This window comes from Enterococcus pseudoavium NBRC 100491, from assembly GCF_001544295.1.
GTDB lineage: Bacteria > Bacillota > Bacilli > Lactobacillales > Enterococcaceae > Enterococcus_A > Enterococcus_A pseudoavium.
In genome coordinates this window covers 1-42,068 of the sequence record NZ_BCQF01000023.1, presented here as the reverse complement: position 1 = coordinate 42,068, position 42,068 = coordinate 1, and the positions used below count along the sequence as shown (strand labels likewise).

Annotated in this window: 39 protein-coding genes, 2 pseudogenes and 1 other annotated feature; of the genes and pseudogenes, 14 read left to right on the top strand and 27 right to left on the bottom strand. The window is 35.4% G+C overall.

The features are described from left to right. Positions 1-214: pseudogene (locus EP1_RS10500) on the top strand (hypothetical protein); the annotation flags it as partial. Positions 215-365: 151 nt separating this feature from the next. Next, positions 366-491: pseudogene (locus tag EP1_RS13745) on the top strand (hypothetical protein); the annotation flags it as partial. Between the two features lie 111 nt (positions 492-602). Here the strand turns inward: EP1_RS13745 and EP1_RS10495 are convergent. Continuing rightward, a complete protein-coding gene (locus EP1_RS10495) occupies positions 603-1,883 on the bottom strand; it encodes an O-acetylhomoserine aminocarboxypropyltransferase/cysteine synthase family protein (RefSeq protein ID WP_067627144.1) in 1,281 nt (426 codons plus the stop codon). 56 nt (positions 1,884-1,939) lie between these two features. After that, positions 1,940-2,185, bottom strand: a binding site (T-box leader). A gap of 159 nt (positions 2,186-2,344) precedes the next feature. On the opposite strand from EP1_RS10495, the gene EP1_RS10490 reads away from it, so the two are divergent. From EP1_RS10490 to EP1_RS10465, 6 genes are all read left to right on the top strand, one after another. After that, positions 2,345-2,794 carry a YueI family protein gene (locus EP1_RS10490; RefSeq protein WP_083507538.1) on the top strand — a complete coding sequence of 150 codons (450 nt, stop codon included), beginning with the start codon at positions 2,345-2,347 and terminating at the stop codon, positions 2,792-2,794. A 187-nt stretch (positions 2,795-2,981) separates the two neighbouring features. Next, entirely contained in the window at positions 2,982-4,592 is a 1,611-nt protein-coding gene (pyrG, locus tag EP1_RS10485; protein ID WP_067627142.1) for a CTP synthase, read from the top strand. A gap of 172 nt (positions 4,593-4,764) precedes the next feature. Continuing rightward, positions 4,765-5,634 (top strand): class II fructose-bisphosphate aldolase, encoded by an 870-nt coding sequence (locus tag EP1_RS10480; RefSeq protein WP_048718717.1) that lies wholly within the window; start codon positions 4,765-4,767, stop codon positions 5,632-5,634. Between the two features lie 147 nt (positions 5,635-5,781). Beyond that, positions 5,782-7,053 carry a UDP-N-acetylglucosamine 1-carboxyvinyltransferase gene (gene murA / locus EP1_RS10475; RefSeq protein WP_067627139.1) on the top strand — a complete coding sequence of 424 codons (1,272 nt, stop codon included), beginning with the start codon at positions 5,782-5,784 and terminating at the stop codon, positions 7,051-7,053. Further along, entirely contained in the window at positions 7,053-8,348 is a 1,296-nt protein-coding gene (gene rho, locus EP1_RS10470; protein ID WP_067627137.1) for a transcription termination factor Rho, read from the top strand. The genes murA and rho overlap by 1 nt, the downstream gene beginning before the upstream one ends. Positions 8,349-8,447: 99 nt before the next feature. Continuing rightward, positions 8,448-8,711: a type B 50S ribosomal protein L31 gene (locus EP1_RS10465; protein WP_067627146.1), complete on the top strand. Its 264-nt coding sequence runs from the start codon at positions 8,448-8,450 to the stop codon at positions 8,709-8,711. A 16-nt stretch (positions 8,712-8,727) separates the two neighbouring features. Here EP1_RS10465 and EP1_RS10460 read toward each other — a convergent pair whose 3' ends face one another. Together EP1_RS10460 and EP1_RS10455 are read right to left on the bottom strand one after the other, a co-directional pair. Beyond that, entirely contained in the window at positions 8,728-9,960 is a 1,233-nt protein-coding gene (locus EP1_RS10460) for a site-specific integrase (RefSeq protein WP_060815585.1), read from the bottom strand. Between the two features lie 99 nt (positions 9,961-10,059). Further along, positions 10,060-10,335, bottom strand: a complete 276-nt coding sequence (locus EP1_RS10455) for a hypothetical protein (RefSeq protein WP_002405442.1) — start codon at positions 10,333-10,335, stop codon at positions 10,060-10,062. A 162-nt stretch (positions 10,336-10,497) separates the two neighbouring features. Here EP1_RS10455 and EP1_RS10450 point away from each other — a divergent pair, with 162 nt between their 5' ends. Continuing rightward, positions 10,498-10,713: a hypothetical protein gene (locus EP1_RS10450; RefSeq protein ID WP_002405441.1), complete on the top strand. Its 216-nt coding sequence runs from the start codon at positions 10,498-10,500 to the stop codon at positions 10,711-10,713. Positions 10,714-11,118: 405 nt separating this feature from the next. On the opposite strand, the gene EP1_RS10445 is transcribed toward EP1_RS10450, so the two are convergent. After that, a complete protein-coding gene (locus tag EP1_RS10445; protein ID WP_002405440.1) occupies positions 11,119-11,346 on the bottom strand; it encodes a helix-turn-helix domain-containing protein in 228 nt (75 codons plus the stop codon). Next, a complete protein-coding gene (locus tag EP1_RS10440; RefSeq protein ID WP_002405439.1) occupies positions 11,343-11,816 on the bottom strand; it encodes a sigma-70 family RNA polymerase sigma factor in 474 nt (157 codons plus the stop codon). Before EP1_RS10440 ends, EP1_RS10445 begins: the two co-directional genes overlap by 4 nt. Before the next feature lie 479 nt (positions 11,817-12,295). Here EP1_RS10440 and EP1_RS10435 point away from each other — a divergent pair, with 479 nt between their 5' ends. Next, the gene (locus tag EP1_RS10435) at positions 12,296-12,652 is read left to right on the top strand and encodes a helix-turn-helix domain-containing protein (RefSeq protein ID WP_017370348.1); all 357 of its coding nucleotides are present in this window, start codon (positions 12,296-12,298) and stop codon (positions 12,650-12,652) included. Positions 12,653-13,166: 514 nt separating this feature from the next. Here the strand turns inward: EP1_RS10435 and EP1_RS13340 are convergent. Both EP1_RS13340 and tet(S) read right to left on the bottom strand, forming a co-directional pair. Then, the gene (locus EP1_RS13340; protein WP_005228365.1) at positions 13,167-13,334 is read right to left on the bottom strand and encodes a cysteine-rich KTR domain-containing protein; all 168 of its coding nucleotides are present in this window, start codon (positions 13,332-13,334) and stop codon (positions 13,167-13,169) included. An 87-nt stretch (positions 13,335-13,421) separates the two neighbouring features. Beyond that, entirely contained in the window at positions 13,422-15,362 is a 1,941-nt protein-coding gene (gene tet(S), locus EP1_RS10430; protein ID WP_002405437.1) for a tetracycline resistance ribosomal protection protein Tet(S), read from the bottom strand. On the opposite strand from tet(S), the gene EP1_RS13780 reads away from it, so the two are divergent. After that, positions 15,347-15,472 carry a hypothetical protein gene (locus tag EP1_RS13780; protein WP_193393255.1) on the top strand — a complete coding sequence of 42 codons (126 nt, stop codon included), beginning with the start codon at positions 15,347-15,349 and terminating at the stop codon, positions 15,470-15,472. The genes tet(S) and EP1_RS13780 overlap by 16 nt on opposite strands. Before the next feature lie 718 nt (positions 15,473-16,190). Here the strand turns inward: EP1_RS13780 and EP1_RS10425 are convergent. The 10 genes from EP1_RS10425 to mobT form a co-directional block, all read right to left on the bottom strand. Next, the gene (locus tag EP1_RS10425) at positions 16,191-17,108 is read right to left on the bottom strand and encodes a conjugal transfer protein (RefSeq protein ID WP_002405436.1); all 918 of its coding nucleotides are present in this window, start codon (positions 17,106-17,108) and stop codon (positions 16,191-16,193) included. A 16-nt stretch (positions 17,109-17,124) separates the two neighbouring features. Further along, on the bottom strand, positions 17,125-18,144 hold the full coding sequence (locus EP1_RS10420) for a bifunctional lytic transglycosylase/C40 family peptidase (protein WP_002405435.1): 1,020 nt from the start codon (positions 18,142-18,144) through the stop codon (positions 17,125-17,127). 10 nt (positions 18,145-18,154) lie between these two features. Beyond that, positions 18,155-20,371 (bottom strand): CD3337/EF1877 family mobilome membrane protein, encoded by a 2,217-nt coding sequence (locus tag EP1_RS10415; RefSeq protein WP_002405434.1) that lies wholly within the window; start codon positions 20,369-20,371, stop codon positions 18,155-18,157. Positions 20,372-20,402: 31 nt separating this feature from the next. Beyond that, complete coding sequence (gene tcpF / locus EP1_RS10410; protein WP_010774562.1) at positions 20,403-22,850, bottom strand: conjugal transfer ATPase TcpF; 2,448 nt, start codon at positions 22,848-22,850, stop codon at positions 20,403-20,405. Next, positions 22,834-23,226 (bottom strand): conjugal transfer protein, encoded by a 393-nt coding sequence (locus EP1_RS10405; RefSeq protein ID WP_025188218.1) that lies wholly within the window; start codon positions 23,224-23,226, stop codon positions 22,834-22,836. The genes tcpF and EP1_RS10405 overlap by 17 nt, the downstream gene beginning before the upstream one ends. Before the next feature lie 47 nt (positions 23,227-23,273). Next, positions 23,274-26,411 carry a DEAD/DEAH box helicase gene (locus tag EP1_RS10400; protein WP_005231832.1) on the bottom strand — a complete coding sequence of 1,046 codons (3,138 nt, stop codon included), beginning with the start codon at positions 26,409-26,411 and terminating at the stop codon, positions 23,274-23,276. After that, on the bottom strand, positions 26,401-27,210 hold the full coding sequence (locus EP1_RS10395; protein ID WP_010774564.1) for a Hachiman antiphage defense system protein HamA: 810 nt from the start codon (positions 27,208-27,210) through the stop codon (positions 26,401-26,403). Before EP1_RS10395 ends, EP1_RS10400 begins: the two co-directional genes overlap by 11 nt. Positions 27,211-27,343: 133 nt before the next feature. Continuing rightward, complete coding sequence (locus EP1_RS10390; RefSeq protein WP_002405429.1) at positions 27,344-27,844, bottom strand: antirestriction protein ArdA; 501 nt, start codon at positions 27,842-27,844, stop codon at positions 27,344-27,346. A 16-nt stretch (positions 27,845-27,860) separates the two neighbouring features. Next, positions 27,861-28,082, bottom strand: coding sequence for a hypothetical protein (locus tag EP1_RS10385; RefSeq protein WP_002405428.1), 222 nt, complete (start codon positions 28,080-28,082; stop codon positions 27,861-27,863). Positions 28,083-28,095: 13 nt separating this feature from the next. Further along, entirely contained in the window at positions 28,096-29,301 is a 1,206-nt protein-coding gene (mobT, locus tag EP1_RS10380) for a MobT family relaxase (RefSeq protein ID WP_425552598.1), read from the bottom strand. A gap of 301 nt (positions 29,302-29,602) precedes the next feature. Here mobT and EP1_RS10375 point away from each other — a divergent pair, with 301 nt between their 5' ends. Next, positions 29,603-30,787, top strand: a complete 1,185-nt coding sequence (locus EP1_RS10375) for an IS110 family RNA-guided transposase (RefSeq protein ID WP_067627135.1) — start codon at positions 29,603-29,605, stop codon at positions 30,785-30,787. Positions 30,788-31,304: 517 nt separating this feature from the next. On the opposite strand, the gene EP1_RS10365 is transcribed toward EP1_RS10375, so the two are convergent. The 9 genes from EP1_RS10365 to EP1_RS10330 form a co-directional block, all read right to left on the bottom strand. Next, complete coding sequence (locus EP1_RS10365; RefSeq protein WP_010774565.1) at positions 31,305-31,643, bottom strand: hypothetical protein; 339 nt, start codon at positions 31,641-31,643, stop codon at positions 31,305-31,307. Between the two features lie 68 nt (positions 31,644-31,711). After that, entirely contained in the window at positions 31,712-31,996 is a 285-nt protein-coding gene (locus tag EP1_RS10360; RefSeq protein ID WP_002405424.1) for a hypothetical protein, read from the bottom strand. After that, positions 31,986-33,362, bottom strand: a complete 1,377-nt coding sequence (locus EP1_RS10355) for an FtsK/SpoIIIE domain-containing protein (RefSeq protein ID WP_002405423.1) — start codon at positions 33,360-33,362, stop codon at positions 31,986-31,988. Before EP1_RS10355 ends, EP1_RS10360 begins: the two co-directional genes overlap by 11 nt. A gap of 3 nt (positions 33,363-33,365) precedes the next feature. Continuing rightward, on the bottom strand, positions 33,366-33,731 hold the full coding sequence (locus tag EP1_RS10350; protein WP_002405422.1) for a YdcP family protein: 366 nt from the start codon (positions 33,729-33,731) through the stop codon (positions 33,366-33,368). Positions 33,732-33,746: 15 nt separating this feature from the next. Next, on the bottom strand, positions 33,747-34,061 hold the full coding sequence (locus tag EP1_RS10345) for a YdcP family protein (RefSeq protein WP_005228395.1): 315 nt from the start codon (positions 34,059-34,061) through the stop codon (positions 33,747-33,749). Positions 34,062-34,208: 147 nt separating this feature from the next. Next, complete coding sequence (locus EP1_RS13335; protein WP_002405419.1) at positions 34,209-34,616, bottom strand: antirestriction protein ArdA; 408 nt, start codon at positions 34,614-34,616, stop codon at positions 34,209-34,211. Positions 34,617-34,618: 2 nt separating this feature from the next. Beyond that, the gene (locus EP1_RS13545; protein ID WP_002405418.1) at positions 34,619-34,768 is read right to left on the bottom strand and encodes a hypothetical protein; all 150 of its coding nucleotides are present in this window, start codon (positions 34,766-34,768) and stop codon (positions 34,619-34,621) included. 69 nt (positions 34,769-34,837) lie between these two features. Continuing rightward, complete coding sequence (locus tag EP1_RS10335; RefSeq protein WP_172461411.1) at positions 34,838-35,917, bottom strand: DNA cytosine methyltransferase; 1,080 nt, start codon at positions 35,915-35,917, stop codon at positions 34,838-34,840. Between the two features lie 90 nt (positions 35,918-36,007). Continuing rightward, a complete protein-coding gene (locus tag EP1_RS10330) occupies positions 36,008-37,804 on the bottom strand; it encodes a DUF4209 domain-containing protein (RefSeq protein ID WP_002405416.1) in 1,797 nt (598 codons plus the stop codon). Positions 37,805-38,066: 262 nt separating this feature from the next. Between EP1_RS10330 and EP1_RS10325 the strand changes: the two genes are divergently transcribed. Continuing rightward, positions 38,067-38,786, top strand: coding sequence for a PmeII family type II restriction endonuclease (locus EP1_RS10325; RefSeq protein WP_002405415.1), 720 nt, complete (start codon positions 38,067-38,069; stop codon positions 38,784-38,786). Positions 38,787-38,829: 43 nt separating this feature from the next. Here the strand turns inward: EP1_RS10325 and EP1_RS10320 are convergent, their stop codons facing one another. Further along, positions 38,830-40,188: a DNA cytosine methyltransferase gene (locus EP1_RS10320; RefSeq protein ID WP_010783152.1), complete on the bottom strand. Its 1,359-nt coding sequence runs from the start codon at positions 40,186-40,188 to the stop codon at positions 38,830-38,832. Between the two features lie 1,031 nt (positions 40,189-41,219). Between EP1_RS10320 and EP1_RS10315 the strand changes: the two genes are divergently transcribed. Next, a partial coding sequence (locus EP1_RS10315; RefSeq protein ID WP_167540752.1) for an RNA-directed DNA polymerase occupies positions 41,220-42,068 on the top strand: 849 nt, incomplete at its 3' end.

Sequence of the window (42,068 nt, the reverse complement as noted above, 5' to 3'; positions counted from 1 at the left end):
CGTTTATTGGCATGTTTCTCTCAAAGATGAAAATGATGATATGTATGCTATAGATTTTATTCCACTCATTGAACTATTGAATTACCCTGTCGAAGGATATCAAGAAAATGCAGCTCTCATAGGGGATGTAATCTGGGAATTAACCTTTGATGGATGGACAATAGAGGAGCAACAAAAACGAATATATGAGATGAAAAAACGGTTTGAGGAGTAGTGTAAACTCATTTTAGTTAAATAGACAAGTATTTCTAAAAAGAAATTTACACCTAGTTAGCAATACTACCCACTTTCTATTTTGAAGGGGTTGTTACACCAGTGCTGAGGTGATAATATTCTTTATATAATAGAAGAAAAAAATCACAGGTAAAGCTGACCGGATTGCTAAATACAATCAATTATTACGTATCGAAGACCAATTGGGTGATGTTGCAGAATACAAAGGTATCAAATCTTTCTACAACTTAAAAAACAACCCATTCATCGCCAAATAATTAGTGAGTTGAAGCTGTTTAAAGCCTGTGAGAATTTTCTCACAGGCTTTTTTCTGTCACTATTTTTTTGTTGGAGTTCTTTTGCTAGCATCAAAATTAAACTGTTTAACTTTATAGAGGGATCTTTTCTAAAGCTTGTTCTAGGTCGGCAATCAAATCATCGACATATTCAAGTCCAATAGATAGACGAATCGTTTCTGGTCGGACATTTGCTGTAGCAAGTTGTTCTTCTGTTAGTTGGGAATGAGTAGTAGAAGCGGGATGAATAATCAAAGATTTTGCATCGCCAACGTTAGCAAGCAAAGAAAATAGTGCAACTTGATCGATCAAGTTTTTACCATTTATTAAGCCGTCTCCTTTAAGTCCGAAAGTAAAGACAGAGCTGATACCTTTTGGGAAATATTTTTGGGCGAGGTCATAATATTTATTCCCAGCCAAAGTAGGATAATTTACCCAAGCAACTTTAGGATGTGCAGCTAAGTATTCAGCGACCTTCTGAGCATTTTCGACATGTCGCTCCAAACGAATCGAGAGAGTCTCGATTCCCAATAGTGTCAGCCAAGAATTTATCGGTGCTGGTGTAGCTCCTGTGTCACGGAGCAAAATCGTACGTAATCGAGTGATATAAGCTGCTTCTCCAGCTACTTCAGTCCATGAGATTCCTTGATAACTGTCGTCTGCTTCTACCAAACGTGGAAATTTTCCGTTGTTCCAATTGAAGCAACCCTTATCAATGACTGCACCACCTAAAGCCACGCCATGACCGGCAATATATTTAGTTGTAGAATAAACTACGATGTCTGCCCCATAATCAAATGGTCGAAATAGATAAGCAGTGGCAAAAGTATTATCAACGATTACGGGGATATTTGCGTTATGGGCTATTTCACTGATTGCCGCTAAATCTACGATATTGATATCAGGATTTCCTAAAGATTCAAGGTAAATCGCTTTAGTATTTGATTGGATGGCTTCAGCAAAATTTTGGGGTTCATCGGGATCGACAAACGTCGTTGTGATACCAAAATCCGGCAAGGTATGAGCAAATAAATTGTAGGTGCCACCATAAAGTGTCGCAGCGGAAACAATATGATCTCCGACGGTGGCGAGATTCTGAATGGCATAAGTAATCGCAGCAGAACCTGAAGCCGTAGCAACTGCTCCGACACCGCCTTCCAATAAGGTCAGACGTTCCTCTAAAACAGCGGTAGTAGGGTTGGTAATGCGGGTATAGATATTTCCTGAATTACTTAGACCAAACCGATCAGCAGCTTCATCAGCATTTTTAAAAACATAAGAAGTTGTTTGATGGATTGGAATGGCTCGACTGCCTGTCTCATCGACTGTTTGTCCACCGTGTAGTTGAATTGTTTCAAAATGTTGTTCACTCATAACTAAGTCCTCCTCAAAAATAAAATAAAAAAAACGTCCTTTCTCTCCCTAGGGAAAGAAAGGACGTTTAAAAACGAAAACGCGGTACCACCTTTTTTCATGCTTAAAAAGCACCTTATCAGCACGTAGCATAGCTAGATACTGTTGCATAGTAACGGTGCAGACCCGTTGGCGGCTAATCACAAGGACTCACCCCCAAAAAGTTCAGAGACCATCTTCAATCAAATGTCCTTATCTGTTCGCACCAAATACAGACTCTCTTAAAATTTCATTTGATTTACTTTTCTCTTCATCACTTTATTTTAATTCTTTTGCCATACAATACACTTGATTAAATTCATTGTCAATATTTTTTATCAATGTTTTTTTGAGCACCCTAAGCAACGAGGAAAAGGATTTTTTCAGTTTTTTGAAAGCTTTTGATATAATAGCTTCAAAAGAAGAATAAGGAAGTGAATAATTTGGCAAAAGATGAGTTGCAACAACATATGGATAAGGGGCGTTATGGGGCACCGCTGGTTAATCCTGATGAGCAGCGCAAATATCTAGGAACTTTTCGAGAACGTTGTTTTGTCAGTATGACTGTCAAAGAAATGGAAAATAAACAACATCAGCAGCATCTAGTGACGGAAATCAAAAAACATCCAGAAGGTCGGCTATTAATTAACGGTGCTATTTCTGAAGAATTACAGCGTACTTTTATTGGTCTAGCTTCAAAAAATGCGGTTGATTTTACGATCGTAAATGATGCAACGGCTGAATCGGAAGATAGTATCGGCGTCTTGCTAGTGACAGATCACGCGGTGAATCAAGAGATCATCGACATTGAAGAAAAATACCAAACTAAAAATGTTGATTCAAAAGCTGAAACCAAGCCTAAAAAAAGCTTTTTTAGTAAATTATTTGATTAAAGAAATAAGGAATTAATTAATTACAGTTGACATTTTCTGAAAGTGTCGGTATTATACTGCTTGGGCACCCTTTTAGAAGGGTCAAGTGTTTAGTGAATTCATAGCTCCCTATTCAAATTGGATAGGGAGCTTTCTTTGTTTTTCCTAGACGTTTCCTGCAAATTAGTATGAAGGAGTTTTTTCATTTATGACAAAGTATATTTTTGTAACTGGCGGCGTAGTTTCATCAATCGGTAAGGGGATCGTGGCAGCATCATTAGGCCGCTTACTTAAAAACCGAGGATTAAAAGTAACGATTCAAAAATTTGATCCATACATCAATGTCGATCCAGGTACGATGAGTCCTTACCAACACGGAGAAGTGTTTGTAACCGACGATGGTGCTGAAACGGACTTGGACTTAGGTCACTATGAACGTTTTATCGATATTAACTTGAATCAATACTCCAACGTAACGACAGGAAAAATCTATTCAGAAGTGATTCGTAAAGAACGGAAAGGGGAATACTTAGGAGCAACTGTTCAAGTAATCCCGCATATTACGAATGAAATCAAATCAAAAATCATGCGTGCAGCCAAGATGACGGATTCAGACGTGATCATTACCGAGGTTGGCGGAACTGTAGGGGATATTGAATCATTACCATTCCTAGAAGCATTGCGTCAAATGAAGGCAGAAGTCGGTGGAGATAATGTGATGTACATCCATACAACATTGATTCCTTACTTAAGAGCTGCTGGTGAAATGAAAACTAAACCAACGCAACACAGCGTAAAAGAATTACGTGGTCTAGGGATCCAACCAAATATTTTAGTAGTTCGGACAGAACTGCCTGTTTCACAAGGGACCAAGAATAAATTAGCACAATTCTGTGATGTGGAACCAGAAGCAGTTATTGAGTCTCGGGATGTTGAAACGTTGTATTCTATTCCATTAATGTTGCAAGAACAAGGCATGGACCAAATTGTTTGTGATCATTTGAAATTGGATGTACCGGTTGCGGATATGACAGAATGGAAGACACTTGAAGAAAAAGTCTTGAATCTTAAAAAGAAAGTCAAAATCGCTTTAGTTGGGAAATATGTGGAATTGCCAGATGCTTATATCTCAGTAGTTGAAGCATTGAAACATTCCGGTTTTGCCTTTGATTCAGATATTGAGATCGAATGGATCCAATCACAAGATGTAACGCGTGAAAATGTTGCTGAAATATTAGGCGATGCTGACGGAATATTAGTTCCTGGGGGCTTTGGTGATCGCGGAATCGAAGGAAAAATCGAAGCCATCCGTTATGCACGTGAAAATGATGTGCCGTTCTTAGGAATCTGTTTAGGTATGCAAATGGCATGTGTTGAATTTGCCCGCAATGTTGCCGGCTTAGAAGATGCCAACTCAGCGGAAACTGTGCCAGATACGAAAAACAATATTATTGATTTGATGGCTGATCAAGAGAATGTGGAAAACTTAGGTGGAACACTGCGTCTAGGATTGTACCCTTGTAAATTGAAAAAAGATAGCAAAACAGCAGCAGCATACGGAAACGCCGAAGTTATCCAAGAACGCCATCGTCATCGTTTTGAATTCAACAATAAGTACCGTCAAATGTTTGAAGAAAAAGGCTTAGTCTTTTCAGGTGTGTCTCCTGACAACCGTTTAGTTGAAATCGTTGAGATTCCTGAAAACAAATTCTTCGTAGGTTGTCAATTCCACCCAGAATTGATTTCTCGGCCAAATCGTCCGCAACCATTGATCAAAGCATTTGTAGGGGCTTCATTAGAGAATAAAGAAGCAAAATAGCAACATTGACTGAAAGGCTGTCAGGCCTTTCAGTATTTTTTACAAAAAAAGTTGGAATGTAAAGGTTTTATTGGAAGGTTTGGAGTAGCAAAGATGCCAAAACTTTGATAGAATTAATTCGTTAGTTAAGCTTGGCTTAACCAAATAGTAAAACACTAGGAGGAATTTTTTTATGCCAGTAGTATCAGGAGCAGAATTCTTAAAAGCTGCACGTAAAGGCGGATATGCAGTTGGTGGATTCAACACAAACAATTTAGAATGGACACAAGCAATTCTAAAAGCTGCAGAAGCTAAAAAAGCACCAGTTCTTATCCAAACTTCAATGGGCGCTGCGAAATACATGGGCGGATACAAAGTTGCTAAAGATATCATCACTGATTTAGTTGATTCAATGGGTATCACTGTACCAGTTGCAATCCACTTAGACCATGGTGACTACGAAGCTGCTTTAGAATGTATCGAAGTTGGCTATACTTCAATCATGTTCGATGGTTCTCATCTACCATTTGAAGAAAACTTGAAATTAGCTAAAGACGTTGTTGAAAAAGCTCACGCTAAAGGTATCTCTGTAGAATGTGAAGTTGGTTCAATCGGTGGTGAAGAAGACGGAATCATCGGTGCTGGTGAATTAGCTGACATCGACGAATGTGTACAAATGGTTGCTACAGGTATCGACTACCTAGCATGTGGTATCGGTAACATTCACGGCGTATATCCTGAAAACTGGAAAGGTTTAGCATTTGACCACTTGCAAGCTATCGCTGATGCTGTAGGTTCTGATGTTCCTTTAGTATTACACGGTGGATCAGGTATTCCTCAAGAACAAATCCAAAAAGCTATCTCTATGGGTGTTTCTAAAGTCAACGTTAACACTGAATTCCAATTATCATTTGCTAAAGCAACTCGTGAATATATCGAAGCTGGCAAAGATAAAGAAGGAAAAGGCTTTGACCCTCGTAAATTGTTAGCACCAGGTGTTGCTGCAATCGTTAAAGATGCTGAAGAACATATCGACTGGTTCGGTTCAGCAAACAAAGCTTAATCTACTTTTTCTAGTCTCGGAGCATTCGCTTCGAGGCTTTTTTTATTTTATCGAGAGTTTTAGGAAAGCTTCCTTTTTATACGCTACATAATATGCTAAAATGGATAATGGTTTACATGATTCAAAATAATTAATTAGGTGAAAATAATGAAAAAAATCGAAATTCATGGCGGAAAGCCATTATCAGGTGATATAACAATTAGCGGGGCGAAAAATAGCGCAGTCGCATTAATTCCAGCAGCAATCATGGCGGATTCGCCAGTAACTTTGGAAGGTGTTCCAGACATTCAAGACGTCCATTCATTAATTGAAATTTTAGAAATTATGGGAGCGAAGGTTTCTTTTGCGAATAATCGAATGGTGATTGACCCAACGAACGTTGTTTCTATTCCAATGCCTAGTGGGAAAATCAATTCATTACGCGCTTCTTACTATTTTATGGGAGCATTACTCGGAAAATTTGGCGAAGCAGTTGTTGGTTTACCAGGAGGCTGTTTCTTAGGTCCTCGTCCAATCGACTTGCATATCAAAGGCTTCGAAAGCTTAGGTGCCGATGTTTCTAATGAACATGGGGTTATTTATTTACGGACGGATGAAACAGGACTAAAAGGTGACCGGATCTTTATGGATGTGGTCTCGATTGGTGCGACCATCAATGTCATGTTGGCAGCCGTTAAAGCAAAAGGTAAAACGATTATCGAAAATGCTGCTAAAGAGCCTGAAATCATTGATGTAGCCACTTTATTAAACAATATGGGGGCAAAAATTCGTGGTGCCGGTACTGATGAAATTCGAATCGAAGGCGTCGAGGAATTACATGGATGTGTTCACTCCATCATTCCTGACCGGATCGAAGCAGGGACCTATCTAGCATTAGCTGCTGCGATAGGTGAAGGGGTCACTGTCCATAACGTAATCTATGAACACATTGAAAGTTTTATCGCAAAACTGGAAGAGATGGGCGTTGAAATGAACATTTCAGAAGACAGTATCGAAGTATTGCCTTCTAGAAATCTAAAAGCAGTTGATGTGACGACCTCTCCTTATCCGGGTTTTGCAACGGATTTACAGCAGCCGTTGACACCGTTATTGTTAAAAGCTCAGGGAAGTGCAGAAATTATTGATACGATCTATTCAAAACGGATCAATCATATTCCTGAATTGGTTCGAATGGGGGCTGATGCCAAAGTAGAAGGCAATTTAATCGTCTTGAATGGCCCAAACCAATTACACGGTGCAGAAGTGGTTGCTTCTGATCTACGAGCAGGAGCTTGTTTAGTGATTGCTGGACTGATGGCTGAAGGTAAAACCACCATCTTCAATGTAGAATATATCTTACGCGGCTATGACCACATTATTGATAAATTAACGGCTCTTGGTGCCACTATCGCAATGATCGACGAGGAAGAGGCGGAATAATGAGCGACTATTTAACAATGGCGGAACTTAAAAACAAGACGCTGAAAGAAATCTATACTTATGCAAAAGATTTCAAGATTCCCTATTACAGCCAAATGAACAAAAAAGAATTGTCGTTGGCGGTTATTCGGGCTCAGGCTGAAAAACAAGGCTTCTTCTATATGGAAGGAGTCTTGGATATTGTTGGACAAGATGGCTATGGCTTTTTACGGCCTATCAATTACGGTCCAAGTGCTGAGGATATTTATATTTCAACGTCACAGATCCGCCGTTTTGGGTTACGCAATGGCGACAAAGTAGCCGGTAAAGCACGACCACCCAAAGAATCCGAACGGTATTATGGCCTGATGCACGTCGAAAGCGTCAATGGTAAAGATCCGGAAGAAGCTAAAGAACGTCCCCATTTTCCAGCGCTAACAGCTCTTTATCCAGAAAAACAATTAATATTAGAAACAACATCAGGTCGTTTATCGACTCGAATGATCGATATGTTTTCGCCAGTTGGTTTTGGTCAGCGGGGCCTGATCGTAGCGCCACCTAAAGCTGGGAAAACAACGATTTTAAAAGAGATTGCTAACGGCATTACGGATAATTATCCTGAGGTTGAATTGATTGTCTTGCTAATCGATGAACGTCCAGAAGAAGTTACCGATCTGGAACGTAGTGTTAATGGCGAGGTGGTTTATTCAACTTTTGATCAACAACCACAAAATCATACGCGGGTTTCGGAACTCGTTTTAGAACGTGCGATGCGTCTTGTCGAGGATAAGCGAGATGTCGTTATTTTGATGGATAGCATCACTCGTTTGGCGCGGGCCTATAACTTAGTCGTGCCGCCAAGTGGTCGGACTCTAAGTGGTGGGATTGATCCAGCCGCGCTTTATAAACCCAAAAAATTCTTTGGTGCCGCTCGAAATATCGAAGAAGGAGGCAGTCTGACGATTTTAGCGACCGCCTTAGTCGATACCGGCAGCCGGATGGATGACGTAATCTATGAAGAGTTCAAAGGAACGGGGAACTTGGAACTACAATTATCCCGTGAATTAGCCGAACGCCGAATCTTCCCGGCAATTGATATCAAAAAATCAGGGACCCGTAAAGAAGATTTATTGATGGCACCTGCTCGTTTAGAAGAAATTTGGAAAATCCGCAATAACATGACAGGTGATTCTTTAGAATATACCTCACAATTCGTGAATTTCCTCAAAAAATCTAAGAATAACGCTGAAGTCTTCAAAGCCTTCAAAGATGTTTCCTTCGGTAGTAAAACACCACGCAGAAATCAAAAAAGATAATTGCATTGTCGAATCATTCATGATAATATGTTCATGTTGCAAATTGCAAAAATAACTCTGAACCAGCAAATGATTCAGGGCAAAGGAGCGAAAAAAACTATGAAACAAGGAATTCATCCAGAATATCATCCAGTTGTGTTTATGGACTCAACTACAGGTTTCAAATTCTTGTCAGGTTCTACTAAAACTTCACAAGAAACAGTTGAATGGGAAGACGGAAACACTTACCCTGTAATCCGTGTCGAAGTAACTTCAGACTCTCATCCATTCTACACTGGACGTCAAAAATTCACTCAAGCAGATGGACGTGTCGATCGTTTCAACAAAAAATATGGTCTCAAAGACGCAAACGCTGCGGAATAAGAAAAACGCTGATTTATCAGCTTTTAGCAGACTTCATTATAGGTGGAGTCTGCTCTTTTTTCGTTTTGACCATCCTTTTGACCATCCCATCTTCTTCCTCGTGCAACTTATTCATGTAATCAGCAAAACGATCTGCCGTTTCTTCTTTTTTCTGTTCACTCACATGGGCGTAAATATCCATGGTAGTTCGAACATCCGTATGACCCAAACGAACTTGTACTTCTTTGATAGAAGCTCCTGATTCAAACAATAAACTACAATGCGTATGACGAAAACCATGAACAGTCATATGCTTTAACTTATTTTCTTTCAGTATTTTAGTTAAATTATGATTTAAGAAATCTAGGTAATGCGGTTTATTTTCTTCTGTCGTGAAAAGAAGTTGTGCGCCATTTTCCACAGGTTTTCTACCTGTTTTTAAAAAAAAGGCTTTTTGTTTAAGAATACATTGTCGAAAGATTGATAAAGTTTGATTATCAATCGAAATAGTTCGCAAACTTTTTTCTGTTTTCGGGGTTTGGAAAGCTAATTTCCAATCTTCAACAGTCGTTAATGTTTGCTTAACAGAAAGGGTTCCTCGTTTGAAATCAATGTCTTTCCATCGTAAAGCTAGTAATTCACCTTTACGTAAGCCTGTAAAAGTTAAAATATGAAACATTGGGTACAATGGATCAGGATATTTTTTAGCAATTTGCAAGAAGTATAGAACTTCTGCTTTCGTATAGAAGGGAGCCGTATATTTTTCTTCATCAATTTGTTTTTGTCTCTTTGGTCGAATAACGCCTTCCATTGGATTTCTACGAATCAGTCGTAAGCTTTTGGCGTATTGAAAAATGGAGTTTGTCATACCAATCAGATTAGAATACTTTTTGTAATAGGAATACCAATGATTGACTTGTTTCTGACAATACGGAATGGAGATTTTAGAAATTCTCCGTTCACCAAATAGTGGAAGAATATGTTTGTTTAATGCGACTCTTTGAACAACATAGGTACTTTCTTTGACCGTATTTTTATATTGTTCAAACCACTCTAAAGCGATATCCGAAAACAATCGGTTAGACTCGATGACAAGATCATATTCTTGTGCGAGTAACTGTAAACGTGCTACTTCTTGTTTGGCTGCTTTTTGGGTTTTGAACCCTCGCTTGGTTGTTGTTTTCTTCTTTCCAGTAAGCGGATCAACGCCTAAATAGACTTTAACCAGATAAGCAGTAGACCCATTCTTTTTTGTATATTTTTTAATCATGGGAGTTCTCCTTTGAATGATTCGCCAGTATATCAAAGGGAAATCGTTTTTCCTCCTTCCATACTGGTATCATAGGCGGATTGGCGTAAATCGTCAAACTTAAACTTTTAAGTGGTGTAAGAAATCTTTGATATCATCGCGATCAAAACGAGCTTCTTTTCCAAAAGGGATGACTTTTAATCCTGAGGCAATCCACTGATTTAATCGGTCATCTCCAATACGTAATCTTTTTTTGACTTGCTTACGATTCGGATAGGGTGGTAAGTCATTGACAGAAGAAAATTTTGTTGATTGTTCTTCAATTCGCTGCAGTATCTGTTCGGTTAAAACTTCGATTATTTCACTATTGTCTTCTAATGAAATTTCAATTTTCATTTCATCACCTCGTTTAAGAAAGTTTAAAAACCTATCTATTTTTGTATTTTTGGCTCTCTCCTATCAAAAATTCCGCCAGACCACTATAGTACCCTTGAAATAAGCTTGAAAACCACTACAGTGGCATGGTAAAATTTTCTATGAAAAGGAGGCTAATCCCTTATGAAACAAGGTATCGCAGACATTCATTTAATTCGTAAAATTTTGAAAGAAAAACCAGCAAAAGAACTTTCTGACCACACAGGTATCAGTTTAAGTTCCATCAAAAAATGGAAAAGCGGCGAGCGATCCATTGAAAAAATGAATCTGGGCGATGCCATTAAACTAACAGATTTTGCATCTAACAATTCAAAGGCAGAAATCAGTATCTGGTCTTAGTAACAGGTGTATAAATCCTTGTAACAATCGGTAGTACTCATAATTAGACGGTCTGGGAAGACCCACAGAAGTTTCATCTCTTCTCATACGCGGAGAGCTACCTAATGCGGTGAGGCGTTCAAGGTAGGTGTATCATTATCCAGCTTAGAGATCCTCGCACTTCCATTTTCCCAAAATGAAAGCTGTAACCAAAGTGTGTATCGCTCCTTTCAAATGAAAATCATCGCGCACTTTCTTACACCGCTTCTTCTAAAACTGAACGTATCTAATTATGCTATTTAGTTGTCAAGGAGCAAGTGGCTTACTAGCCCATGAAAATTTGCTTAAACCAGTAAACTTTCATGGAATAATAAACAATCGAGGAAGTGTGAGAGGTTGACCACACCTCCACGAAGGATGAAGCTATCAAATCTTAAATGCTAAGATTTTTGTAAGCAAACGTGTTTCAAGACGAGCAGATAATACTTCATCTACCACCAGATGTTTTTGCCCTACTTCATCTTTCAGAAACCGGAGAGAGCGTTGCATCATATACGGACGAAAATGTTCTTTGATTTGATTAATTGCCACCACATCACCATCAATTGCCTGTACAATCACGTCAAAGGGGACTCTGGAATAGGTTGTCTTCATTGCGCATCCTCCTTCATGAATTTTCGAATCAAATGTAACGCTTTGTGTCGATGCTCATTTACCGTTGAGCGACTCAATCCCATCAAATTTGCAATTTCTGCGTCATTCATTTCAATAAAGTAATAAAACAAGATAATGTTTCTTTTTTTCTTTGGCAAACGCTCTAATGCTTCTCCTAGAGACATACTTTTAACAGCAATTTCTGCACCCTCCAATTCAAAGTAACTGAAATCGGATGGATACTGGTCAATACTAGCAAACTGTTCCACTACATAATCATCTAGTTCTGAAAAAGCGACTTCTTTTTTTGATATCCGACTGAGAGACTTTAAATAATCCTTACGTTCGTCATCAATGGATCGTTTACAAATATAGTCAAATTGCATTTCAATGGCAGCTTGGAACAGGGAAGAACTCATGTCATTCACACCTCCTTTCCCGTTGAGAAAGAAGATGATTCCAATGAACATTTATCTCCTTTCGTAATATAACCCGACGTAAAGAGAGGAAATGACGGAATTTTTGAAAAAAACTTTTAGAAAAACACAAAAAAGTCCATATCCGACGATATGGACAAAGTAATTCACACAAATAGTTCCCTTTTAATAGAACCAGGAAACTACATTTTAATCCGAAAGGATTCTTTGAAATAGAAAAAATTTTTTTGATAAATTTAGTAAATAAATCCAATGGATGCTGTCATGAGTCATGGTTTATTCTCCCAAAAACATCGTCTTTAGCTTTACACATAAAAAAATGACGATTCAGAAATCGTCGTTTAGTGTACTCAGATATATTTTTGTGCATAGGAAAGAAATCGCTAAAAGACTGATTTTTTTTTTCTTTTAGCAATTTGAAAAAAATAGGATTTATTTAAGCTATATACTGCTTTATATAAGGCCTGTTTACATTTAGATAGGAACAGTATAATGCCGATAGGTGATATATGATGGACAGAAAAAAACATAGAACTTTTGATTTCAAACCATTGGGTCTTGCGATTAAAGAAGCCCGTCTTAGTAAAGGATTGACTCGTGAGCAGGTAGGATCAATGATCCAGATTGCGCCACGCTATTTGACGAACATTGAAAATAAAGGACAACAGCCAAGTTTTCATGTTGTATATGATTTAGTGACTTTGCTAAATATTTCTTTGGATGGATTTATTTTAGGGGAAGAAAACAGTCATAAAAGCTCCAAACGTCTTCAAGTAGAAGCACAGTTGGATTGTCTGGATGAAGATGAATTAGTGACGATTGGGAAAGTGATTCAAGCAATTTACGGAGAAAAATGTAAATTTAACTAGTTCAATAATACACAATGGATTAATTAATACTATCAGGAAAGATTGATTACAAAGATGTAATGAATTTTTTCTGATTTTTGTTAATCATAAATAGAAAATGAATTTATCTTTGTTACACTTAGGAACTAGAGCGAATGATAAATAGTTCTTTGGTTACTCTTATCGCTGCAAAGTACAGTTCATTTTTTTGTTGTTGGGAAAATTTTCTGGATTTATTGCATATCACTTCATCCGACTAAAAATTTTTGATTCCCATAGCGAAGTTCGTTTTTGTTCCTTAGGAAAAACTTGACTGATATACTAGTTTTGAAATGACGAGTAACTCTGTACTTCATCAATAATCAAGTATTGAATTTTAATTGTATACTTTTTATGCTTGAGGGATGTCTACTGTAATACAGCTACTGCAAAAAAAATCAGTACACTTATTTTCTTATAAAGGATATCAAGAACTAAGCTCAATGGTATGCATAGAAAAGAAAAAGCCGATAAAATGAGATTTTGATATCTCGAATTATCGGCTCTGCGTCTTTGCGTCTGGCTCTGTAATTACAGTTATTCTAAACTTCGTTATTTCAATTAAAATTTCTTGTCTGCATTTAGGACAAAATAGAGGGAAATTTTTTAATTCAGTATCTTCCCTCATTTTTAAACGGGTCTTATTGCCACATATAGGGCACAGTATCCACCTAGTATTTACAATATCTATATCCTCCTGTTCTAATTAACAACTCAATATTCATTTTAAAAATTTCTCTTTAGTTCACTATCAATGTAAGTTGATTTTATTAAACATATGCCTTACTTTGTCTATTCTATTATTTGGACGACGTGGTTGGAAAGCAGACTTAATGTTAGTAACCTGATAACCTTTTAACTCTGTTAAACAGACACTGCGTCCATTTGTAAAGAAAGTTAAACTGTTTCGATACTCTTGAATACAACGGGCTGGAATTTCACCAATGAGAATGACCTCGTTACCTTTTAACTTAGTATTTAAAATATTTGCACAATATTTGGAAGCATCATTATATGCTCTCGAAAGATATTCTTGTGGTACATAAATTTCGAAGCTAAGATATGGCTCTAATAACTCTGTACCACTCTTTCTAAAAGCCTGCTCTAGTACAATAGGCGCAAGCATTCGGAAATCTGCTGGCGTACTGACAGGGCTGTAATATAGACCATACTTAAAACAGATCTTACAGTCTGTTAATTTCCAACCGTACAATCCTTGTTCACACCCATAGCGTATACCTTCCATAACTGCATTTTGAAATGATTGATTTAAATAACCTAGAGAAACCAGGCTCTCATACTGAATGCCACTACCCAAAGGAAGTGGTGTTACAGATAAACCAATAGAAGCCCAGAAAGGATTTGGAGGTACTTCGATATCAATGGTAAATTCAGATTTTTTTAATGGTCTTTCCATATAAATGACAGTTGGTTTTCTTGTTTCTATCTCAATATGATATTTTTCTTGAATCAGAGTACAAGTTACCTCCATTTGGACCTCACCTAAAAAAGATAGCACAATTTCGTGAGTTACTGTATCTACATAATATTGTAGAAGGGGATCACTATCGGATATTTCAAAAAGTGCATCTAGTAACTTTTCTCTTTGTACTGATTTACATGGTTCAATTGTTGTTTGTAACATAGGAAGAGGATTCTCAAGAATTTCTCTATGTGGTAATCTTTTTTTATCTCCAAGTACGTTATTTAGTTTTAAAAGCTCATTTTTTAAAATAATAATCTCACCAGGCTCTGCCTTATCTATCTGGCGTAATTCTCCATTTATTGAAGTATACATTTCTGTAACTTTTATTTTTTCCTTTTCTGATATATTGACTGAGTCTCGCAAATGTAGCGTTCCACTATAAAGACGTACATAGACAAGCCGTTGACCATCATCTGAATATTCTACTTTAAAAACATTTCCACAAAGTTTATCTGAATTGAGTTGTGTGGGTGAAAATAATTTGCTAGTAATTACCTCTATAAGTTGTTTAATTCCAATATTATTCTTTGCACTTCCGTGATAAACAGGATATAAGGAGCAACTTTGAATTCTTTCGTTTTCCTCCTTTTCAAGTTCTGCAATATTCAATGTTTTCCCAATGGTATATTTTTCTAATAAATAATCATTTCCCACAATTACTGTCTCCCATTGTTCTGGTTCAGTATAATCTATTACATAAGGTTTCAAATTTAGATTCACAGTCTGCTTAATTATGATGTCGTCAGAAAGTTTGTCCTTAATATCTTGATAAACATCTGGCAAATTTATTCCATTTTGATCAATTTTGTTAATAAAAAATATTATAGGTATGTTCATCTTTCTAAGTGCATGGAATAGTATACGAGTTTGTGACTGTACTCCATCTTTTGCAGAGATTAGCAAAATAGCTCCATCCAAAACAGATAATGAACGGTATACATCTGCCAAAAAATCCATGTGTCCAGGAGTATCTACAATATTTACTTTAACATTTTCCCGTTGAAAAGATGTTATTGCGGTCTGAATAGTAATACCTCTCTGGCGTTCCAAAAACATAGTATCCGTTTTCGTTGTACCGCTATCTACACTTCCTAACTCTTTAATTGCTCCGCTACTGTATAGTAAGCTTTCTGTCAAAGTAGTTTTTCCTGCATCAACATGTGCTAAGATACCGATATTAATAATTTTCAATTTTATTTCCTCCATTCAAAAGCTCAAAAAGCAGAAAAAATCCCAGTGATAAATACTCTTATCACTGGGATTTTAATACAAAAATAGCTGTATACTACACACTGATAGCCACAGATGCTTTATGATAAAATGATAAAAGTATTCTTAAACTGGGCACAAAAAACCAGTCCTTATTTTAAATAAGGATGCTTAATTAATTATTCCCGCTATCTAATTGACAGTTTATTTAAGAATACCTTGCCGCATTTTTATTATCTCCTTTTGAATGTTATCTTAATTCTATCATATGATAGAATGCTTGTAAAGCCAACCATATTTTTTGAACGAAAGGGAAATTAATGAGAAATTAATGGAAGTTAGTGTAGTAGTTGAAGATAACTCTTCAGAATGGCTATCAAAATTCAGCGATTTAATAACGATTTACAAGTTCATAAGGGATTCTTTATTCATCCAGCTATTATATTACTTTTCAGGTCAATAGGACAACTGTCCACAACCTTTCTACAAATATATTACGTATAATTTTTGAAATATATACTGCTTAACAAAATATTTTGCAGTGGTTCCAATAGTTTTGAATTGTTAATATTAAGTTTGACTTGGAAAATATCATTAAAAGTTATACTGTTTATTTGGAAAAAATTGGAGAGACCTTTTTAAGTAATGTAATGAAAATAGTTATAAGTTAGAATAAAGGTGAATTTGCTTATACTTCTCATAGAAGGTTGATTTCACGCTATATTTTGGATTATTTATGCTAAATCATTATAAGTTTGCTATAGTGACATACAATTTTTTTTGCTTATACTAAATATTCAAGTATTGTTTTCATCTTAATATTCTTTATTCATTCATTATTATTTTCCAGTTATCCTTCTTCTCTAAAGTTAATTGGTATTGGGAAATATTTTCAATCTTTGTTTCATTGTCTAAATATCGAACGGCTATTTTTACTAGATACTGTTTCTCTTTCTTCTGAATAATTGGATTCACCAACTCAGAGTAAATAAAGTTTTGACTGATTATTGGTAAAACATCTTCCATCATATAATAATCCAATTCATTCTTAGTAGCATTGGGATACAACTTAAAGAAAGTTTCTAAAAAATCGAGAATTTCTAGCTTCGTTTGTTCATCAATATTATTATCGTTTACAAGTGTATCTGGTTGAAATTCAGAGGGATTCGGTGCTGCCCAGACGGTTGGATTACTTGTAATAACTAGATTGTTATTCTTATCTTGATGAATCGTGATTCGATAGGTAGAAGCCACATTTTTCGTTTCTTCGCCTTCTTTAATTTGTTGCTTGACCGTATAAACTACTACAAAATTCTGTTCATCAATGGATTGTATCTGCCAAATTTTACAATCACTGACAGAAGAGCTCGTGGGAATATCGGTCCGAATTGTATCTACATTCAATTCTTGTAATTCCGAAGTCAGGTAACGATTGATTCGTTCAGGTCGTTGCTCAATGGCTTCTTTGTTATTTTCCCAAGAATAATATTCTTGAATGAAATTAAGAGTAAAACTCTCAATCGCATGGGTATCCACAAGCACAGGTTCAATGACTGTTGTCTCATGAATCGTGTGTGTATCAATAGCGGTAAAGTTTTTATACAGGCCAAAACTAAAGCTACCAATCAATAACAGCCACAAGAAAAGGACACTCTTTTTGTGAGTGCCCAAGTGGATGGTTTTGACTTTCTTTTGTCTGTTTGCTTTTTCTTTTTTAGGTTTGTGTTCAATATGAATTTTCATGAATTGTCCTCATTTCTTATTGTTTTATTCGTCCAGCACCAATTAAATGTTGCTGCCAATAGTTTTCATTTAAGTCGGTGTAACCAATCGGATCACCAGCGTGGTACATTCTCATATCTCCTACATAAATGCCGACATGTGTCACATAATCGGCAGTTGCATAGGTCGAGTGAAAGAAAATTAAATCTCCTGGTTCAGCTTGTGACAAAGGCAAATGATCCATCACCTCGTATTGTGCTTGGGCAGTACGAGGCAAAATGATGCCAGCTTTCTGAAAGGTCCATTGGGTAATGCCGCTACAGTCAAAAGAGGTATTTGGATTGGAACCGCCAAAAACATAGGGATAGCCTTGATATTTCAACGCTTCATCCATAATTATCTGAACGGTTTGATTATCAAACTTTTGCGAAGCTGTCTCTAAATATTGGATAACTAATAGCACATAAAACATATTGCCATAGTTATAACGCCAGCCGCCATTTTTAGGAATAGAAAGTGCATTTTTATAAGTCACTCGTTGACCTTTGGCTTGTTCATTAGAAAAGCTTTCCGCTAACTCAAAGGAATAAGTTTTCCCATTCTTCGCGACATAATTTAAAAAGCTCCCACCGTAATTGTACGCTTGGATCACGCTTTGTTGGTCAACACCTAACGATTCCGCAGAACGTACCAGTCCTGCAAAATAAGAAACACCTTGTTTTATTGATTCTTCGGGATCAGTAATCGTATTTGGAGGTAAGCCTTTTGATTCTGACGATTGCATGACATCTTTTAGAGTGCCGCCACTTTCAACTTGAATAATCGCTAAGAGAATATGGATATAGTCCTCAATATTCTCTTGTTTTGCGTATTTTTCTACTAAGGAGCGATACTTTAGGACCTCTGGTGAAACAGACAAACCACTTCCTTGAATAACAATGGAATCAGAAGAATTACCTTGAGGTTCATCTGCCACAAAAATTGCCACAAAAGATAATAAGCCAAAGAAGGACAGAAAGAGCGTTAAAGCCACCATTATTTTTAGTTTCCATTTCATAGCGATTGACCTACTTTCTTTTCATTGGACGTGTGAAACGGACATTTTTCTTTTGACGGTTATTTTGAGAATAACGGACAGTTGACGTTGTTTGTTTCTGATTTGTCATGTACCTTGTTGGTTGCTTGCGAGAAATAGGAGCTTGTTGCTTGATAGAAGGTTGTTGTTTTATCGAGCGGTTCCTTTGTTTGGTTATTCGCTCTTGTACTTTGGAAGCTGTCTGTCCTTGTGGTACTTCTTGCGATACTGTTTGGATCTTATTCGATGGTCTGTGTTGTACAGGTGGACGAGTAACAGTAGAACGAATTGGTTTCATTTCTCGATTTGTTTTTCGAGATTGAATAACCGGTCTATTTTTTCTCGATACTGAATCTATTCGTTTGTTTGACGTACTTGCTTGTTGTATCTTATTCACTGCTTGAACCGAATCAACAGCTGGTCGTTGATGGTTTTTGTCAGTCGTAGGATTTGTTGTTCCTCGCTTTTTTTCTTGTTTTGTTTTTCGAGATTGTACAACCGGTCTGTTTTTACTTGTTACTGATTCCGTTCGTTCATCTGACATCCCTTGTTTAAAATCAGAAATGGTTTGATGAAGATTCCCTGTAACTGTTTTAGGTAACTCTTTGACTTGTTGTTTCTTTTGAGCCACAAAATTGCTCGCTCGATTTTTACTATCCAAGACTTTCCCAATTTGTTGCCCAGTCTGATAACTTCGAGTGGTTGGTCGTTGTGTGCGATCATTTTTTTGTTGATTGGAAGGGACAGACGCACGAGCATTGGAAGGCGTTGTACCTGCAATTGAAGGAAGTTGCTTGGCATTTTTTCTTCCTTTGGTTTTGCCTGCCAAATACCCAAGAGAACCACCGATCATGGTTCGACTAATGGTTCGTTGAAGTCGTCGTGCTCCTCGGTGCATATATTGTTTTGGTCGTCTCATAACCCCTCGACTAATTTGTTGGGAATCGTTGGCTTGAAGATTAAACAAACTCATAATATCGCCCATCTTTAAGTAGATACCCGCAAAAGTCACAATCTGTAAAAAGGCAACTAGGAAAAAGGGATAACTGGTGGTTAGGCTATACAACATGGTGGATAAACTAAACGCCACCGTAATAATCAACGTGATTCCAGCTCGCAACATAATGGTATTAAAGAGTTTCATCAATGCCGCTTTTCCCATGCCACTAAAGGTTGGCAACATAGCCAACAAGAAAATAATAGGCAAGAACATTGCATAGAGAATAAACAGAATTTGACTGAAAATCATAATGCCAGTCAATAAGAAAACGAAAATGGAAATCCCAATGTTAAACAAGACTAAAAAACTAACCGTCCCTAATCGATTGACCGTTTTTGTTAAGGTTAGTTGTTGGTTGTCGTGTTCTTCAATTTCATTTTTTACTGCTTCCTCACGATCTTTCCCATTATTGGTATCAGGATTGATTGCCAACAGGTCATTGACCCGACTTTCGCCAATTTCTTCTTTATTAGAGTTATCAAATTGTAGTAAAAGCCAAGGTTGTTCGACTTGTACCGAAAACAAGGTATCTCGAATACTGTCTACACTATCTGTTCCTTGTGAAGAGGAATGAGGAAAAATAATTTGCCCCCCTAAATCCAAACTGGCTTGCGAAATATCGGCAGAAAATTCATTAATTCGTTGAATGTACGAAGGGGCAAAAGCAATAAAGCCGGCCGACAAAACAAACACCACAAGAAAATTCGTGACTGCTTGAATTGCTTTGGATGTCTCTCGTTTGAGCAAGCCGACATAGGCAACATAGGCCCCTACAATCAGAATAAACAACAACAGAAAGCCAACATAAAAGCCAGAAGTCGAAAAGCCATTTTCTGATATGCCTGCTAATATTTGAATATTTTCACCAATTTGATTCGCTGTGTCTGAGATGAAATCCAGTTTGTAAGCTTGTTTGATCAAGTAACCCGTCGCATTGGAGAGGTACAAACTAATGGTCCAAATAAAATCAGACATAGCATATAAGCCATATTGCACTTGATTGCCAATGCCATCTTTCCAATTCCAAGGCAACCAGTCCCAATCGGTATCAACGTAGAAATCCAATTGATAATGAGACAAAGGATATTGTGAATACAAATTTTGTACGTCCACGGTATCATCAACTAGTCCAATCGCCTGAGCGACAGTACCAAAAAGTAAGAGAAATAAAAAAGTCATTCCTCCAATTAGAAGAATGACACCTAGCATTTTTTTCAATTTTGGTTTCAATGTATACACCTCACTCTTCTTGATGGACGGGGGGACGAGTATCAAAGGCATGGAATAAATCTTCAAAGACTGGATGGACTTGAATTGTACCAACACGCCCATATAAATCTTGAATCAAGCATTGGCCATTTTCTAATTCTCGCAACCGTTTTTGATTGTCCTCGTCGTTGGGATCCACACCAAAGAAAGTCAATGTTTTTTTGATTTCCTGACTATCCGTTGAACGAAAGGCAAACTTTAAGCCAATATTGTTTTTCAATTTTTCATCGATTAAGTCGTCCGCATTTTGCGTGACAAAATAAACACCCGCATTCATTGCACGTCCTGCACGAACTAAGCGATTCGACAAGGTTTTTCCTTGAGCTACTTGTAAAAACGACCACGCTTCGTCCAAATCCACAATTTTAAATTTGGTTCGATCAGAATGAATGAAATCCAAAGCAAAAGTCGAAATGACAATTAACATAGCCACACTCAATAATTCAAGAGTGGTGTAATCTGAAAAATTAGATTGGGCGTCTGGTAAAACCAAATCTGCCACTTGAATAATATTTAACTGTTTCTCTAAACTAATCGAGTTTTCCGTTGTCCCATCACTAAATAGTAAATGGGCAAAGTCATAATCGGTAAAACTTTCAATGTGATCCGCAATCGAATGCGATAGTGGGTTGTCATCTTCTCGTAATTCATCAATGACTAACCACAAACCACGAATCTCTTTTTGAGTGACGGATCGAATCGCTTTTCGTAAAAGAGGGAAACGTTCCCCATCTCGACTAGAAATTCCAGTTAGAAAAGTGAGAATATCAATCGCTAAACTTTCAGCGTCTTTCTTCCGTTTCATGAGAACATAGGGATCAAGCAAGCCTTGATTTTTCTCTTCACTGGTTAAATTGACAATATTAATTTCATCGGCCATGTCTGGCAAGGTTTCTTTCCAATTGCCACGTTCGGCCTTTGGATCAACAATTAACGCTTGTGCCCCAAATAAAACCGAGTAATACACCAACAAGTTATTAGAGAAGGATTTTCCACCACCTAAAGAACCAAGAAAAGCCGAAGCCAGAGCATTCGTCACCGAACCTTTGACACCTTGACTAGCTAAACTAGGTTTAAGATACACATTTTTTCCAGTCTCGATGTTGTAGCCAATGTAAATTCCTTCTGTTTCTCCTAACATTTGGGAAGCACCAAAACCTAAGCCAGCTAGAAAGTCAGAAGTCACATATTGCACATAGTCGTTGATGTATCGTTTGCTTGAAGGAAGAAATTCATAATGTAAGCCCAACATATCGCCAAAGGGACGAACCAATTTAATACTCCAATCGTCATAGAAATCTTTGATCTCATTGCAACGACGTTTTAATTCTTCATAGGAAGAAGCTGCCACTCGAATAACATAGCTTAGTTTGTACATGGCTTCTTTGGTCTGGTCTAATTCAGCTTCTAACTCATTGACATCTTCTAAGGCTTCCAAAACGTTGTTTCCTGTTTCATTGTCACTATTCCACGCATGATCGTCCAAGTCTTTGAGTTCTTTTTTCTTGTTCCGAACAGTAGACAAGGCTTTTTTATTGGCAACAATTTCAATGTTCATATTGGTATCAATGGGGAAGTCGAATTGTTGTTGCTGGTAATAGAAAATCTCATTGGAAGGAAAATCCAATTCGCCCACAATCGAATCAATCGTAAAGTAAGCAACATAAGACGTCGTTTCTTCATTTTGAATTTTCAAATAGCGTTGGTTTTCTTCAATCAAGGAACGAGTGGGTTTCAGTAAATCATATCGTTTTACGAGTGTTTGGTGTTTCAATTTTTTGAGAGGTAAAGGGAATTCGTATTCCTCAAAAGAACTTGTTTCTTTGCCATACAGATGTTCAATCAAATAGCCAAAATCATTTTTATCTAAGGGTCTGATATGGAAACGTCGTTCAATCTTTGCTTGTAAGAGGTCAGCCATTTTTGTGTAACGACGGACCTCATCTTGTGGCATCACGACAAAATCACCCATCCATTTTTGATTCACTTCTCTAAAAAATGTAGTGAGTGTATTTTTGGCAGATTTTTTCAAATTCTTTAAGGAAACTTCCTCTTCATTGACCAGTAATTTAAAGCCAATAAAAAAGCGATAGTCCACTTGATTGTCACCAATCATGTTTACTAACGCTTCGGTTTGTTCATCAATCCGCTGAAAAGCAATGTCTTTCAACCGACCAGTGACCGTTTCTTTACTTTTTTCTTGAATCGAACGAATCGATCGTTCGGTACTTATTTGTAAGGCATGAATCTTACCTTCACGATTTTGTGCAATGAGTTGTCGAAAATTCGTGTGGACTTGAAGTTTCTGTTCAGGGGTCAAAAAGGAATAGTTATAGGGCAACAATTCAAAATAGGCAAAACATTCGCCTTCGTGATTGAATACGAGGTTGTTTTCAATGTATTTAATCGGATAATTCAATGTATTCACTCCTTACAATTGTGGCAGTTTCATCCATTTTCTCTTTTTCAAAGGTTACTTTTTTTCCAGCATAGGTTCGTTTGGGACGGAAGGCATAAGTGACAACGGTTTGAATAAAACGATAGGGTTTCTTCCCATCGAACGTCTTTTGACTCATGAACCAAGTCAAGCCAACAGGAATGCCGACATATTTCAATAACGCCCCCTCAATCAATGAAAGAGGAGGGATATCAGCCAGTAGAATCACCGTAAACAGACTACAAACAAACCAAGCCATCTGACTAAAACTAATTGGAAAGGGAAGTTTAAAGTCGTTGATGGCATAAATCACTTTTTCAACGGACCAAATACTGGTATAGCTTTTTAGTTTTTTCAGTTTAAACACCTCCAAAAAAGAACACCTATAAAGGTGCTCTCAATAGTTTATATTTTTCTCAATATATCCAGAAAATATTGAGGAAAAACTTTTAGTGCTTCTTCAATCTCTCGTTTATTTTGTCTAAGTAATTCTTTAGTTATCCTTTTACTAATTGAAGTAATTGTAAAAGAAGAAGAATTTTCAATAATTCGAGCCAAAATTTGAGCAATTACTCGATCAGAAAAACCAAGCTCGAAAATATTTATTGATAGATTGCTAGGAAGTCCATAACGTATTTTCTTTTGTAGACTTTTAATCAAATGAAGTGTTGAATCATTTTCGGAATTTTCCATAAATGTTGCAACTCCATTTAGAGGTAATATAGTGCTGTAAGCTAGTATGTTATCACATATTTCAATGATATCTTGTAATATGAGCGGAACTAGCTGATTACGCTTACTAATTTGGAATTGATTGCTTTGACAATAGTTTAAAATATCAGAATAGCTTTGTCCTTGAGTCCATAATTCACATATCTGAGTAAAAATAGAAGTATCATCAATCCTATTTATAATATTATTTTCTGAGAATAATATTAACTGAGGAAAGATTATGTCAATCAATTCAAATTCTGACCTTGCTTGAGTAATGTTTTCAATTTTCTCTGAAATCCATTGAGACAAGACTTTAGAGTTATCAAATCCTAAAGAGGATATTGAATAAAGAGATAGTTCAGCTTCAGTGAAAGAAAGAGAATAAGTCTTAATTACCTCAAACAGTTCAACTAATTTTTCTTTTTCGCTATCGCTAGCCAAATGATAACCTAAAGTTTGCTGAGTTACCATATTAGTAAAATTTGGATTTGAATCTTTAAAGTATTTCACAAAGTACATTACATAGTTTTCGACATCTTTTAAAATATCTAAAATTATCTTTAATTCGAAGTTGAAGTCTGATATTTTATTCGGAAAATTTGAGTTGCTAATTACGGTTTTTATCTTATTGATTACATCATTAAACTGTTCTTGATTAGTATACTTTTGTGGCAGTACATTCCAAAGATTAATAGGGGGGAATTTATCAATTATAATAGGCCTAACAAGCTTTAATAAATTACTCTCACTGTCTTCTGAATTATCAATATCTAGCATATTTTTGTATCTGTTCCATTTCCAATTTGATTTGTTAGAATGAATAAAAGGTTCTGATAATATAACCGTTCCTTCAATATGCTTACCTGCTCTACCCACTCTACCTAATAAATTGTGAAAATCACGAACCTTCATTTGACTTTTTCCTTGATAGAGACTTGAAATAATAAGGTATTTAATTGGTAAATTCACTCCTTGAGCTAAGGTGGAAGTACAAACTACAAAATTGATTAAATTCTGCGACATTGCATATTCAACTGATAATCGAATTCCTAGAGGAATATTACCATGATGAATAAATATGCCCTTCAAGGCTGAAATATAATATTCAGTATCACTTCCTAAGTTCATATTAATAAGACTTGCTATTTTTGTATTCTCATTTTGACTAACTTCATTTGAAAAGGCTGATATATCTAGTCCTCTTTCTTCAAGTTCAAGTAGTCTTTCGATGGTCTTATCAGCAGTTTTTTTTGTTCCAGAGAATATAGCTGTTGCTCCATTGTGAACCATTTTTAATGCATAATAAATTTGCATATCGTAAGGTTTATTGAGTTTTCTTTTACGAAAATCCACGTCAGGAAAATACCTTTTTGCTCTTTCTCTATCAAGTCTATTTATTTCACGTATATCAACAATTCTTGGGACATAAAAATCATCTATGTCAGGATTATCTTGATTTAGAAAATATAACTGTCCAGTTTGTCCCATCCAATCACCTATTGCTATTGATCGTTGGGAAGAAATAATATTGTTGTTAGAAATAACTTCTCCATCAGTACCATTTAACCATTCATTGATTACTTCACTATTCGCAATAACCGCTGAGATCAGTATTTTTTGTGAAGATTCATTTAAGTAATATCTGATTGTTGAAACAAGCAATTCATAATTAGTACCTCGCGAGCTATCATCGAATAAGTGAGCTTCATCAAAAATAATCAAGTTAAGTTCTTCCAAAATTTCACTATTATTTCTAATTAAGAACAGTAATTTTTCAGGAGTGAGTATAATCAATGTGTTTGTAGCGATATCATTATCAAAGAACGCAATATCATCTTTTTCTGCAATATCCGACAGTTCGTTTATGATTACCTCATCATTTGAAAAGAATTCTATTAAATTTAGAGTTATTTCTTTGCAGAGAGCTTTAAATGGAGCCACAACAACGGCAAGTTTTGTTCGATGGGTAATAAAAGCTGATCTAATTATTAAACCAATTGAAGTTGTTTTGCCAGAACTCGTAGGCATTTGAATGACTCCAGATTTACCTTTAAAAATATTCTTTTCTCCTAGCAAAATTTGACTAGGCCACAATTCTTTTATTGTATGATTGTTTAACAATAAATCTTCCCAATCTTGTATTGTCGTATCAGAATAATTGGGCAAAAGATTCAAAGCAGAATTTTTATACTTTTTAATAAAAACTGCCAATAATGAATCTCCAAAAAGAATCTCTCGTGGATTTTGAGATAGATATATTTCTTGTTTTAAGTCATTTAATTTTTCAAAATCAATGGGTGTACCATCTAAGTAAAATTGAGATAAGTCATATATTAGATAATAGAAGAGATTACCATATTGACTGGAAAACTCGTACCCCTTTAATTCGTCCAATCTGTCTGCTAATAGATATAAAAGAAAAGTATCAATTTCATTAATTTCTAAATCCATTGCCCAATCTATCTTGTTTATCATTACTTTTGTACTTCCAAGTGCATCCGAAAGATAGAAAGAAATTGCCCCTAATAATCCAAAATAATCATTATAACTTGCTTCACCAATCTCTGAAGTAAGTAGTGAATCAAAGTAAATTGATGTGAAATTTAAATTTTCAAATAGTTCATTATTTAATTTTGAAGAAAATTCAGTATATCTATTATCCCAAATAAAATTAGATGCATCACCAATTGTCGCTATTGCAAGGACTATTAATTCTTGTGCCATATATTCTACTTGGATATGCTCTTCAAGAGGAACATTGTATTCAAACATTTTTGATTTTGCTTGAACTTTTTTTAAGTAATATTTTGAATTATTTTCAATTAACATTGGCAGCCCTCACATACATTTGTTTAATAAATTCTAAAAATTTAGGAGAGTGTACAGCTATTAACTGAACATCTGGACTAGGATGTTCTGAAGTATCGATTTCTTTTAATAACTCTCTAGAAAAAGCTTTATCCGAACTAACAGCTGCTGCAGCAAAAGTTCTCTTATGAGGTCTGTCTGTAGGATTTTGAAATCTTCTTACTAAACGCATACCTTCCTCTTCATTATAGTTCTTTAACATTCTGTAAGAGGCATTTAAAGATTCAGCTATTCTAACAAGGTCTTTTGCAGAATGATCTACAGCATTTTGTAGAGTTGCTTCTGGATTTGATTCACTATTTCTAGCTTTTACTTCAACAATTAACATTTCATCATTGATACTATTAGTTTCAATAGACTCTACTTTGTACCCAATTAAGTCACTTCCTTGTGTGGAAGTATTTCGATTGAATTTTTGTCTGTAGCGTACTCTTGGAACTATATAATTCAAGATGTATTCAATGTAATCTGCAATTAATATTTCTGAAAAATCACCGGACATTGTTGCTGAACCCAATCCAAAATTTGGATTGGGAAACTTCATATCTCTAAGGAATTCAGCTCTAGAAAGACCAGTACCTTCTCTTAGTTCATCCAATTCTTCAAGTGAACAATAATGCTCTCTAAGATGTCTTGCCCATTGTTCGAAAACGGTCAGATCATCATTTATTTCAATTTTTATAACAGAGATATCTTTTCCTTTGTCAGTGATAACGATTTCTTCATGAATAAAGTAATCAATGAATTTCGGAATATCCATAAAACTCAACCCCTTTTAAAATTAATAACATTATATCATTAATTTTAAAAGGGTATTAATTGTTTTATAACAGAAAGAAATTGTTTATATAAAAGATTAGTAAATATTAGGATGTATGCTAGATTTTTCTATGCTATCCTAAATATTCAAACACCCCATTACTCGTAACTAAAAAGTTCCCTTCCAACTCCATATCTCGTCCAAGTGATTGATAGTCAATATAATTTTGAAGGTTAGAAGGAACTTCACCAAGTTGGCCTGTTTCCTCCACATAATAAGTCGCTACATCTTCCATTGAATCACAATCTGAATAACAGATAATATCGTCTTTGTGTTCAATCAAGTCTTCTAAACTAGAAAACCACATGCTCTGAATTTCTTTTAATTCTTTCAAAATTTCTGTGTCCTCAATCTCTTCAATTAAGGCACATAATCGATTAATTTCTGAAATGGGTGTGTATTCACCAATTTCAAAAGGCAACTCATAATCATGAATTGCATATTCTTCGTATTGATCATTCAATCCAATTTTTTCTTTGACCTCTTCCATATCAATAGGTGGTTGGAACCAAGCACCGACTATTTCGCCTTCGTTGTATTTTCCTAAGTTGGAGATATAAACTTGCATATCCATTTGGTTTCATTCCCTTCTAAGCACCGATAATACGATTGAAAAGATTCAATAAGACATCTTTTACACCAGCAGCATTAAATACCAAGCCAACCGCAATTAAGGCAATGATCAAGAAGCCAATCAATTTAGAAAATTCTCTTTTAAAACCTAAATACACACCAATCACAACAATTGCCATTAATACTAATGATTCCGCATTGGAAAGAAACCAATTATATAAATTTTGTCCAAAGTTCATCACACATTCTCCTTTAATTAATAATAACTTCCTCTACAGGAAGGGTTTGTTGTTGTAAAATCTTTTTCTGACGATCCGATAATTCCGCATAATCAATCATATTTTGGATGACACTCGTTTGATTGAGTTTGTCGATTTTCATTGCTAATTTTAAGGTAGGAATGACTTGTCGTGACAACCAATTCAAGGTTCGGTCAAACGAATAGGGTTCAGGTTCTGAAGTTAGTTTTAGTTTTCGCTGATTTTCTCCTAGGAAAAATGCCCAATCCGCATTAATTTTCCATTGACTACGACGTTTGTTGGAATCTTTATCCACAAACCGAATATATCGGTTGATAATGGAGAAGGTCGTTTCGCCAACGTTTCCATTGTTTAATAAATCAATCACTGCGTGTAAGGCACGTTCATTTTTCAAACGAATCTCAAAACGATTTTTGACTGGATTCTCTTCTAATGGAATCCCAAGTTTTACATATTGCTCATAATCTTTTTGATAGATACAAAAATAGACTTCTGATTTTAGCGAACCAATATACAACGTATCACCCATATCAGCTTTTTCATGTTGGCGAACCAATTCACCTGAACGATAATTTTTAAAGCTACGAAAGACAGAAATACATTCTTCGTTCTGACATTTACGCGTGAGTTCTGGAATATTTAATAAGCCGACTTTATCGTTAATCGCTAAATCCAAACGTTTATAAACACCATTTACTGCAAAGACATCTAGGAAGAAGTCTACCCACGTTCTTCGTTGTGCCAACAAAAAATGTTCAAATTGCCGACAGCCTTTGCCTTTCATTTCTACGAGAATACCTTTTTCAATATCATGAGATACCATGACCGCGATATCACCAAAAACATATTGTTCCTCATACGAGTAAAAAGCGTATTCCTCATGTAACATATACTTCATTTTTAGTTTTAAGATATTCTCGATCACTCCTTCTGGATTAGTGGTTGGAAATCGAATCCGTACATAGTCGAATAGCATTTCCAAGGGTAACTCTGGATTGAAACGTTCGAGCAGAACATCTAATTCTGAAAGTAACTCACTGGAAGGAACGACTTTTTCTGTTTCAATTTCACTAAGGTATTGTCTTGAGATACCAACTGCAGTAGCTAGTTTATTTTGCGATACACCATAGTTTTTTCTCCGTTCTTTTAGTTCTAATACTTGTTGTTTGAGGTTTATCAACACAACTTCTCCTTGTATATTATATTTAAGGTTTTAATCTTCCGATTTTAGTGGATAACCTTATGAACCATTGTTATTTTTCATTAGGTATTAACTCAATAAATTTGAGATAATATAATTACTGGATTGAGAGGCTATGTCGTTTTCTCCTTGAGTCTATGAACTCGTCATCGAAAGACTGACACCTCTCTCTGTTTAGCTGTTTACGAATGAGTTAGATGTTGAAAGCCTCTAGGCTTTACTCCGTATCTAGAACAAGGTAGTAACGCTTTTCAGTTGAGTGGATTTCAATCCAAATTCTTATGAAGGCGGTATAATTATGTTCTATATTGGGATTGATATTGGGAAACGTTCTCATGTCGCTTCGATCATGAATGATGAAGGAAAGGTTGTTCTTAAAGGATTTTCTTTTCCAAATACCATTGAAGGTGGAGAAAAATTTCTTGGAAAAATTCATGACTTTTCTTCTTTACCAGATGATTTTACTGTAGGTATGGAAGCTACCGGTCATTATTGGTTAGCCGTTTTTTCATTCTTACATGAAAAAAATTTTTTAATCCATGTTCTTAACCCCATCCAAACGGATGGGTGGCGTAAAGGAACAGAGATTCGAAAACGTAAGAATGATATTATTGATTCTGTTTTAATTGCAGATCTGATTCGCTTCGGTTCCTTTGTTGAAACTACACTCTCTGACGAAAATATTTTTTCTCTTAAACAACTTTCCCGCTATCGTACGTATCTAGTTGGAACAGCGAGTGACTTTAAACGAAAAATCATTGCTGTATTAGACCAGGTTTTCCCTGAATATGACACAGTTTTCGGTAAAGCAGGCGTTTTTGGTAAAGCATCAAAAGAACTTTTACTTGAATTTAGTTCTCCTGAAACACTCAATGAGATCTCTGCAGATACCCTTGCGAAATTACTTAGCGATGCGAGTCGCAATCGTTTAGGGATAGAAAAAGCTAACGCTTTAAAAAATGCAGCTAGTCGGTCTTTTGGGATTACTTTTGCTCAAGAGACCTTTACTTTCCAATTACGTTCAATGATCGAACAACTTAAATTTCTGGAACTACAGATTAAAAATACTGAAACTGAAATCAAAAAAATCATGGCTGCTCTGCATTCTGTCATTGAAACGATCCCAGGGATCGGACCAATCAATGGCGCTACTATTCTTGGGGAAATTGGAGACATTAGTAAATTTTCCAATCCTACAAAATTAGTCGCATACGCTGGGTTAGACGCAACTGTTTCTCAGTCTGGTCAATATCAAGCAACACATAATGTGATGAGTAAACGTGGCTCTCCTTATCTTAGAAAAGCATTGTTTTCAGCTGCTTTAATTGCAGTACAACATGATCCTGTTCTTAAAGCCTTCTATGAAAAGAAACGTTCTGAAGGGAAACACCACCTCACAGCTCTTGGAGCAGTTTCCAGAAAGTTATGTTACATCGTTCATGCGATTCTCAAAAAGAACGAACCTTACGAAATACGAATGTAACTCAAAAAAATACCTTTGCTTTCTCTTATTTGTTATGCACTTTTTTGTTATTAAATTTTGGACTAATTCTTTTATTCTTTACTTGACTTCTTATAGTTAGTCTTTCTTTTTTGAGTGAACAAAAAAGATGTCAACTATTCAAAAAAAGTTGACACCTCATAAAGCGATAGAAAGTTTGTTGTATCAAAGTTCCTAAGCCTTTATTGCTTATTATTTTTGTATTTCTACCCCCCTGTTAGAATGGGGGGGTTAATCAAGGTGGGCGTGGCAAGCCACACCCACCAGATAAGAAAAAGCCATGACTTATGCGCTGCCGTCATGACTTTTTCTGTCTGTGTTCCGTTTATTACGTTGTTCTTTCCACTAATGGGCAGTGAAATTGTTGATATTCTTGATTTTATACATTCGACTACGCTCATGTTTCCCCTCTAAAAGATATAAAGTATCAGTCACAGGCTCCTTCGATCCTTCACATCTTTTCTACGGGACGAATGGAAGACCTTTATAATCTAATTCTCTAACGATTTGTAAAATACAGAATAAGGATGCCAATTGGCGCAATCAAAACACTAAAGAAGTAAATTAATAAAATTTTGATGAAGCCCCAAATGAAGGCAAAAATGCCACTGGTAATCCACACATTATTCCCCATTAAAAGAGAGACAATCGAATCATAAACAAACATAGCAAATGGATAGAGAAGAAAGTTTAATCCTAAAAAGACATAAAATGAAGTAGGGGCAGTATCAGGACTTGAAAAATAGAAAAACGCAGTGACAATACCACTAAAGATATACTGACGGATCAAATAGGCTGGATGCAAACTGGTAAAAACAGTACGGGTAAAGTGAGACATGGCAATTCCTCCCATCTTGTTACATTAACTATACCGCAGTTTGTTTAAAAATTCCGCTTCTATCCGTGCTATTTCGTATAGCCATCGATACCTTCTGAAAGTAAGTCATTATACAAGGCTTCAATTTTTGTCCGGTCAAAAGGAGAGGTGGCTAGTTCTAACCCTGATTGTAAGATAGATAGAACCACAGTGAGTGGAACGCCATCTGTAATGCCGCCTTCTTCGATAGGGACTAAACCAGTAATCCCATTTTTACTGACATCAGAAGCTAGAGAGTGAAAACGTTGTTGTAATTCTTCATTCTCAGTTCTTGAAAGTTCATACAAACGATAAATGCAATCATCAAACTCCATCTTCAGATTCCTCCTTTTTTACTAATGGTTTCGAGTGACACAAGGCACCAATCGTTTCTAAAAAATCATGTCCTTTAGGAACAAGTGGTGTGTAGAATTCGCTAATGACATTGGTTCCAACATCTACATATCCTCGGCCTTTAATTTGTTTTAAAAAGAAATCTTTATCGACATCTCCAAACATCATGGAATACCCAAGCTCACTCATACGCCCAAGTGCCACACGAAAATTAAACTGATCACGAATCCCATCTTGTAAGTATTTTGCATCCGGTCGCTGACAAGCCAAGATAATAAAGAATCCCGCTTGCCGACCTAACATGACGATTTGTTTTAATTTATTCATGACTGCCATATTTTCTTTAGCACTCAACATTTCCATATACGCCACATACTCATCAAAAATAAGGAAGTTTGGTTCTAGGTTTAGATAAGCGTAATTTTCGCCTGTTTTATAATGAGGCATTTTCTTCATATCGAGACTACGCGCCATCATGCGAGCATAAAAATCATCGATACATGCAGATATTTCTTCTTTTTGGTAATAGACATTATCCATCACTGTTCCTAAGTCCGCTAAATCGGCATTTTTGGGATCAAGGATAAACAGCTTGGCGTTGGTTTGAAGAAGGGACTCAATAATCGTAAGAATGAAATACGTTTTCCCACCACCGGTTCCACCTGCAATCAACATATGAGGCAAAGAATCGAAAGCCCACGCCAAATTTTTCATCAATTGCATAGCCCCATCTTTCACAGAAACCTCTTCAATTGAAACTCGATTGGCAATCGTGTCATAGAGTAGGGTGTATTCCACAAAAGAGTCTTTGAGTTCTTTATCGACTAGCTCACAGTACAAGCCTGATTCCAATTTCTTCTCTAAGCGTAACAATTGATCTTGGTATTTACCTAATGTGATTTCAACAGTAATAACAATCAGTCCGTTGTGCATTCGATAGTAGAACTTAGCAAAGTAGCTGATTTTTTCTTTCTTTTTAGCAGGGGAATCTTCAAAGAGTTGAAATTCTTCCACTTGTTTTGTTTCTAACCATCCGTTTTCTAGAATCATTCGAGCGAGTTTTTGACGATGGGTTAAACTCTTGTAATAATCGAACCCATACCGATACAGTAAATAGAGGAGAAAACCAACAGTAAGAAGTGAGAAGACGAGTGATAGACTACCATAGGGACTGAAAAAGTGTTGTTTAAATTCCTCTAGTTGCCAAGTAGTTCGACTGAAAAAAGCCAGATGAAAGGGAAAAAATGCAAGTAACCAACAACTTAATATAGCACCAAAGAAAAACTGAAAGACCAAGTGTTTATCGCTTGGTCTGATTCGTTTTCCTTTTCTTTGTAAGAGTTTCATGGGCTATCCCTGTTTATTCTTTGGCTCAATTTTCGGTGTGGTTTTATTCTTTAGAACCAAATCATCGGCCTTAATGTACCAATCAACATCCGCCCCACGATAAGTCGCATTGGCTACGGTGTCTGCGATTGGGTTGATTAATTCCACTTCAGCATTGTAATCAAATTCTCGTAATGGAATTGAAGCGGGAATACTGACTTGAATCATTCGTCCTTGTTCACGTGATTTTAAATCATAGGTTCGTTCTTTGACTTCAGTTGATACACTGCCATCTTCATTGTTTAGAAAAACTTCCCGACGTAGTGCAGAAAATTTCAACCGTCCAAACGTTTTTTCTTTGTCGATAATAATTCCTTGTGCTAATCTCATGTGTATTTTCCTCCTTTAGGCTTTGACCATATCGTCTGCATGTAAAATGTAATTCGTGAATCCTCGTTCGCCAATCTTATAACCTTCTGCGATAATGCGTGGGTTAATCAATTTGACCGATTCTTCCACTTCAAAGAATTTTTCTCCGGCTGTATGAGGTAAAATCACCTCAATATCATCAGCACGTTGTATATCTGAATATAGGTTATAGCTACGAGAAACAGTAGCTAAACGACCATTGATGCGTCGTTGTTCAACATTTCCTTCGCCCGCAAATTCTAAGTGTCCAAATGTGTCTTTCATAATCGGTACTACGTGTTTTAATTCCATTGTTTTTCCTCTTTTCATTCAAAATTTTGTATTGAAATAAGCTTAAAAATTGTTGTTGTGATCGGCGGGGAACGTGAGATTTTCCTCATTGATACACTTCCTTTCCAAACAAAAAAGCAGCTCAACTATTGGATTAGTCAAACTGCTTTAAATGGTAAAATAGGTGCCATCGGATAACTCAAAGGTATCTTCCAAAATATCTGGATCAGTTGGCTTTTCTTCAAAGTGCTCGAAATGATTTAATCGCTTTAAGCCATCCTCATGAGATTCAAAGACATCTAAGTCAATCAATTCATCTAAATAAGGAAATAAGTCATAGTGACAGTTTTCCTCGATTAAAAGCGCTAAACGATTGAGTGTGAGAATATCCCCATCGTCTGTTAATCGGAAAGGGGCTTCCCAATCTTCAATTTCATAACTTTCATCTGTTTCCAATTGTAGCTTTTCTCTTAGTTCATCCAAAGAAACAGGTAGGGTGAACCAAGCGGCAATAATTAGTCCGTCATACTCAAATCGACTAAGGTTGGTGACGTATACTTGAATTGTGTTATCCATTTTTATTTCTCCTTGTATAAATTCCGAATAGTTTGTATTTGATTTTTAACAATCAGTAGGTATTCTTCGACTTCCATCAATTGTTCTGCGATTGCTTGACGTCCACGCACTTCTCGGCCGTCAATATGTTGTAAAAATTGGAAGTTATGCATCGCCGCAGACAACTGATTGATTGAATTGGTACATAATAATTGTTGGGCAGCGTTTAAGCGTTCGCGTGTTTAACCATACGATTCTCCTTTACCATAGACCTTTGCGACATTCGACAAAATAAATTCCGCACAGGGAACAACGATAGAGTTTCCTAGTGCTTTGTATCGGGCAGAGTCACTGATTAATTGATTATCAAATCCATATTGTGTCCAATTTTCAGGCAAACCCATGATTCGCTCACATTCAAGTGGAATGAGCTTCCGAACAAACCCTTCAGTTTCAAATCCTTCTTGCCAATAAGCAAAGGTATCAACAGTACCTGCTAAGAGAGTGGGAAAAGGGTCAGTTGATTGTCCGAAACTGGAGACGAATCCTTTGGTATTTTTTTCTTTTGCATACGTACGCATTCGGCGCTCTTGGAAGGGATAGAGGAATAGTTGCCGCCCTGCTTTAGTAGTAAGGCTTCGATTGTCTTTGGGGGACGACAACCTGTTCTGGTCGCAAGTTTCAAGATGCGACTGCATTCCTTGGGTGTCAAATAATATTTCTCTGGCACGGAAGTCTCTAAAATCTGCGACGAGAAAGATTCTTCGGCGTCGTTGGGGGACACCCCAATATTGACTATCAAGGACTCGCCAACACACATCAACATTTCTCCCTCGCACCATACCGGCATTTGCCCATTGACGAGAGGGAGGAATTGGAACTTCGGCTTGAACGAAGGCTTCCAAGACGGCCTTAAAATCCATCCGGTCATTCGATGAAAAAGCTCCCATGACGTTTTCCCAAATAGCGAGAGTTGGATACTTTCCATTGGTGGCATCCCTCATTTCTTCAATAATTCTGATAGCTTCATAAAATAAATTGGATTTTTTGCCAGCTAATCCTTCACGATTTCCAATGGTTGAGAGGTTCTGACAAGGGGATCCAAACGTGACAATATCAACCGGTGGAATTTTTCCACCATGTAGTTTGGTTAAATCTCCTAAATGAATCATATGGGGAAACTGTTTCTTTGTAATACGAATCGGTGCTTTTTCGATTTCACCTGCCCATGATAGTGTAATGCCCTGTTTTTGAGCGGCAAGAGGGAAGACACCGATACCGTCAAAGAGGCTTCCTAAAGTAAGATTTGTTATTCTTATCATCTCCTTGTAAATAAAAAAGACACCCCAATATGAAGTGTCCAAAAAAATGTTGTGATTTCTATTTGATTATAAGGGTGAAATATAAAAAGATTACTCTTTATTATCATCGTATCTTGTTAAAATTAAAAATAGATAAATAACTAAGATACATTTTGATTTCGTAATGTCAGATTGTTTAATTAGACCATGTGCAATTTCATTTCGTAGATTAAGACCCATTGGTTCAACCATAATTATTTGAATTAAAGTATGAATATCCTCTCCTAGAAAAGTTTTAATGTAATCTTTAACTAAAAATTCGTTAAATGTTATTTCATACTGAACCATATCTTTTTTGAGTGATGTAGTTGCGAATCCCAATTTAGCAAGAAACCGTCTAAATGTAGATTCAAATTGAGGAACTAAAATATGAATAGAGCTAACATAGTCTTCTTTAAAAAAATTTTCAATTCCTGCTTTTACAAGAGGGTAGTTTCTCTCATCAAGCATTTTCCATGAATCAAATTTTTCCATAAGATGATCGGCAGAAAGGCTATGTTCTTCTATCAATTTTTCAAAAATAGCCTTTAAAAAAATCTCTAAATTTAGTGTCAATTCTTGTACATAACTAGTAATGAAAATGAACTTTTTTGACTCTTCTTTAGTTTCTGCGTTTACGATTTTGTTTCCACCATGAATTATACTTTTTGAGACAAGATTAAAAAAATTATTATCTGCTTCTTGAAGTGATTGTTGCTGCTTAATTATACTGACATTTGGAATAAATTCGTCACTTTTTGCAAGCTTATCAAGAGATTCATGAATGTTAGAAATAATATAAGGTGAAATACAATTATCGATATAGTCTGTAGGAATTGTAAAAGGAATTTTTATTGTTGCCATTTCATCACTTTGTTGATATGTTTCATAAGTTTGCTTTATTAAAACTTTTAAGTCATTAATTTTTTCTGTTTCTCCCATATTCTTATAGTATTCAAGTGCTTGTTCTAAGTTAAAAGCTTTTGTTAATGAGCTTTTTTGTTGTCTCCCGCCTTGATACTCAGCCTCTAATTCATAGCTTTTTCCAATATCCAGACGGAGGTTTTGTATTTGTTCTGTATTGTATGCCTCAAACTTTCCAAGAGCTATAGATTCCTCAATAAATAATCTATAAAAATGATACTCATGATTTTCAAAACATTTGTTTTTAAGATTTGTCAATATTGTTAATGTACAGGTGTAAAGTTCTTCTGAAATGTAACCTTTAAATTTAGAATCTAAAATGATTCTTACTAATTGAGAAAGATTACAAGCCCATATCGAATTATCTATATCCCTCGATTCAATTAATTGTGAATGTATTAGTTGAATAGCTTGTTGCAGGTATTTTTTATTATTCATAGAAAGCGAAACCTCAACTAATCTTGATATAGATAAAATAAAATTACTATCCTCATGTACAGTCTGATATTTTCTACAACTTTCTACAAGTGATGCAAGTAAAAATTGTGAAATTTGATATTTTTTTCTCGTTACTTTTTCACTCCCATACTCAAAAAGAAAATCTGAATATCTTACTTTTAAAAAAATATTATCAGTTTCAATCATTCTTCTTTCATAATATAAAAATTGTTCATCAGTGAAAGCTGTAATTTCAGGAACATTTCCAATGCCTGTAATACTGTATTCGGGGACAAATCTAGTGTCGCTTTTATTATTCGAAAGAATTGGTTTTTTTTCGATAAGTGAACAAATATCAATTTCATATTTTGCTAATTTTGCTTCATTTAAAAATCCTTCCGATTTTGCCCAATCATGGATTTCTTTAAAACCATCTCTAAATTCTGTATAATACTTGGTAATTTCTATTCTTTCTAGTTCATTAATTTTATCTATAAATTTCGTCATCTAGTTATCTCCGATATACCTAATTTTAAATTTAATTATACCCTCTCAAATGCTATGAAGGAATATAAGTATATAAAAAATAATTTTTAACTGGATGAAGCAAGTGAATAAAAGAGATTCAAAAAGATAGTTAATCATTTATTAGAATGTATAACTGACAAGAATGAAAGAGTGTTTTACTATATTTATGCACATGGAAACCTATACATGAAATAACCAAAAGGGTATACTCAAATTATAAGAAAATAACGAGGTGAAGAAAATGACTGAAAAAGCACAAAACAATGATGAAATCATTGAAAAGGCGAAAGACTTTTTTAGAGAAGTAATTGCTAAGAATCATATTAAAAATACAGAAAAGTTAAAAAACATAAACAACTTTAACGTGAATCCATTTCTGAACAAGTATTTAGCAAATTATTTAACAGGGAACGATGATCCTGAAAGTGTTTCGAAGGCATTAATATATCCAAGAGTTTTAGGTACTTCAATTAATACTTCATTCGGTTCCAACCTTCAAAAATTTATCAATAAAACTCTGGAAGGATATGGCTCTACTACGACTGGAATGGACATAGAATTTATTGATAAAATAGATGGAAGAAAAAAATACTGTCAAATTAAAGCTGGCCCTCAAACAATTAATTATGATGATGTGACTACAATTCAAAATCATTTTAAATCAGCGATTAATTTAGCTCGTACTAATAATATTCCTATTGCAAATATGGATTGTGTCGTAGGTGTTTTTTATGGCGAAGACAGCGAATTAAGTGCGTTTTATAGAACGTTAGCAGAGGACTATACAGTCTTAGCTGGAAAAGATTTTTGGTATCATTTAACAGGAGATGAAGATTTTTATCAAAAGCTAACTGATGGTATTGGAGATATAGCTAATGAATTTGATAGTACTGAGCTTCTTGACGAAACAATCAAAGCTTTGGCTGAACAACTAAAAAATATTGAAGGAATTGAAGAGTAGTTAAAAAAACTAGTACCTTTTTAGTGTACTAGTTTTTGATATTTTAAAATTGATTCAGATAATTTACTACAGATTTTCCAATAGCTTCCGCAAGATTTACCGGGACAGCATTTCCAATTTGTTTATATTGATTGTTTGTGCTTCCAGCAAACTCCCAATCATCTGGGAAACTTTGTATTCTTGCATATTCTCGAACAGTAAATGGACGAGTTTCATCAGGATGGCAACGTTCTGTTTGTTTCTGCGCGGGTGATGTAGTTAACGTTAGAGAAGGCTCATTCCAAGATAAGCGTCTAGCCATTCCTCTTCGACCACCACCAGAATGATAGGATGCACCCATGTAACTTTTAGCAACATTTTCAGGCAAGTTAACCCAACATCCTCCAGGAGGGACTAAGTTAAGGACTTCTATTTTAGACGCTGGATAAGAAGCACCTTCACTTTTCGGAACATCTTTTAATACATCCCTTAGAACAGGTTGATAGGTATATTCTTTAGGAAATTTAAAAGAATATTGTTGTTGTTCAAAAAGGTCGTTTCTAATGCCAATAATGACAATCCGCTCTCTTTTTTGTGCAACTCCATAATTCCAAGCATTCAGTATATTCCAAAATACTTGGTAACCTGAATCCTCGAAAATTTCTATCATAGTTTCTAATGTACGGCCATTATCATGATTCAAAAGACCTTTTACATTTTCTGCTATAAACATTTTAGGTTGCAGTTGTACTAATAATTGTGAATAAGGATGAAATAGAGTACCTCTAGTATCATTCAGTCCTTGACGTAAGCCAGCATAACTAAAACTTTGACAAGGATAACCGCCAGACAATACGTCTAGTTCTCCTCTAAAAGTAAACTGATCATGATTAAAGATACCATTTTGAGCAATAGTATTAATATCTCCTTCAATCACATTCCAATTAGGGCGATTTAATTTTAAAGTACTACATGCTGTAGAGTCTATTTCAATATCTGCAACAGAATTGAATCCAGCTTTTTCCAAACCTAAGGATAGACCTCCTGCACCAGCAAATGTTTCTACAAGCGTGTAATCGCGTTTTGGAGTAGTATTTTGAATATCAATAAACTCATCTAGCTTGTATTTAAATCTGTCTAATGAATCATCGTTAAATAATTCTAGCTGTTTATTATTAGTTGCATGTTTTTTTACTATAGTTGTAGTCATTGTATCACTCAATTCTTCTTTAAGTATTTCTGCATAGGATAGTCCTAACTCATTAGTGAGTTTGACAACATTAGTTTTTAAAGGAGAAAAACCTTCGGATAACATTTGAGACAATTGACTTTTACTCATTTGTAGTCGTTCCGCTAGTTCTGTTTGGGTTTTTATATTCTTTTGTTTCATGGCTGATAGAACTATTTCTTTATCAATAATCAAAGTACCCTCCTCCTTGTTTAAAATATTTTGAACAACCCAATTATAGCGAACCATGTTTTTCTAGTCAATACAAATATACGCAATAATTAAATAATATTTTTTAGAAGAATGATTTTTATTGTAGTATCAAAAGATGTAATTCTAATTAACTTATTTTTTGAATTTTTCTTTTATGAGGGTTAGTTCTTTTTCGTATTTAACAGAATTCCTATGTTTATTCAAAAAAGACACCTCAACTTTGGAAGTGTCTAAAACCTTTTGATTTTTGGAAGTACCATTCACTTATTAAACATACTGATAAAACAATATTCCTTAATATACTGGCGAAGTTTTTTAGTCATAAAAATGACCATCCTTTTGACCTTCCTTAGTCGTATGAAAGGGGACGCATCAGAGTGTGTTAGTGAACGAACAAAGAAATAAAGTTCGATTAAAGACTACCAGAAATCATATCAATATTGAGTATGGTCTCAAAGACACAAACGCTGCAGAATAAGAAAAGCGCTGATTTATCAGTTTTTAGAGAGTATCCTGAGCATAGGATGTTTTCTTTTTTTTGTCCTTGACCATCCTTTTGACCCTCTCTTTTAAGTAGTACAAAAATACATCAGAAGTTCTTGTAAATCTCAAAAATCCGATAATTTTAACTAGGTTTCACTAGGAATCATTGAAACATCCAATATGGTCTCAAAGATACAAACGCTGCGGAATAATCAAAACATTGTTAAGACAAGGTTTAACAGACTTCATCTTCGGATGGGTCTGTTTTTTTGTACTCATATTTTTAATTTTTTTGGAGTTTATGCTCCTTAGTAACTTATATTTGATTATGAAAACCTTATAGAGATATTTCAAACTATGGAACTATACTTTGGGAAGTAATTTTAAAAGTCAGTTTAGAAAAAGTAGTACAATGATTGAAGAAAAGCTTTATTTTGAGTGAAAAATTACAAATTTGTACTTGAAAGCAGTTTTCAAATTCCATAAATTAAGTTTTTTTGATAAGATATATCTTATAGGAGACTTTAAAAATGAAAAAACATGATATTAGAAATTTATATAACACGATTTTTGATACTTCTTTTTTAGTTAGATATGGATATTATGATGTGAAGATGAAAAAAATTGAGTCTGATTATGTTCAAGATGATGAATTAGAAGAACACTATGGCATCCCAGAAAACTTCTATCTGAAACTTCTAAGTTTACAAGATTTGTATCAATTATTGCAAGTAAGAGATTTGAGAGGCTATTATGATTTCAAAGAGGTAAAAAAGAATGTAGATACAGAACCGATTTATTTTAATATTCCTAAAAGTAATTATGCTAGAAGAGAGTACAAGATGTCTAATCTGTTTAGCTATTTACAGATGTGCTATTTTCTAGAAGACCATAAAGAGGAATTCATTGAGATGTTTGAGAAAAATGTGCAATCTACGTCTAAATATTTCAATGAACTAGACTTTGATTTTAAATTTACTAAGAAGATGGAACAGAGACTCCTTTTTGGCGGAAGTAATATATTATCGCTAGATTTGTCAAACTTTTATCATACTCTTTACACACATAGTATTCCTTGGGTAATTCACGGAAAACAGAATTCTAAGTCTAATAGAAGTGGAGGCTTCTCAAATGATTTAGATAGTATAATTCAAAAATGCCAGTATGGGGAGACTCATGGTATTCCAACAGGTAGCATAACTTCTAGATTAATAGCTGAACTATATATGTGCTATGTTGATAAAGAACTATTGGAAAAAGGGTATAAATACGCAAGGTATGTAGATGATATAAAGTATTCGTTTTCAACGGATTCAGAAAAAGAAAAATTTCTTATGGAATTTAATTCAATTTGTAGAGAATATAATTTAATTTTGAAT

What these genes read in the sequence shown, in the direction of transcription:
- EP1_RS10495 (WP_067627144.1), bottom strand. Translation starts at nt 1,883, where the DNA reads ATGAGTGAACAACATTTTGAAACAATTCAACTACACGGTGGACAAACA.
- pyrG (WP_067627142.1), top strand. Translation starts at nt 2,982, where the DNA reads ATGACAAAGTATATTTTTGTAACTGGCGGCGTAGTTTCATCAATCGGT.
- EP1_RS10480 (WP_048718717.1), top strand. Translation starts at nt 4,765, where the DNA reads ATGCCAGTAGTATCAGGAGCAGAATTCTTAAAAGCTGCACGTAAAGGC.
- murA (WP_067627139.1), top strand. Translation starts at nt 5,782, where the DNA reads ATGAAAAAAATCGAAATTCATGGCGGAAAGCCATTATCAGGTGATATA.
- rho (WP_067627137.1), top strand. Translation starts at nt 7,053, where the DNA reads ATGAGCGACTATTTAACAATGGCGGAACTTAAAAACAAGACGCTGAAA.
- EP1_RS10465 (WP_067627146.1), top strand. Translation starts at nt 8,448, where the DNA reads ATGAAACAAGGAATTCATCCAGAATATCATCCAGTTGTGTTTATGGAC.
- EP1_RS10460 (WP_060815585.1), bottom strand. Translation starts at nt 9,960, where the DNA reads ATGATTAAAAAATATACAAAAAAGAATGGGTCTACTGCTTATCTGGTT.
- EP1_RS10455 (WP_002405442.1), bottom strand. Translation starts at nt 10,335, where the DNA reads ATGAAAATTGAAATTTCATTAGAAGACAATAGTGAAATAATCGAAGTT.
- EP1_RS10450 (WP_002405441.1), top strand. Translation starts at nt 10,498, where the DNA reads ATGAAACAAGGTATCGCAGACATTCATTTAATTCGTAAAATTTTGAAA.
- EP1_RS10445 (WP_002405440.1), bottom strand. Translation starts at nt 11,346, where the DNA reads ATGAAGACAACCTATTCCAGAGTCCCCTTTGACGTGATTGTACAGGCA.
- EP1_RS10440 (WP_002405439.1), bottom strand. Translation starts at nt 11,816, where the DNA reads ATGTTCATTGGAATCATCTTCTTTCTCAACGGGAAAGGAGGTGTGAAT.
- EP1_RS10435 (WP_017370348.1), top strand. Translation starts at nt 12,296, where the DNA reads ATGGACAGAAAAAAACATAGAACTTTTGATTTCAAACCATTGGGTCTT.
- EP1_RS10425 (WP_002405436.1), bottom strand. Translation starts at nt 17,108, where the DNA reads ATGAAAATTCATATTGAACACAAACCTAAAAAAGAAAAAGCAAACAGA.
- EP1_RS10420 (WP_002405435.1), bottom strand. Translation starts at nt 18,144, where the DNA reads ATGAAATGGAAACTAAAAATAATGGTGGCTTTAACGCTCTTTCTGTCC.
- EP1_RS10415 (WP_002405434.1), bottom strand. Translation starts at nt 20,371, where the DNA reads ATGCTAGGTGTCATTCTTCTAATTGGAGGAATGACTTTTTTATTTCTC.
- EP1_RS10400 (WP_005231832.1), bottom strand. Translation starts at nt 26,411, where the DNA reads ATGTTAATTGAAAATAATTCAAAATATTACTTAAAAAAAGTTCAAGCA.
- EP1_RS10395 (WP_010774564.1), bottom strand. Translation starts at nt 27,210, where the DNA reads ATGGATATTCCGAAATTCATTGATTACTTTATTCATGAAGAAATCGTT.
- EP1_RS10390 (WP_002405429.1), bottom strand. Translation starts at nt 27,844, where the DNA reads ATGGATATGCAAGTTTATATCTCCAACTTAGGAAAATACAACGAAGGC.
- EP1_RS10385 (WP_002405428.1), bottom strand. Translation starts at nt 28,082, where the DNA reads ATGAACTTTGGACAAAATTTATATAATTGGTTTCTTTCCAATGCGGAA.
- EP1_RS10375 (WP_067627135.1), top strand. Translation starts at nt 29,603, where the DNA reads ATGTTCTATATTGGGATTGATATTGGGAAACGTTCTCATGTCGCTTCG.
- EP1_RS10365 (WP_010774565.1), bottom strand. Translation starts at nt 31,643, where the DNA reads ATGTCTCACTTTACCCGTACTGTTTTTACCAGTTTGCATCCAGCCTAT.
- EP1_RS10360 (WP_002405424.1), bottom strand. Translation starts at nt 31,996, where the DNA reads ATGGAGTTTGATGATTGCATTTATCGTTTGTATGAACTTTCAAGAACT.
- EP1_RS10355 (WP_002405423.1), bottom strand. Translation starts at nt 33,362, where the DNA reads ATGAAACTCTTACAAAGAAAAGGAAAACGAATCAGACCAAGCGATAAA.
- EP1_RS10350 (WP_002405422.1), bottom strand. Translation starts at nt 33,731, where the DNA reads ATGAGATTAGCACAAGGAATTATTATCGACAAAGAAAAAACGTTTGGA.
- EP1_RS10345 (WP_005228395.1), bottom strand. Translation starts at nt 34,061, where the DNA reads ATGGAATTAAAACACGTAGTACCGATTATGAAAGACACATTTGGACAC.
- EP1_RS13335 (WP_002405419.1), bottom strand. Translation starts at nt 34,616, where the DNA reads ATGGATAACACAATTCAAGTATACGTCACCAACCTTAGTCGATTTGAG.
- EP1_RS13545 (WP_002405418.1), bottom strand. Translation starts at nt 34,768, where the DNA reads ATGCATAACTTCCAATTTTTACAACATATTGACGGCCGAGAAGTGCGT.
- EP1_RS10335 (WP_172461411.1), bottom strand. Translation starts at nt 35,917, where the DNA reads ATGATAAGAATAACAAATCTTACTTTAGGAAGCCTCTTTGACGGTATC.
- EP1_RS10330 (WP_002405416.1), bottom strand. Translation starts at nt 37,804, where the DNA reads ATGACGAAATTTATAGATAAAATTAATGAACTAGAAAGAATAGAAATT.
- EP1_RS10325 (WP_002405415.1), top strand. Translation starts at nt 38,067, where the DNA reads ATGACTGAAAAAGCACAAAACAATGATGAAATCATTGAAAAGGCGAAA.